Source organism: Stenotrophomonas sp. LM091, assembly GCF_001806305.1.
Taxonomy (GTDB): domain Bacteria; phylum Pseudomonadota; class Gammaproteobacteria; order Xanthomonadales; family Xanthomonadaceae; genus Stenotrophomonas; species Stenotrophomonas bentonitica_A.
The window spans coordinates 2,550,001-2,606,583 of sequence record NZ_CP017483.1; the positions used below are offsets into that span (position 1 = coordinate 2,550,001).

Here is a 56,583-nt window from a genome sequence, read left to right on the forward strand (position 1 = left end):
ATATGGTCAAGCGAATAAGCGCACACGGTGGATGCCTTGGCGGTCAGAGGCGATGAAGGACGTGGCAGCCTGCGAAAAGTATCGGGGAGCTGGCAACAAGCTTTGATCCGGTAATGTCCGAATGGGGAAACCCACCCGCTTGCGGGTATCCTGCAGTGAATACATAGCTGCTGGAAGCGAACCTGGTGAACTGAAATATCTAAGTAACCAGAGGAAAAGAAATCAACCGAGATTCCCTGAGTAGCGACGAGCGAACGGGGACTAGCCCTTAAGCTGGAATGGTTCTAGAAAAACAGCCTGGAACGGCTGGCCATAGAAGGTGATAGCCCTGTATTTAAAAGGGCCACTCCAGTGAAGACGAGTAGGGCGGGGCACGTGAAACCCTGTCTGAACATGGGGGGACCATCCTCCAAGGCTAAATACTACTGACCGACCGATAGTGAACCAGTACCGTGAGGGAAAGGCGAAAAGAACCCCGGAGAGGGGAGTGAAATAGATCCTGAAACCGTGTGCGTACAAGCAGTAGGAGCTCGAAAGAGTGACTGCGTACCTTTTGTATAATGGGTCAGCGACTTACTGTTCGTGGCAAGCTTAACCGTATAGGGGAGGCGAAGGGAAACCGAGTCTGATAAGGGCGCATAGTCGCGGGCAGTAGACCCGAAACCGGGTGATCTAGTCATGGCCAGGGTGAAGGTGCCGTAACAGGTACTGGAGGCCCGAACCCACGTCTGTTGCAAAAGACGGGGATGAGCTGTGATTAGGAGTGAAAAGCTAATCGAACCCGGAGATAGCTGGTTCTCCTCGAAAGCTATTTAGGTAGCGCCTCATATGTATCCTCTCGGGGGTAGAGCACTGTTATGGCTAGGGGGTCATCGCGACTTACCAAACCATTGCAAACTCCGAATACCGAGACGGACTGTATGGGAGACACACGGCGGGTGCTAACGTCCGTCGTGAAAAGGGAAACAACCCAGACCCACAGCTAAGGTCCCAAATTCACTGCTAAGTGGAAAACCATGTGGAAAGGCACAGACAGCCAGGAGGTTGGCTTAGAAGCAGCCACCCTTTAAAGAAAGCGTAATAGCTCACTGGTCGAGTCGGTCTGCGGGGAAGATTTAACGGGGCTAAGCAGTGAACCGAAGCTTGGGGTGTGCATATTTATATGTACGCGGTAGAGGAGCGTTCCGTAAGCCGTTGAAGGTGGATTGAGAAGTCTGCTGGAGGTATCGGAAGTGCGAATGCTGACATGAGTAACGATAATGCGGGTGAAAAACCCGCACGCCGAAAGCCCAAGGTTTCCTTGCGCAACGTTAATCGGCGCAGGGTGAGTCGGCCCCTAAGGCGAGGACGAAAGTCGTAGTCGATGGGAAGCAGGTTAATATTCCTGCACCTCGCGTAAGTGCGATGGAGGGACGGAGAAGGTTAGGTGTACCCGGCGTTGGTTGTCCGGGGAAAGGCGGTAGGTTTGGATCTTTGGCAAATCCGGGATCCTTTAAGACCGAGCACCGAGACGAGCCTTTAAGGCGAAGTCACTGATACCACGCTTCCAGGAAAAGCTCCTAAGCTTCAGCTTACGCAGACCGTACCGTAAACCGACACAGGTGGGTAGGATGAGAATTCTCAGGCGCTTGAGAGAACTCGGGTGAAGGAACTAGGCAACATGGCACCGTAACTTCGGGAGAAGGTGCGCCCTTTTTGGTGGCTCATGCGAGCTATAGCTGAAGAGGGCCGCAGTAACCAGGCCGCTGCGACTGTTTATCAAAAACACAGCACTCTGCAAACACGAAAGTGGACGTATAGGGTGTGACGCCTGCCCGGTGCTGGAAGGTTAATTGATGGGGTCAGCCGCAAGGCGAAGCTCTTGATCGAAGCCCCAGTAAACGGCGGCCGTAACTATAACGGTCCTAAGGTAGCGAAATTCCTTGTCGGGTAAGTTCCGACCTGCACGAATGGCGTAACGACAGCGGCGCTGTCTCCACCCGAGACTCAGTGAAATTGAAATCGCTGTGAAGATGCAGCGTTCCCGTGGCAAGACGGAAAGACCCCGTGAACCTTTACTATAGCTTTACACTGAACGTTGAGTTCGTCTGTGTAGGATAGGTGGGAGGCTATGAAACCATGGCGCTAGCTGTGGTGGAGCCATCCTTGAAATACCACCCTGTCGTGCTTGACGTTCTAACCTAGGTCCATAATCTGGATCGGGGACCGTGTATGGTGGGTAGTTTGACTGGGGCGGTCTCCTCCTAAAGAGTAACGGAGGAGCTCGAAGGTACGCTCAGCGCGGTCGGACATCGCGCACTGTGTGCAAAGGCATAAGCGTGCTTGACTGCAAGATCGACGGATCAAGCAGGTAGGAAACTAGGACTTAGTGATCCGGTGGTTCTGTATGGAAGGGCCATCGCTCAACGGATAAAAGGTACTCCGGGGATAACAGGCTGATACCGCCCAAGAGTTCATATCGACGGCGGTGTTTGGCACCTCGATGTCGGCTCATCACATCCTGGGGCTGTAGTCGGTCCCAAGGGTATGGCTGTTCGCCATTTAAAGTGGTACGCGAGCTGGGTTCAGAACGTCGTGAGACAGTTCGGTCCCTATCTGCCATGGGCGTTGGAGATTTGAGAGGGGCTGCTCCTAGTACGAGAGGACCGGAGTGGACGAACCTCTGGTGTTCCGGTTGTCACGCCAGTGGCATTGCCGGGTAGCTATGTTCGGAAGCGATAACCGCTGAAAGCATCTAAGCGGGAAGCGCGCCTCAAGATGAGATCTCCCGGGGCACAAGCCCCTGAAGGAACCATATAGACTATGTGGTTGATAGGTCAGGTGTGTAAGTACAGCAATGTATTGAGCTAACTGATACTAATGATCCGTGTGGCTTGACCATATAACCTCAAGTTGCCTTGGCCGACATGACATGTCGATAGATCCCAAGTGCACGCTACGTCACAAGACTTACGAGAGGCAGGCGCCTTATCCGTTTCTTTAGGATGGCGACGCTCCAACTGTCTCCCTGGTGAAATTAGCGCTGTGGCACCACCCGATCCCATCCCGAACTCGGAAGTGAAACGCAGCTGCGCCGATGGTAGTGTGGCCTAAGCCATGCGAGAGTAGGTCATCGCCAGGGTTTTTACCCGAAAACCCCGCTGCTCACGCAGCGGGGTTTTCTTTTATTGCAGGCACCTGGTTTTTGCAGGCATCTGTTTCTCGGAAGAGACCTCTGCTGAGCTGGCGCATCGCGCTGCTCCAACCGTCTCCCTGGTGAAATTAGCGCTGTGGCACCACCCGATCCCATCCCGAACTCGGAAGTGAAACGCAGCTGCGCCGATGGTAGTGTGGCCTAAGCCATGCGAGAGTAGGTCATCGCCAGGGTTTACACCCAGAACCCCGCTGCTCACGCAGCGGGGTTTTTTTTGTCCTTCTCCCAACGGATGGGAGCGTCTCATTTCACGTGCCACAGCAGATGAGCACGGTCATGCAGTAGTGCGGCGGGTCTCGCTGAGCAGTAGTGCGGCGGGTCTCGCTGGGCAGTTCTGCGGTTTGGGAATGGTGGCGTCTCCGCTTGCATCTTCCGCGAGCGTAAGGCCCGCGTAGCGACCGGCAGGCCCCTCGGCAAATGTCCCCCGGCCGCCGCCTGACGGCGACGCCCCCCTCCTTGATTTTGCCCAGGCGCCTACCGGCCGCTACGGCGCTCCGCGTGCTGTGTGAGGACTGACAAATCAATCCACACTCGCTGATCGCGCTGCTGCTGTGCGGCGCCAGTGGTCTCCACACGTGGGTCGCGATGCCCTTGTGGGCGAACTCAAGGAGGAGGGGGCGGCCACAGGCCGACCCCGGGGGACATTCGCCGGCAAGGGTATCGCGACCCACCGCCCGACCAACCCAGCCGCCGCTGCAAAAAAACGGCGCCCCGAAAGGCGCCGTTTTCATGAAGCAAAGATCACGTCACTGCAACCAACCGCTCAGCGCGCAGACTCCGCGGCCGGCGCCTCAGCGCCCTTGCCCTTCATCATCGCATCGCGTGCCGCCTTGAACGGATTGCCTTCGTACCAGTTCGGCCAACGATCGCCGCCGGCCAGTTCCTTGCCAACCCCGTACAGCAGCTGCAGGTCCTCGACCGTGCCGTCCAGCTTCCAGGTGGCCGGATCGAACTCATCCTTGGGGCCGTGGTAACGGTGGCTGCCGTAGTCTTCGGCCGCCTTGCGGCCAGCCTCGACACCGCCGTCGCGCAGATCCTCACCACCGTCGGCATACAGCGCCGGCACCCCCGCCTTGGCGAAGTTGAAATGATCCGAACGGAAGTAGAAGCCGCTCTGCACCGCGGTCTCGCCGTGCAGGGTGCGGCCCTGATTCGCGGCCAGCGGCTTGAGGATGTCCTCCAGCTCGGAGCTGCCGAAACCGGTCACGGTCATGTCCTTGGCGCGGCCGGCCACCGACATCGCATCGATGTTGATCACGCCGGCGATCTTGTCCAGCGGGAAGGTCGGGTGGCTGACGTAGTACTTCGAGCCGAGCAGGCCGGACTCTTCCAGCGTCACCGCCAGGAACACCACCGAACGCTCCGGTGCCGGCTGCTGGTGGACCATCGCGTCAGCGACTTCCAGGATGCCGGCCACGCCGGTCGCGTTGTCGACGGCACCGTTGTAGATGTTGTCGCCCTGCTCACCCTCGTGCTTGCCCAGGTGATCCCAGTGCGCCATGTACAGCACGGCCTCGTCGGCCCGCTTGCTGCCGGGCAGGACGCCGACCACGTTGCGCGACTTCTTCTCGGCGATGGTGCTCTTCAGGTCGAAGGAGACCTTGGCCTTCAGCGGGACCGGCTTGAAGCCGCGCTTGCTGGCGTCCTTGTAGGCCTTGTCCAGGTCCAGGCCGGCCTCGGCGAACAGCTGACGCGCGGCCTCGGCGCTCAACCAGCCCTGTGCGGGCAGGCGCGCTTCCGGATCATCCTTGGCCGGCAGGTCGTACTGCGGGCCGGCCCACGAGTTCTTGACCACGTCCCAGCCGTACGACGCACCGGCGGTGTCGTGCACGATCAGTGCGGCAGCAGCGCCCTTGCGTGCGGCCTCCTCGAACTTGTAGGTCCAGCGGCCGTAATAGGTCATGCGCTTGCCGTCGAACAGCTTCTCGTCGTTGACGTGGAAGCCCGGGTCGTTGACGAACATCACGACCGTCTTGCCCTTCCAGTCCTGGCCGGCATAGTCGTTCCACTTCTGCTCCGGTGCGTCCACACCGTAGCCCACGAACACCAGATCGCTGTCCTGGACCTTCACCTCCGGCTGGCCGCTGCGGGTGCCGATCACCATGTCGGTGCCGAAGGTCAGCTCGCGGGTCTTGCCGGCCTGGTCCAGCTTGAGCACGGTCGACTCATCGGCGGTGGTCTCGGTCATCGCCACGTCCTGGAACCAGCTGTCGCCGTTGCCCGGCTGCAGGCCGATGCGCTGCATCTGGTCGCGGATGTAATTGACGGTCAACTCTTCGCCCTTGCTGCCCGGCGAACGGCCTTCGAACTCATCCGAGGCCAGGGTCTTGACCAGCTCGGCGAAGTCGCCGGCATTGATCTCGGGCGAGAACGCATGGCCCGGCGCGGTCGGTGCCGCGTCGGTGGCGGGGGCCGCGGTGGGCGCGGCGGATTCGCCCTTGCACGCGGTCAACGCAGCGGCAGCGGCAAGGCACAACAGAAGTTTGCGGGGCATCATCGGTTCCTGGAACGGGAAAGGCGGGTGCGTGCGGCACCAGCAGCCACAATATCAATCCTGCGGCGCGGTGTCGGTATCGAAGGGAACGGCCACCGCGCCACTGACCGGTCCGACGCGGGCCGTGCGGTGCACGTACAGGGTGACCTCGCGCTCGAACTGCAGCGGTCCGTTGACCGACGCGTTCGGGCCGATGATCACGCGCGGCTTGCGGCCGGGCGTCAGCGACAGGTTGAAGTTCGGTTTCTTGACCTCGATCCCGCCCTCCACCTGCGAGCCCACGCCAACGGTGATGTCTCCGTTGACGGTCTCGATGCCGCGCGCCACGCGCGTTTCGACCAGGCCGATGCTGCCGTTGACGGTTTCAAGGCTGCCGTCGATCTGGGTACCACGGTCCAGGAAGATGCCGCCGTTGACGGTGTCCACGCCGCCGCTGGCAATCACTTCGCGTCCGACCCGCACGCTGCCGTTGACCGTGGATATTCCCCCGGTGCGCGCGCGATCAGCCACGCGGATGCCGCCGTTGACGGTTTCGATACGACCCGTCACAGCGCCTTCGGCGACCTTGATGCCGCCGTTGACGGTCTCCAGATTGCCGTAGGTCTGACCGGCTTCGGCGGAGATGCTGCCGTTGACCTTGCTGATGTTGTCGCTTGCCAAGGCCGGCGCACAGGGCAGCGTCAGGGCCAGCAGCAGCGGGAGCAGGGAGCGTTTCATGGGAACCTCGATGGTGGAGCGCGGCTGGCAGGCCGCCTGCAGGAATGTCACCATGCATCGTTGCAATCCGCATCTGCCTGAAGTCACTGGAAAGCCCTTGCGCCACAACGCCTTTTCCTCACGCCGGGATAACAATCCGACCGATGGACGCGGTCGCACGCAGTGGCTGAGCCCGGCGTTGCGTGCCCTCGTGCTGGCAGTGGCCGTGCTCGGCGCCAGCCCGCTGGCCGCGCAATCGTCCAAGGAGGCCGAGCGCAAGCTGCAGAAGCTGCGCAGCGAGCTCAAGGGCGTGGCCCAGGAACGGCGGACGCTGGAAGGCCAGCGTGGGCAGGCATCGCGCCAGCTGCGCGAAGCCGATGAGAAGGTGGCCCGCACCGGGCGCGTACTGGCCCAGACCGAAACCGCGCTGCAGCGCGAAACCCGCGCCATGAACGAACTGCAGGCCAAGCGCGATGCGCTGCAGGCCGGGCTGGAACAGCAGCGCACGGAGCTGGCCTCGCTGCTGCGCGCGGCCTATCGCATCGGCAACAACGCACCGCTGAAGCTGCTGCTGTCGCAGGACCGTGTTGCCGATGCGAACCGCAGCCTGGCCTACCACCGCTACCTGCAGCGCGAGCGCGCGCAGCGGATCCAGTCGCTGACGGCCGACCTCACCGAACTGCAGCGCGTGGAGGCGGAGATCGTCGAGCGGCGCAAGGCGCTGGAAGGCACCCGCCAACAGCAGAAACAGCAGGTGGCCACGTTGGCCGATGACCGCCGCGAGCGGGCGGCCACGGTTGCCACGCTGGATGAGCGCTACAAGGACCGCAGCGAGCGTGAGAAGGCGCTGGGCCAGGACGCCAAGGCACTGGAAACGCTGCTCGCGAATCTGCGTGCCGCCGCTGCACGTGCCGAGGCGGAACGGCGCGCTGCCGCGCGCCGGGCCGCTGCGGAAAAAGCCGCTGCCGAGAAGGCTGATCGCGCTGCTGCCGCCAGTGGCACGCGGCCGCCGCCGCGGGCGACCAAGACGCCCCCTGCGGTCGCTTCCGCACCGGCCCCGAAGGTGGGCGGCCTGGGCTGGCCGCTGTCCGGCAATCTGCTCGCCCGCTATGGCGGCAAGCTGCCCGATGGCCGCACCAGCAGCGGCGTGCTGATCGGTGCGCCAGCGGGCAGCACGATCACCGCCGTCGCCGATGGCACCGTGGTGTTCTCCGACTGGATGACCGGCTACGGCATGATCCTGATCGTCGACCACGGCAACGGCTACATGAGCCTGTACGCCCACAACGACACCCTGCTGCGTGATGCCGGCGCCACGGTGAAGAAGGGCGAGGCCGTGGCCAAGGTCGGTAACTCGGGTGGGCAGGGCGTGACCGCGCTGTACTTCGAGCTGCGCCGCAATGGCCAGCCGGTCGACCCGGGCAGCTGGCTGCAGCGGCGATAAACCGCGCACAACAGCAGCGCACCGCCAGGGGCGGGGTTCAACGGGAATTTATCGTCGCTTCGCGCATAATCGGGCGACGCACCCCGGTGCGTGGCTCAACCGTCCCCCGCTCATCCTGGAGTGCTTCATGCGCGTAGCCCGTTCCGCCACCTTGCTGCTGGCCCTGTTGCCCGCGGTGTCCTGGGCGCAGCAGACCGCCGAAGCGCCGGCACGCGGGGCCGATGCGGCCACCACGGAAGAAGCGGTGACCTCACGGGTTCCGTTGGAAGAGATCCGCCGCTATGTGGCCGTGTACAACGCAGTGCGCGCCGCCTACGTCGACCCGGTCGATGACAAGAAGCTGATGCAGTCCGCCATCCGTGGCCTGCTGCTGGATCTGGATCCGCACAGCACCTATTTCGACAAGGAAGACGCCGAAGCCTTCGATGAGCAGGCCAACGGCGCCTACGACGGCATCGGCGTGGAGCTGCAGCAGCAGCCCGACAACAGCAGCCTGAAAGTGATCTCGCCGATCGACGACACCCCGGCCGCACGCGCGGGCATCCTCGCTGGCGACCTGATCATCGCCATCGACGGCAAGCCGATCAGTGCGATCGAGGCCACCGAGCCGCTGCGCGGCGTGGCCGGCACCAAGGTCGTGCTGACCCTGGTGCGCGAGGGCAAGCCCAAGCCGTTCGATGTCAGCGTCACCCGCGAGACCATCCGCGTGACCAGCGTGCGCAGCCGGATGCTTGAACCTGGTTACGGCTACATCCGCCTGAGTACCTTCCAGGCCGACACCGGTGCCGATTTCCAGAAGCACGTTGCCCAGTTGCAGCAGCAGGCTGGTGGCAAGCTCAAGGGGCTGGTGCTGGACCTGCGCAGCAACCCGGGTGGCCTGCTGACCGCCGCCGTACAGGTAGCCGACGACCTGCTCGAGAAGGGCAACATCGTCAGTACCCGTGGCCGCATCTCGATCAGCGATGCCCGTTTCGATGCAACGCCGGGCGATCTGCTCAAGGGCGCGCCGGTCGTGGTGCTGGCCGACGCCGGCTCGGCCAGTGCCTCCGAGGTGCTGGCCGGCGCCCTGCGCGACAACGGCCGCGCGCGCGTGGTCGGCAGCCGCACCTTCGGCAAGGGCTCGGTGCAGACCGTACTGCCGCTGGACAACGGGGACTCGGTGAAACTCACCACCGCGCGGTATTTCACGCCAAGCGGCAAGTCGATCCAGGCCACCGGCATCATTCCCGATGTGCTGCTGCAACCGGAAAAGCGTGCCGGTGATGATGACCTGCCGGCGAGCCTCACCGACTACAGCGAAGCCACGCTGCCCGGCCACCTGCGCGGTGACGAGGAAGGCACCGAAGGCTACAAGGCCGGTGACGTGCTGCCGGGCGATGGCCCGATCAACGATGCCCTGGCCGAGTTGAAGCAACCGGGTTCGGTGCTGGCCAGGCAGAAGGCGGAGGCGGCGAAGAAGCCGGCGGCCAAGCCGTCAGCGGCAGCGGTCAAGCCGGTAGAGGCGAAGCCGGCAGATACGAAGCCGGCAGAGACTAAGCCGGCAGAGACCAAGCCGGCAGAGACCAAGCCGGCAGAGACCAAGCCGGCAGAGACCAAGCCGGCAGAGACCAAGCCGGCAGAGACCAAGCCGGCAGCTCCGGCCTCGACGGCACCGATCAAGCCCTGACCAAGCCACCCAATACTCGCCATGACGGACCTGTTTGATCAGATCGCGGCATTGACCCGCTCCGCCGCGCTATCCGAAGACGAGAGGGCAATGCAATTGGGCACTGTGGCCGCGCTCCATGGCATCGATGGCGATCGCGTCTACTGGTGGGCCGGGCTCTCCCGCCCGCCCCGCAGGATGCCGTATGAAGATGGCAGCGCCGGATTGGCTCTCCTCAACGAAGTGCTGACCGCGCTGCCACTGGAAGAAGTAGTGCTGGTCGCAACCGACGAGGAACCCGCGCCTTGGCCGATGTGGGTGCTGGGTCGGGATGAGCTCATCGCGTTGCTGGAAGCACTACCGTTCTTCGAGTACTTCGTTGCGTCGCCAGATGGGCGCACGCTAGTTTTCGATACGCATCACAACGAATTGCTGATCGCTTCGCTGGACCCCTCGGGGGCTGTCTCTCGCTCGGACTGACGCGAACGCGCCGTCCCCGATATCAAAACCCGTGCCGCTTGCGCAGCCGCCGCGCGATCGCCGCACGCACATACACGCCATAGCCGAGCCCGAACACGAAGCCGGCGATGTGGGCCCACCAGGCGACCATGCCGAAGGTCGGGCCGATGTAGGCGAAGACCACCTGCAGCGCCGCCCAGACACCGATCAGCAGATAGGCCGGCGCACGCACGAATTCCAGGAACAGGCCCAGCGGAATCACCACGCCCAGCCGCGCGCCCGGGAACAGCGCCAGATAGGCGCCGATCAGGGCCGACACCGCGCCGCTGGCCCCGATGATGATCTGGTCCGGGCTGCCCATGGTGTAGATCGCGGTCAGATTCGAGATCGCCCCGCCGACCAGGAACAGCAGCATCAGCCGCCACGGGCCCAGCACGCGCTCGGCCGGCAGCCCGAAGATCAGCAGGAACACCAGGTTGCCCAGCAGGTGCGACCAGTCCGCATGCAGGAACAGCGCGGTGAACAGCCGCAGCACGCTGCCGTCCTGCAGGGTCGCCCACCAATCCAGCGGGTGGGTCAGGCCGGTGGAAAGCGCGCCCCAGTCCATCCACAGGCTGCGCCGGGCGTCGTCCGGCCGGGAGATCGACCACAGGAACGCGACCCACAGCGCCGCGAACAGCAGGGGGGTGGCCCAGCGGTAGGCGGCTTTCTTGCGGGAGGGGGTCGACACGAACATGCGGGCACTAGCCTAGCGCGGAGGCTGACCTGACGGGGATATGTCGTGTTCAGCATGAATAGCCACAAGGGCGACGCACGTTATTGTTTCATTAACCGCTCTCGGTATACTCGCATACGGCGTCGTATGTCGGGAGGGGAATCCGGCGCGTTGTCCTGACCCATCAAGGGGAGGGGCGGCGCAGGCGCGCGTTGCCAACATCACCGCTTTCCGGAGAGAACCAACAATGCATACCGCTTCCACTCTTGCCCGCGTCACCGCTCTGGCCGTCGGCATTGCCGGTGTCCTGGCCGTGGGCCACGTCCACGCTGCCGCCTTCCAGCTGAAGGAAAACAGCGCCAAGGGCCTCGGCCGCGCCTTCGCCGGTTCCGGCAGCGCCGCCGGCGACGCCTCGATCATGGCCGTCAACCCGGCCGGCATGCGCCAGCTCGAGGGCATGCAGGTCCAGGGCGACCTGAGCGCCATCAGCTTCTCGGCCAAGTTCAAGGGCACCGGCCGCAAGCCGACCGGCCAGCCGCAGACCGGCGGTGACGGCGGCGACGCCGGCATGATCGCCCCGGTTCCGGCCGCCTACTTCCATATGCCGATCGGCGAAAAGGCCCACTTCGGCGTCTCGCTGACCGCCCCGTTCGGCTTCAAGACCGATTACGACAATGGCTGGGTCGGCCGTTACAGCGGCCTGAAGACCGACATGAAGGCCATCGACCTGGGCTTCGCGGCTTCGTATGACGTCAACCCGTACGTGTCCTTCGGTGCGTCCGTGTTCGTCGAGCACCTGACCATCGAGCTGAGCAACCAGATCGACTTCGGCACCGCGCTGGCGCAGTCGCGCGTGCCGGGCTTCGCCCCGGGCAGCGCCGACGGCAAGTTGACCGTGGAAGGTGACAACAATGCCGTGGGCTGGACCGTCGGTGGCTTGTTCAGCCCCGATGAAAACACCCACATCGGCATCAGCTACCGTTCCAAGGTCGAGCACAAGATCACCGGCGGCGATGCCACCTTCGATGTGCCGCAGAACGCTGCTGCCGTGCTGGCCGTCGCCCAGCCGGGCCGCTTCGTGAGCACCTCGGGCAAGGCCACGCTGACCCTGCCGGCCTCGGCCACCCTGAGCGTCACCCACAACGTCAACGACCGCTGGACCGTGATGGGTGATGTCACCCGCACTGCCTGGTCGACCGCGTTCGACCAGGTCACCATCGACTTCGCGTCGGCGCAGCCTGATTCGGTGCTGGAGTTCGGCTACCGCGATACGACCTTCGTCTCGCTGGGTACCGATTACAAGCTGAGCGACACGGTGACCCTGCGTGGCGGTATCGCGCTGGACCAGACCCCGACCACCAACGCTCACCGCGACGTGCGCGTGCCCGATACCAGCCGCAAGTGGCTGTCGCTGGGCGTGGGCTGGACCCCGTCGGCGAACACCGAATACAACTTCGGTTACACCCACCTGTTCACCAAGGATCCGGACGTGATCATCGGTGGCACCACCAACAACCAGGGCAACTCGCTCAACGGCAAGTACAAGGTCCGTGGCGACGTGCTGGCCGCGTCGTTCAACTACAAGTTCTGATCGACGCAGCACTGAACGGTTGAACGCAGCAGCAGAAAACCCCGCGAAAGCGGGGTTTTTTGTTGGTCGCGTTGAGGCGCTTGCGGATCGACTGCCGCAGCACGGTGGGATCCGCGATCACGACGTACAATCCCCGCCCGGACTGCGCCCCTGCCGTCCCGTGCCTACTGACAAGGATCTGTATATGTCGTCTCTGCTGCTGCGCTCCACGCTTGCGCTTGGCCTGGCCGGTCTCTCGCTGCCCGCCATCGCCGCGCCGGAGTTCGCCGCCTGTTTTACCTTGACCCCGGGCCTGTCGTGGTCCAGCAGCGATGAAACGCTGACCATCGAGAAGGCCACGTTCGCCGGGCAGGAGGCGATCAAGGTGAGCAGCGCCGGTGGTGGGGTTGGCACGGCCAGCTATTACGACGCCAGCGGGCGCCAGCTTCTCGGCCAGGAGCGCCTGGGCATTTCCGCTTGGGGTGGCGACGCGTCCAGGCCGGTGATGACCGACATCTTCAAGCCTGCGCCGACGTTCCCGCAGAGCGCCAAGCCAGGCGATCGGTTCGAGGTCAACGGCAAGGGCGAGCGCACGAACCATGTCGACGAGACGGTCGAGCCGATCGACTACGACGGCTTCTCCGATTACACCTTCGTCGGCTTCGAAGATCTGGAGACGGAAGTCGGCGACCAGCCGCGGACGTTCAAGGATACCTGCCATGTCACGGCGACCTTCGAAGACAACCGTATCGAGGCGTGGTACGCCGCCGGCTTCGGCCGCATCAAGTTCGAGCGCTACATGGGCAGCGAACTGCTGATGCGCGATGAGATCGAGTCCATCGAGCAGTAGTGCCGGCCGCTGGCCGGCAATCTGTGCCAGCTTCCAGGCCACGAAAAACCCCGCTTTCGCGGGGTTTTTCGTTCAACGCATGTGCGCTGGAATCAGTCGCCCAGGGTCAGCAGCGAGGCATTGCCGCCGGCCGCCGTGGTGTTCACGGTGACCGTTTTTTCGGTGGCGAAGCGCAGCAGGTAGTGCGGGCCGCCGGCCTTCGGGCCGGTACCGGACAGGCCCTGGCCGCCGAACGGCTGCACGCCGACCACCGCGCCGATCTGGTTGCGGTTGACGTACACGTTGCCGACATTGATGCGCGAGGAAATGCGGTCCACGGTTTCATCGATGCGCGAATGCACGCCCAGGGTCAGGCCGTAGCCGGTGGCGTTGATCTGGTCGATCACCGCATCGAGCTGGTCGCCCTTCCAGCGGATCACGTGCAGCACCGGTCCGAAGATTTCCTTGTGCAGCTGATCCAGGTTCTTCAGCTCGTAAGCACGCGGTGCGAAGAAGGTGCCGTGTGCCGCTTCGTCGCTGAGCGTGGCAGCGGCGATCAGGCGCGTTTCCTTCTCCATGCGCACGGCATGGTCCTTGAGGATCTGCAGCGCATCGGCATCGATCACCGGGCCGACGTCCGTGGAGAGCAGGCCCGGGTCACCGACCTTCAGCTCGGCCATCGCGCCGGACAGCATGGTCATCACCTTGTCGGCGATGTCGTCCTGCACGAACAGCACGCGCGCGGCCGAGCAGCGCTGGCCGGCGGAGGTGAAGGCCGACCCGATCGCATCCTTGACCAGCTGCTCTGGCAGCGCCGAGGAGTCGGCGATGAAGGCGTTCTGGCCGCCGGTTTCGGCGATCAGCACACCGATCGCGGCGTCGCGCGCGGCCATCGCACGGTTGATCGCACGGGCGGTATCGGTCGAGCCGGTGAAGGCCACGCCGGCCACGCGCGGGTCGGCGGTCAGCGCGGCGCCGACGGTCGCACCGTCGCCCGGCAGGAACTGCACAACGCCTTCGGGCACGCCGGCGTCGAGCAGCAGCTTCACCGCGTAGTAGCCGATCAGGTTGGTCTGTTCGGCCGGCTTGGCGATCACGCTGTTGCCGGCGGCGAGCGCGGCGCTGACCTGGCCCAGGAAGATCGCCAGCGGGAAGTTCCACGGGCTGATGCAGACGAACACACCGCGGCCATGCAGCTGCAGTTCGTTGGATTCACCGGTCGGGCTCGGCAGCTTTTCGGCATGGCCGAACTGCTCGCGTGCCTGCTTGGCGTAATAGCGCAGGAAGTCGACCGCTTCGCGCACTTCGGCAATACCGTCGGGCAGGCTCTTGCCAGCTTCCTTGACGCACAGTGCCATGAACTCCGGCAGGCGCGCTTCGAGCTGGTCCGCCGCGTGTTCCAGGATCGCGGCGCGGCTGGCGGCCGGGGTGCGGTTCCAGGCCGGCTGCGCGGCCACGGCGTTGGCCAGGGCCTTCTCCACGGTGGCACTGTCGGCCGGCTGCCACTGGCCGACGACCTGGCGGGTGTCGGCCGGGTTGGTCACGTTCAACAGCGCAGCGGTCGGGTTGGCACCGGGCACCAGCGGCGCGGCGTGCCACCCGCTCTTACCCGGCGCGGGCACGGCCGCATTGAGCTGCTCGGCCAGAGCGCGCAGATCGTTGTCGTTGGCGAGATTGACGCCCATGGAGTTCTTCCTGTCATGGTTCTGGCTGCGCAGCAGATCGACCGGCAGCGGGATTTTCGGATGCGGGATGGACGCGAACGAGGAGACCACTTCCACCGGATCGCGGATCAGGTCGTCGATGGCCACGTTCTCGTCGGTGATGCGGTTGACGAAGCTGGAATTGGCGCCGTTTTCGAGCAGGCGGCGCACCAGGTACGGCAGCAGGTCTTCATGCGAACCGACCGGCGCGTACACGCGGCACGGCACGTTCAGACGGTCGGCCGGCACCACTTCGGCATACAGGTCATCGCCCATGCCGTGCAGCTTCTGGTGCTCGTACTGGCCGCCCTTGGCGATCGCCTGCACGGCCGCGATGGTGTGCGCGTTGTGCGTGGCGAACATCGGGTAGATCGCATCGCTGTGCGTGAACAGGCGCTTGGCGCAGGCCAGGTAGGACACGTCGGTGTTCTGCTTGCGGGTGAACACCGGGTAGGCCGGCAGGCCCTCGATCTGCGCGCGCTTGATCTCCGCATCCCAGTAGGCGCCCTTGACCAGGCGCACCTGCAGGCGACGACCGATGCGGCGGGCCAGATCGGCCAGGTAGTCGATCGTGTACGGCGTGCGCTTCTGGTACGACTGCACGACCACGCCGAAGCCTTCCCAGCCGGCGAGCGAGGCATCGCTGACCACCGTCTCGATGATGTCCAGCGACAGCTCCAGGCGGTCGGTTTCTTCGGCATCGACGGTGCAGCCGATCCCATAGGACTTGGCCAGCTGCGCCAGTTCCAGTACGCCCGGCACCAGGTCGGCCATCACGCGTGCGCGCTTGGCATGCTCGTAGCGCGGGTACAGCGCGGAGAGCTTGATCGAGATGCCCGGTGCCGAATTGACATCGCCGTCCGGGCGGCCGCCGCGGGCCTTGTGGTCACCGCCGATCGAATGGATCGCGCGACGGTAATCCTCCAGGTAACGCTTGGCGTCCTTCATGGTCAGCGCGCCTTCGCCGAGCATGTCGAACGAATAGCGGTAGCTGGCGTTGTCGCCCTTGTGCGAGCGCGACAGCGCTTCGTCGATGGTGCGGCCCATGACGAACTGGTGGCCCATGATCTTCATCGCCTGGCGCACTGCCAGGCGGATCACCGGCTCACCCACGCGACCGATCAGGCGCTTGAACGCGCCCGGCACATCGGCGCGGGTGGCATCGTTGATCTGGACCAGGCGGCCTGTCAGCATCAGGCCCCAGGTGGAGGCGTTGACCAGCACCGAGTCGCTGCCGCCCATGTGCTTCTTCCAGTCCGCGTCGCCGAGCTTGTCGCGGATCAGCTTGTCGGCCGTCTCCTGGTCCGGAATGCGCAGCAGCGCTTCGGCCACGCACATCAGCAGCACGCCTTCCTCGCTGCCCAGATCGTACTGGCGCATGAAGGCCTCGATCGCGCCCTGGTCCTGGGCACGCACGCGCACGCGCTTGACCAGGTCGGCGGCGGTGGCCTGTACCCTGGCCTGTTCGGCGGCGGGCAGGCGCGCCTGCTCCAGCAGCTCTCGCACGTGGGTGGCCTCGTCCTTCAACCAGGCATCGGTGATCGCCTGGCGGAACGCATTGGGAACCGCCGGCAGCTCAGCAGAGAGCAGCGGCGGGCGGGCAGCGCCGGACGATGCCGGGGCAGGGGGAAGGACAGAGGATGCAGTCATGCCGGTCGGCTCGTGGAGAACTTGACCATTTTAATCGTTTTCTGGGGGAGTCAAGCGGTTTTTGCGGTCGCGCCCATGCGGCGCATAGCCTTTCATACAGGGGGATTCGGCGGATTCGAGCCGGCTGGTAGTTATTGTGCCGATTTCGTCAAAACGGCCGCCGCAGCCGATGCTGTGTTGCAACATTCCTGAAACTGTGAATGGACCCTTGCTACTCGCTGGAGAGCGGGGCTACCATCGAGACGTTTCCCGCGGCAGGAAAAACGCGGTTGCGACATGATCGAGGTGCTCATCGCTCCGGACGGATCAGGGACGCAACTGCGGCTGCGTCCCCCACGGGCGCTCGATGCCCGGCAGTTCGTCCTGTTGTTTGCAGTGTTGGCGGGGGTGATGTGGCTGGCGGCCGGCCTGGGCTGGTTCACCGGCAACGTATTCGCCCCCGTGTTTGCTCTGCTGTACAGCGTGTTGCTGGCAGTGGCGCTGCGCACGGTGTGGCGCAGTGGAGAACGGCAGGAAGAGATCCGGGTAGTGCCGGCGTGCGTGGAAGTGATTCCCGCACCCGGGCATTCGCCGGTGTTCAGCGCCCACCCGCACTGGGTGAGGCTGATCGCCGACGAACGCAGGGTCCGGCTGGCATCCAGCGGTAGGCAGGTGGACGTGGGGAGCTTCCTCGCACCGGCCGAACGCCAGGTACTGGCTCAGAAACTAGAAGGCTTGCTCGCGGCCAATGACGGCCGCAACCGACGACGCTAAGGGTCTAGGCAATGAAGCAATGCAGAAAGTGGGGCAGGACGTTCGGGAAGTCAGTGTTGAGCGGGGCCGCGCTGCTGGCGCCGGCCATGGCGTGGGCCCAGACGGCCGACCCCAAACCGTGGCAATTGAACATGGGCAAGGGGGTGACCCAGAGCTCGCGGTTGGCGTGGGAGTCCAACCTGTTCTCGCTGTGGGTCTGTACCGTGATCGGGGTGCTGGTATTCGGCGCGCTGTTCTACGCGATCTTCAAGTTCCGCAAATCCAAGGGCGCGGTCGCCGCCACCTTCAGCCACAACACCAAGGCCGAGGTCATCTGGACCGTGATCCCGGTGATCATCCTGGTGGTGATGGCCTGGCCGGCCACGGCCAATCTGATCAAGTTCTACGACACCCGCGATTCGGAAATGACCGTCAAGGTCACCGGGTATCAGTGGATGTGGAAGTACGAATACCTAGGCGAGAACGTCAGCTTCACCAGCCGCCTGGACCGTGAGTCCGACCGTGTCCGCCAGAGTGGCGTGGTGCCGACCCGCGACAGCCATCCGCATTACCTGCTGGATGTCGACAACCGCCTGGTACTGCCGGTCGATACCAAGGTGCGCTTCGTAATCACCTCCGACGACGTCATCCATGCATGGTGGGTGCCGGCGCTGGGCTGGAAGCAGGATGCGATTCCCGGCTTCATCAACGAGGCCTGGACCAACATCGAGCAGCCCGGCGTGTACCGCGGTCAGTGCGCCGAACTGTGTGGCAAGGATCACGGCTTCATGCCGATCGTGGTCGAGGCGGTCTCCAAGGAGGATTACCAGAAATGGCTCGCCTCCAGGAAGCCTGCGCCGGCCCCTGCACCGGAGGCCGCTCCGGCCCCTGCGCCGGCTGCCCCGGCCGAGGCCACTCCGGCACCGGCCAGCGAGCCGGCCGCGGCAGCAACAGACAGCAACGGCTGAAATCGAGCCGCGCCCGCCAACCGGCGGATGCGGGTACCACCGGATACAGTGAGGTGTAGTTGCGATGGCGCATTCCGCAGTTGACCACGACGGGCATCACGGGCATCAGCAGGGGTTCTTCGAGCGTTGGTTCTTTTCGACCAACCACAAGGACATCGGCACGCTCTACCTGCTTTTCAGCTTCATCATGTTCATCATCGGTGCGGCGATGAGCGTGATCATCCGCGCTGAGCTGGCGCAACCGGGCCTGCAGTTCGTCAAGCCCGAGTTCTTCAACCAGATGACCACCGTGCATGCGCTGGTGATGATCTTCGGTGGCGTGATGCCGGCCTTCGTCGGCCTGGCCAACTGGATGATCCCGCTGCAGATCGGCGCGCCGGACATGGCCCTGCCGCGCATGAACAACTGGTCGTTCTGGCTGCTGCCGGTGGCCTTCAGCCTGCTGCTGCTGACCCTGTTCCTGCCGGGCGGCGCCCCCGCCGGTGGCTGGACGCTGTACCCGCCGCTGTCGCTGCAGGGCGGCTACAACGTGGCCTTCAGCGTGTTCGCCATCCATGTGGCCGGCATCAGCTCGATCATGGGCGCGATCAACATCATCGCCACCGTGCTCAACATGCGCGCCCCCGGCATCGATCTGCTGAAGATGCCTATCTTCTGCTGGGCCTGGCTGATCACCGCGTTCCTGCTGATCGCGGTGATGCCGGTGCTCGCCGGCGCGGTGACGATGCTGCTCACCGACAAGTTCTTCGGCACCAGCTTCTTCAATGCCGCCGGTGGCGGTGACCCGGTGATGTACCAGCACATCTTCTGGTTCTTCGGGCACCCGGAGGTCTACATCATGATCCTGCCGGCGTTCGGCGTGGTCAGCGAGATCATCCCCACCTTCAGCCGCAAGCCGCTGTTCGGTTACCAGGCGATGGTCTACGCGATCGCCGCGATCGCCTTCCTGTCCTTCATCGTCTGGGCCCACCACATGTTCACCGTGGGCATGCCGCTGGGCGGCGAAATCTACTTCATGTTCGCCACGATGCTCATCTCCATCCCGACCGGGGTGAAGGTGTTCAACTGGGTCAGCACGATGTGGCGTGGCTCGCTCACGTTCGAAGCGCCAATGCTGTGGGCGGTGGCCTTCGTCATCCTGTTCACCATCGGTGGCTTCTCCGGCCTGATGCTGGCGATCGTGGTGGCCGACTTCCAGTACCACGACACTTACTTCGTGGTCGCGCACTTCCACTACGTGCTGGTCACCGGCGCGGTGTTCGGGTTGATCGCCGCGGTGTACTACTGGTGGCCCAAGTGGACCGGGCGCATGTACAGCGAAACCTGGGCCAAGGTGCACTTCTGGTGGTCGATCGTGTTCGTGAACCTGCTGTTCTTCCCGCAGCACTTCCTCGGCCTGGCCGGCATGCCGCGGCGTATTCCGGATTACAGCGTGGCCTTCGCCGACTGGAACCTGATCAGTTCGATCGGTGCGTTCGGCATGTTCGTCACGCCCTTCATGATGGCCGCGATCCTGTGGCATTCGCTGCGCCACGGCGCGAAGGCCGCCGACCGTTGCTGGGAAGGAGCGCGTGGCCTGGAGTGGACGATTCCCTCGCCCGCGCCGGCCCATACGTTCACCACGCCGCCGACCATCCGTCCGGGTGATCTGGCCCATGACGACATCACCCATTGAGGCCGCTCATGACCACCACCACCCGCACGCCGGATGAGCAGGCCCTGCAACGCCGCCGCGCGCACCGCACCGCGTGGGCCGTCGGCATCGTCGCGGTGATGGTCTATGCCGGCTTCATCCTCAGCGGGGTGATCGGGCGATGAGCGATCCGCGCCCGGCTCCGCCCGCACGTCATGCGGGCCTGCCCCGCCTGATCGGGGTGGCCCTGGCGGTGTTCGTGCTGACCTTCTCGCTGGTGCCGCTGTACCGCATCGCCTGCGAGAAGGTGTTCGGCGTGCGCCTGGAACGTGGCCCGGGCGCGGCGGCGGGTACGGCGGCCGCCACCGGCAAGCGCACGGTGCGGGTGGAATTCGATGGCGGTGTGAATTCCAAGCTGCCGTGGGCGTTCCATCCCGAACAGCTGACGATGGACGTGGTGCCCGGCGAGCTCAACGAAGCGCTGTATTACGCGCGCAATGACAGCGACCGCGCGCTGGTCGGCAGCGCGGTGCCCTCGGTGGCACCGGCCAAGGCGTCGGGCTACTTCAGCAAGACCGAGTGTTTCTGCTTCACCGCGCAGACGCTGCAAGCCGGCGAGAAGCGCGACATGCCGGTGCGCTTCATCGTCGATCCCGACCTGCCGGCCAACATCACCACGATCACCCTGTCCTACACCTTCTACAAGAACGACGCTTTGTCCGCGCAGTTGGCCCCGGCCAGCCTGCCGACCGGCGCGCGTGCAGCTCCCTGATCCGGACCGGACCCAAGACCATGGCCCAGCAAAGCCCCGATGCGAACGTGTACTTCGTGCCCACGCACAGCAAATGGCCGTTCATCGGTTCCATCGCGATGATGGTGACGATGGTCGGCGTGGCCAGCTGGCTCAATGATTCCAGCTGGGGCAAGTGGACCTTCTACGCGGGCATCGCGATGCTGGTGCTGACCCTGTTCTGGTGGTTCAGCGACGTGGTGCGCGAATCGCAGGCCGGCAGCTACAACCGCCAGGTCGACGGCTCGTTCCGGATGGGGATGGTGTGGTTCATCTTCTCGGAAGTGATGTTCTTCGGCGCATTTTTCGGCGCGCTGTTCTATACCCGCAACCTGGGCCTGCCGTGGCTGGGCGGCGCGGGCGACGGCGTGATGACCAACGAGTTGCTGTGGGATGGCTACTCGGCGGCGTGGCCCACCAACGGCCCCGGGGCGATCGGCGGGCATTTCCAGACCATTCCGGCCTGGGGCCTGCCGCTGATCAACACGCTCATCCTGCTGACCTCCGGTGTCACCCTGACCATCGCGCACCACGCGCTCAAGGCCGGGCATCGGCGCCAGCTGCTGGTCTGGCTGGGCATCACCGTGCTGCTCGGCCTGGGCTTCCTCACCCTGCAGGCGGAGGAGTACATCCACGCCTACAAGGAACTCAACCTCACGTTGGGCTCGGGCATCTACGGCTCGACGTTCTTCATGCTCACCGGCTTCCACGGCGTGCACGTGCTGCTCGGCACGATCATGTTGGCGGTGATGTGGCTGCGTTCCTCGAAGGGGCATTTCACCCGCGACAACCATTTCGGTTTCGAAGCCGCCGCGTGGTACTGGCACTTCGTCGACGTGGTGTGGCTGATGCTGTTCCTGTTCGTCTACGTGCTGTAGCGTCGGTGCGACGTCCTGCCGCATCGACGCCGGTGCGGCTTCAGCCGCCGATGCCGTGGGGCTTGATCCAACCGCTGTAGATGCCGATGACCACCAGCACGATCAGCGCCACCGACACCGCGATGCGGCGGGTGAGGGCATTGACGGTGCGCTTGGTCTGGCCGCGATCGACCAGCAGGTAATACAGCCCGGCGCCCAGATTCCAGACGATGACGATCAGAAACGCGATTACCAGCAGGGTCTTCAACGAATCATTCATGCGCGGCTCGATGGCGTGGCGGGTGCGCCTATATCACCGCGTTTTGCCGGCGTTGTCATGATGCGCAAGCACACACGCCTGATCGGCTGGATCGCCGCGGTACTCGTCATCCTCGCGTTCTGCCAGCTCGGCCGCTGGCAACTGCAGCGCATGCATGAAAAAGAAGCGCTGCTGGCCCAGCAGGTGCCGGCGCGTGCGCAGTCACTCACGCTGCGCCAGGCGCTGGCGGCACCGCCGGTGCTGCGCTGGGTGGAGGACCGGGGCCGCTTCCTGCCGGGTACGCTGCTGCTCGACAACCAGACCCGCGATGGCCGGGCCGGGATCAAGGTCTACCAACCGTTCCAGAGTGATGACGGCGCACGGGTGCTGATCGACCTGGGCTGGCTGCCGATGCCGCCGGATCGTGTGATCCCGCCGATCACCCCGCATAGCGGCCCCACGGCCCTCAGCGGCCTGCTGGCGCCGCCGCCGGCTACCGGCCTGGCGCTGGGCCCGGCGCTGTCGCCCGCGCCGCAGCCGGGCGTATGGCTGGCCAGCCGGATGCCACCGGAAGAGATGGCGCGCGCGCTGTCGTTGCCGCCGGGCAGCCTGCAGGTGCGCGTGCTGCGGCTGGACCCTGCGCTGCCAGGCGGATATGCGCGGGATCTGGAGCTGCTGCCCAACACACTGCCGCCCAGTCGCCATCTGGGCTATGCCGTGCAATGGTTCGGGCTGGCGTTGACCGTGCTGGTGGTCGCGCTGGTCCTGGAATTCCGACGCCATCGCCGCCGGCGTGGCACTTCCCGGCGCTGACCGGCTCAACATGAGAAAATGCCGCCCATGAATGCCACTTCCCCGGCACGGCTGCCGTCCCGTTCACGCGGCCGCTGGACCCTGATCGCCCTGTTCGGCGTGTTCTTCGGCGCCATGGCGTTGGCGGGCGTGCTGCGCTTCTCCGGCTGGCAGCCCACCGCGCACCGCAATACCGGGCAACTGCTGCAGCCGCCGGCGGACCTGCGGGCGCTGCCGCCGACCCTGGCCGACGGCCAGCCGTACCCGTGGAATCCCAACGAACGGACCTGGCGGATCCTGGTGGCCCCGTCTGCCAGCTGTACCAGCGAGTGCGTCACTTTGTCGCAGGGATTGGGCAAGGTGTGGCAGCTGTTCGGCCATAACGCCGATAATGTCGAGATCCTGTGGCTGGGCACGCCGCCGGCCGAGGTCCGGGGCATGCCCGCACTGCGCGCGCTGCGCGCCCAACCGGACCTGCGTGCCGCTTTGCCCGCCGTGGATGACGCCGCCGGCACGCCTGTGTATGTGATCGATCCCAACGGTTTCGTGATCATGCGGTACGCGCCGGGATTCGATATGGCCGGTCTGCGCAAAGACCTGGCCACGCTGCTGAAACTGAAGTGAGTTCTGTTCGATGAGCCTCTCCGCACGCCCGGTGCTTCACCGCAATTTCCACCGTCTGGCGTGGTTTGCACTGATCATGACGGCCAGCACGATCATGTTCGGCTCGTTCGTGCGCTTGTCCGATGCGGGCCTGAGCTGCCCGGACTGGCCGACCTGCTATGGCCGTGTCACCTGGCCGCAGCACGCCGAGGAAGTGATCGGCCACGAGGCCGCCAAGATCCGCCCGCTGGAAACGCACAAGGCGTGGCGCGAACAGGTGCACCGCTTCCTGGCCGGCGCACTCGGTATCGAGATCCTCACCCTGGCGCTGCTGGCTACGCGCCGCCGTCGCTGGGGCAGCACTGCGGTCATCACCGCCTGTGTGCTGGTGGCGACCGGCATACCGCTGTACATGATGGGCATGCACGTCCCGGCGAGCATCATCGCCCTGATCGGCGAGGCGATCCTGCTGATCGCCGCGTTGCGCTGGACCAATATCGACCTGGCCCGCGCCGCGTTGCTGACGCTGGCGGTCGTCATCTTCCAGGCGCTGCTAGGCATGTGGACGGTCACCTGGCTGCTCAAGCCGATCGTGGTGATGGGCCATCTGCTTGGCGGCATGCTGATGTTCGGCCTGCTGGTGTGGATGGCGTGGCGCGCCACGCACATGCCGATCACCCTGGCCGAAGCGCCCAAGCTGAAATGGCTGATCCGTGCCGGCGTGGCCGTGCTGGTCGCGCAGATCGCCCTCGGCGGCTGGGTCAGTGCCAACTACGCCGCACTCGCCTGCGGTGGCGGCAGCGCCTCGCTGGACAACTTCCCGCGCTGCGTCAGCCAATGGTGGCCGCCGCATGACTTCAAGGAAGGCTTCACCCTGTGGCGCGGCATCGGCGTGGATTACGAAGGGGGCGTGCTGGATGGCGCCTCGCGCATCGCGATCCAGATGGCACACCGGATGATGGCGATCGTGGTGGCCGTGTACCTGCTGTGGCTCTCGGTGCGCCTGTTCCGCCTGCCGAGCATGCGCGGCTGGGCGAGCGCACTGGGCCTGCTGGTGGTGCTGCAGATCACCCTGGGCATCCTCAACGTGAAGCTGGCGGTGCCGCTGGAAGTGGCCGTCGCGCACAGCGGTGGCGCGGTGGCGCTGCTGTTCGTGCTGGTGACGCTGCTGGCGCGCCTGCGCGCGCCGGATGCCGAGGGCGGCAAGGCCAGCGCTGCTTCCCCTGCCGTGCAGGCGGGCTGACGGCATGGCCAGCTATCGTCAGTACTGGGATCTGACCAAGCCCAAGGTCGTCGCCCTGATCGTGTTCACCGCGCTGGTGGGCATGTTCCTGGCCATCCCCGGGCTGCCGACCGCGCAGCAGGCGCTGGACGGCGCGCTCGGCTTCCTTGGCATCTGGCTGGCGGCCTCGGCCGCCGCGGCGATCAACCAGCTGCTGGACGCGCGCATCGATGCACAGATGGCGCGCACCTCGTGGCGCCCACTGGTGGTGGGCAAGGTCAAGCCGTGGCAGGTGCTGGTGTTCGCCGGCCTCCTGATCGCGCTGTCGATGACGATCCTGGTGGTCTGGGTCAACGTCATCACCGCGGTGCTGACCTTTGCCTCGCTGATCGGGTACGCGGTGATCTACACCGTGTACCTCAAGCGCGCGACCTCGCAGAACATCGTCATCGGTGGCCTTGCCGGCGCCACCCCGCCGATGCTCGGCTGGGCCGCGATCACCGGCATGCAGGGCCCGTGGGACTGGGCCTACGCATCGCTGCTGGTGCTGATCATCTTCATCTGGACCCCACCGCACTTCTGGGCCCTGGCGATCTTCCGTCGCGAGGATTACGCCAAGGCGGAGATCCCGATGCTGCCGGTGACCCATGGCGTGGCGTATACCCGCAAGTCGATCATGGTCTATTCGATCGCCCTGGCCATCGTCAGCATCCTGCCGGTCGTGTTCGGCATGAGCGGCATGTTCTATCTCGGCGGCGCGATCGTGCTCAACGCGGTCTTCCTCTGGTACGCCTGGCGCATGCTGAATCCGCCGGATGAGATCTTCTCGATGAAGATGTTCGGCTACTCCATCGTCTACCTGATGGCGCTGTTCGCCTTCCTCATGGTGGACCACTGGATGCTGCCCTGGTTGCAGTAACGCCTTGAATCGGTGATTCGCCGTCGCCATTGCCTCTGTACCGAACAGGGAGTGACGGTATGAAGCGATGGCGTTGGATGGCAGGGTGGGTGATCGGGATGGCGTTGGGTGCGGCCAATGCGGCACCGGCACCGGTAACGCGAGTGGAGGACACGGCTGCGCAGATCATCCAGCATGCAGGCGATGCGCGCCTGATCGTACTCGGCGAATACCACGGCACCGCTGAAACGCCGCGGCTCGTGGCCGATCTGGTGGAGCGCTACAGCCGCGACAACGCCGCGGTTCGGCTGGGACTGGAGATGCCGATGAGCGAGAACGTCGCGCTCGCGCGCTACCTGCGCTCCAACGGTGATCCTGATGCGCGTGAAGCACTGCGGACCACCCCGTTCTGGTCCGTCAAGGATAACCAGCATGACGGACGGCGAAGCCGGGACATGCTCGACCTGATCGAATCCATTCGATCGCTGCGCGCGCAGGGACGCAATGTGGGCGTCGCCGGCTATGACGTGGAGAGCGGAGCGTCCAACGGCAACGAAGCGCGCGACGCTGCCATGGCCACGCATCTGCACCAGCAGTTCAACGCGCTGCCGCCCGGCGCCCGGATGCTGGTGCTGACCGGCAACGTGCATGCGATGCGCAGCCCGCCCGCAGATGCGCCACCGGAGATGCAGCAGCGCACGATGGCCTCCCACCTGCTGGATCTGCCGCTGTACAGCGTGCGCCTGGAGGCGTTGCGCGGTCATTTCTGGGCCTGCGTGCAGCCTTGCCGCGCGCTGCCGCTGATCGAGCGCGCACCACGTGATCCCGAACTCAGTGCTGACCAGGATCGGCAGTACGATCTGGTGGTCTTCCTGCCCGGACTCAGCGTCGGCACGCTGACGGCGCCCTAGGGCTGGCTCTGCGGCCTGCGTGACGAGGCCGCGCAGGCTGCAGTATTGCCGCCTCAGTCCTGCCGGGTGACGGGCGTCGGTTCCACTGGATCACGCGCATACCGCTGCGCGATCATCGCGCAGACGATCAGCTGGATCTGGTGATAGATCATGATCGGCAGCACGATCGCACCGAGGCTGCCGCCGGCGAACAGCACCTTGGCGATGGGCACGCCGGTGGCCAGGCTCTTCTTGGAGCCGCAGAACAGGATGGTGATTTCATCCTCGCGGTTGAAGCCCAGCCGGCGCGCGATGAAGCGGATCAGCGGCATCGCGATGCCGAGCAGCACTGCTGCCACCACGGCCACACTGAGCAGCGACAGCAGCGGCGTCTTGCTCCACAGCCCTTCGCTCACCGCTTCGCCGAAGGCGGAGTAGACCACCAGCAGGATCGTGCCCTGGTCGGTGTAGCGCAGCAGGGCGCGCTGCTTTTCGACCCAGCGGGCGATCCAGGGCCGCAGCAGGTGGCCGGCCACGAACGGCACCAGCAGCTGCAGCATGATGCTGACGATGGCCTGGCCGGGGTTGTGCATGCCGCCTTCGGTGCCGGCCAGCAGGGCCAGCAGCAGCGGGGTCAGGAACACGCCGAGGATGCTCGACAGCGAGGCGCTGCACACCGCCGCCGGAACGTTGCCCCGGGCGATCGAGGTGAATGCGATCGAGGACTGCACAGTGGACGGCAGCGCGCACAGGAACAGCACGCCGATGTACAGCTCGGGGGTGAGCAGCCAGCCATCCAGCGGTTTGAACATCAGCCCCAGCAACGGGAACATCACGAAGGTGCAGGCCAGGATGGTCAGGTGCAGGCGCCAGTGCAGCAGGCCGGCGACGATCGACTCACGCGGCAGGCGTGCGCCGTGCAGGAAGAACAGTGCGGCGATGGCGACGTCGGTGACATCGTCCAGGACCATCGCGGCGGCGCCGTGCATCGGCAGGAAGGACGCCAGCAGCACGGTGCAGAGCAGGGCGAGGGTGAAGTTGTCCGGTCGCAGGCGCGACCACCAGCGGGTCATGGTGGGCAGGCTCCTGTAGAGCAGGGAAGTGGGCGGGAGAAGAAGAGCGGGGTCAACGCGCGGCGTCCTGCTCCAGCAGGACACGGGTCGGCGCTTCCAGCGAGGTCATGCCGGCCTCGCGGCCGAACTGCAGCGCCTGGTCCACCGAGGCACCGTCATGCGCCTCCAGCACGGCCAGCAATGCACCGGCGCGGTTGCCGGAGGCGCAGTGCAGCAGCACCGGGCCCTGGCTCTGCGCCAGGGCGGTACGCAGCGCCTGCGCGTTGGCGTCGGTCAGGCCGGCGGCACCCGCAACGGGAATGCGCACGTAGCGCAGGCCCAGGCGCTCGGCCGCGGCGGTTTCATCGAAGCCACGCGCCTCATCGGGCTGGCGCAGGTCGATGACGGTGGTGATCCCGGCCGCGGCCGCCTGCTGCAGATCGGCAGCGCTGGGTTGCCCGGCGGTGTACAGCTGCGGCCGTGGCTGTGCGAATGGCAGTTCCGCCGCCCAGGTGGGCAGGCACGGCGCGAACAGCGCGGCCATGACGCCAGCGCGGAGCCAGCGGACGATCGGTGCGGTGGAACGTGCGATGTGGGATGCCACGGCGGCTCCGTCGGTCAGAAGCGGAGGGTGCTGCGCGCCTTGAGCAGTTCGCGCAGCTCGTACTTGTCAGTATCGTCCAGACCCTGCTGGCTCTGCTTTGCCTGAAGCTCATCCAGACGTTGCATCAACAGCTGTTTCTCCAGCTGGGCCACGGCGTCATGCAGTTCCTGGGTCCACATCGCCTCGTCGCCGGGCAGGGTCTGTGCGGCCAGCTTGTGCAGCGCGTCCTGTTCCTCGCGCCCGTCGAAGTGCTCCAGCAGCGCGCCGGTGCTGATGTCCGGGCGCTGCTCGACCAGGGTCAGCAGTTCGGTCAGCAGTTCGATGCCGGGCAGGCGCAGGCCGGTGAAGTGGTGGCCTTCCAGGGTCATCGCCAGCGAGGGCTGCTGCAGCAGGATCGCGATGGCCGCACGCACCAGGCTGCGGCGCTGTGCCGGTGCGACCGCGCGCTGTGGCGGCCGCGAAGGAGCCGCGGATGCGCTGGGCTTGGCACCCAGGCCGGTCAGCGTGGTCAGCTGCTGCTTCATCAGGTCGCCGAAGGCGCCATCGGGAATCTGTGCCAGCATCGGCTTGGCCCGTTCGGCCAGGCGTGCCTTGCCGTCAAGCGTGCCCATGTTGACCTCACGGGTGAGCTCATCGAAGAAGAACTGCGACAGCGGCGTGGCCTGCTGGAGGCGGGCATCGAAGCCCTCGCGGCCTTCCTTGCGCACGATCGTGTCCGGGTCCTCGCCGTCGGGCAGGAACAGGAAGAATGCCTGGCGGCCGTCCTTCATGCGCGGCAGCACCGACTCCAGCGCACGCCAGCCGGCGCGACGGCCGGCGGCATCGCCATCGAAGCAGAAGAACACGTCCGGCGCGTTGCGGAACAGCAGCTCGGCGTGGTCCGGCGTGGTCGCCGTGCCCAGCGTGGCCACTGCCTGGGTAACCCCGAACTGGAACAGCGAGACCACGTCCATGTAGCCCTCGACGACGATCAGCCGCTCGATCTTCTGGTTGGCCTGGCGTACCTGCCACAGGCCGTACAGCTCGCGGCCCTTGTGGAACAGCGCGGTCTCGGGCGAGTTGAGGTACTTCGGGCCGTCGTCCTTCTCCATCACGCGACCGCCGTAGGCGATCACGCGGCCACGGCGGTCGAAGATCGGGAACATGACGCGGTCGCGGAACTTGTCGTAGACGTGGCCGCGGTCGTTCTTGGAGAACAGGCCGGCGCGGTCGAGCAGCTTCATCCGGCGCTCGTCCTTGCCCAGCGCGTCCTTCAACGCGCTGTAGCCGTCCGGTGCGTAACCGATGGCGAAGCGCTCGCGGTTCTCTTCATCGACACCGCGCTGGTCCAGGTAGGCGCGCGCCTTGTCGCTGCCCTTCAGCGCGGTCTGGAAGAAGCGCGTGGCCGCATCCAGGGCCGAGTACAGATCGCGGCTGTCGTCCTGCTGCTGGGCGGTGCGCGGCTGGGTATCGCGCGGCACTTCCATGCCCACGCGCTTGGCCAGCTCATCAACCGCGTCGAGAAACTCGAGGCGGTCGTAATTCATCAGGAAACTGATCGCCGTGCCATGCGCGCCGCAGCCGAAGCAGTGATAGAACTGCTTGGTCGGCGAGACCGTGAACGAGGCCGAGCGCTCGTCATGGAACGGGCACCGTGCGGCGTATTCCTTGCCCTGGCGCTTCAGCGGCACGCGGCTGCCCACCACCTCGACAATGTCGGAGCGGGCCAGCAGGTCGTCGATGAATGCGTCGGGGATACGGGCCATGGGCAGCAGGCGGGGGCATGGCCGGTCACGGCCACGCGCGGAAGCGGGGGTGCCGCTAGTCTACTAGCTGCCGGCCGTTTCGCCCGGTTTCGGCGGCGCGACACCGGCCTGGGCGAGGACGGCATGGGCGCGCAGGCGCTCATCGATCACCGAGGTCATCAGTGCACCGACGAAGAACACCACGGTGGCGTAGTAGATCCACACCAGCGAGATCACCAGGGCGCCCATCGAGCCATACGCGCTGCCCGGTGCGACGGTGGCGATGTACAGGCCGATGCCATAACGGCCCAGCGCGAACAACGCCGAGGTGATCGCACCGCCGATGAAGGCCTGTCGCCACGCCACGCGGCGGTCGGGCAGGTAGTGGTAGAGGAAGGCGAAGCCCACCGTGTACAGCGCCAGGCTGGTGAGATAGCCGATCGCCGGCAGGACCGAGGGCAGGTGCGCGAAGACCACCTGCAGCATGGTGGTGGCGGTCATCGACAGGATCAGCAGGAAGCCCAGCGCCAGGACCACGCCGAAGGAGAACACGCGCTTGCGCAGCCACGCCACGATCCCATCCAGGCGCTCGCCGCTGGTGTTGAAGATCAGGTTCAGGGCGTTCTGCAGCTGGGCGAACACCGCCGTGGCGCCGATGAACAGCAACAAGGTGCTCCAGACCCCCGCCAGCGTGCCGATGTCCGGCTGGTTGTTGGCGTTGCTGAGGACGGTTTCGGCCACTGAGGCGGCACTGGTGCCGGCCACATCGTTGATCTGGCCCAGCAGCGCCTGCTGCGCCGGGGGATACAGCGAGGCCGTCAGCCACAGCAGCAGGACCAGCAGCGGCGCCATCGAGAGCAGGGCATAGAAGGCCAGCGCGGCGGCCTGGGTCATCACGTCCGCATCGATGAAACGGCGCACCAGTACGGCGGGAAAGCTCTTCTCCAGCCGCGCCATGTGCTTGCGGACCTTGGACAGGGAGGGGCTCGGTTGGTGCATGGACGGCGTCGGGTCGGGAGCGAGGCCCCTGTTCTAGCAAATGGCCGGGGTGCGCCGGGTGAAGCGGTCCGGTCACGGCGTGACCTTGACGGATATCGCGCTATCCTTTTTCCCGGTTTTCCACCTTCACAGCAGAAAGGACGCTTCATGAAAGGAATGGTCTACACGACGATGGCGCTGTTGGCGGCCGCAGGTCCGGCGATGGCCGCCGGGGCCTGCGACAAGGCCTTCAAGACGGTAGGGGACGCGCGCAACGGTGCGCTTTACATGGCCGATGTCACCGTACCGGGGCTGAAGGTGCAGAGCGCGCTGGACCAGTTGCGCAAGATTGGCGGCGATGACGAATTCGAAGTCGCCGGTCAGCTGGTGCAGGGCGATACCGGCGACCAGTACTTGATCCAGCGCAAAGGGCTGCGCACCCCGCTGGTACTGGTGGGCACCGCCGACCGTACCGGTCGGGTCACCCTGGCGACCAAGCTGGCCCGGGGCCAGTCGGTCGAGCCGGCGGCGGCCAAGCAGTCGATGTGCGGGATGCTGGACAAGCTCAAGGCGGGCAGCCAGGGCGACGCGGTTGCCGCAGCGGGACGCACCCAGTACCCGATGCCGGCCATGGAGGCCGTGGCGGCCCCGGATCTGTCCAAGATGATGGGCAAGGAAGTCAAAGACACGATGGCCCTGTACCGCAGTGCCGGTGCCTTCAAGGACCTGATGCTGGGTACCACCACCAACAAGGAAGACAAGGGCGACCGTTCGGCCACGTTCCTGCCGCTGTACGCCAAGTATGTGGGGCGGCGCTACCAGATCGATGGCCAGATCTATACCGTCAATCCCAACACGTACTCGACCAAGCCTGGTGACATCGGCTCGATCAACTATCTGGTCACGCCAACCCGCGGCCTGCTGCGCGTCCGCCAGAGCGACAGCTACAACAACAACAACTACACCATCCGCTGCGAATTCGCGTCCGACCAGGCCGCCAACTTCACCATGCTGCGCGAGCGCGACTGGGCCAAGCTGGAAGGCGAGATCAGTTCGATCGAGGAAAGCTCGATGACACTGCGCAATTGCCGCCAGGCCTCCTGACAGCGGACCTGCTGAAACTGAAAAGGCCCGCGAAATGCGGGCCTTTTCATCGGCGGCGTGGCGGCGGGATCAGCCGGCCAGCTGCTGCTTGACCAGCTTGGACACCAGGCCCATGTCGGCCTGGCCGGCCAGGCGCGGCTTGAGCGCGCCCATCAGCTTGCCGATGTCGGCCGGGGTGGTCGCGCCGGTTTCGGCGATGGCGGCCTGGATGGCGGCCACGATCTCGGCTTCGCCCAGCTTGGCCGGCAGGTACTGGTCGATGACCACGATTTCCTCGCGCTCGATCACGGCCAGGTCTTCGCGACCGGCGGCCTCGAACTGGGTGACCGAGTCCTTGCGCTGCTTGACCATCTTTTCCAGCACGGCGAGCACGGCGGCGTCGTCCAGCTCGATGCGCTCATCGACTTCGCGCTGCTTGATCGCGGCGTTCATCAGGCGGATCACGCCCAGGCGGTGCTTCTCGCCGGCCTTCATGGCGGCCTTCATGTCATCGGTGAGCTGCTGCTTCAGGCTCATGGGAACACCTCGTGTCGGTGGAAATGGGAAGCGGGGCGCCGAAGCGCTGGAACGCAAAAAGCCGGTAACGCTCGCGCGTTCCGGCTTCGGCTCCGTCACGACAGGCCAGGGCCCGCCGTATCGAAGTTGCGTCCGATCAGTACAGGCGCTGACGCTTGGTAACGTCGCGCGACGAACGGCGCAGCTGACGCTTCACAGCAGCGGCAGCCTTACGCTTACGCTCCTGGGTCGGCTTTTCATAGAACTCGCGCTTGCGGGTTTCGGCCAGCACGCCGGCCTTTTCGCAGGTGCGCTTGAAGCGACGGAGCGCAAACTCGAAGGGCTCGTTCTCGCGGACTTTAACGCTGGGCATGGAATCTCCGGGACACAGTAGAACCGGGTCACGCCCGGTGAGAGCCGCACATTATAGCGGCGAGAAAAGAAGTTGCAACCCACCCCGGCGAACTTCTTGGCCACGGGTGATGCTGAGACAGGCCAGCGTACGTCTGCCGGGGCCTGAAGAGGTCCATAATACCCGTTATGCGAGTCCTTGGTATCGAATCTTCCTGCGATGAGACCGGCGTGGCGGTGTATGACACCTCCCTGTCCGGGATCGACGCCCTGCGCGCCCACGCGGTCTACAGCCAGATCGCCCTTCACGCCGAGTACGGCGGGGTGGTGCCCGAGCTGGCCAGCCGCGACCACGTGCGCAAGCTGCTGCCGCTGATCCGCCAGACCCTGGCCGACGCCGGCATGACCGTGGCCGACATCGACGGGGTGGCCTACACGGCCGGCCCCGGCCTGGTCGGCGCGCTGCTGGTCGGGGCGGGCGTGGCCCGTTCGCTGGCCTGGGCGCTGGAGGTGCCGGCGGTCGGGGTCCACCATATGGAAGGGCATCTGCTGGCCCCGCTGATGGAAGACGACCCGCCGCAGGCGCCGTTCGTGGCCCTGCTGGTGTCCGGCGGGCATACCCAGCTGGTGGCGGTGGACCGGATCGGCCAGTACCGCCTGCTCGGCGAAACCCTGGACGACGCCGCCGGCGAGGCTTTCGACAAGACCGCCAAGCTGATGGGCCTGCCGTACCCCGGTGGCCCGCAGTTGGCGGCCCTGGCCGAGCGCGGCACGCCGGGCCGGTTCAAGTTCACCCGGCCGATGACCGACCGCCCCGGGCTGGATTTCAGCTTCTCCGGATTGAAGACCCAGGTCCTGCTGGCCTGGCGCGACAGCGACCAGAGCGAGCAGACCCGCGCCGATATCGCGCGCGGTTTTGAAGATGCGGTGGTCGACACCCTGGCGATCAAGTGCGAACGCGCGCTGGATGCGGCGGGCACCGATGTGATCGTGGTGGCTGGCGGCGTCGGGGCCAACAAGCGCCTGCGCGCCAAGCTGCAGCAGATGGCCGCCCGCCGCGGTGGCCGCGCCTGCTTCCCGCGCCCGGCGCTGTGCACCGACAACGGCGCGATGATCGCCTTCGCCGGCGCCCTGCGTCTGGAAGCGGGCCAGCACACCCCGCCGCAGGTGCAGGTCACCCCACGTTGGGACATGGCGACGCTGCCGGCGGTGTGAGGTTGGCCGAGCGTCGGCAACGACTCAGACCGGCCTCCGCTTCAGCAATGATGTCACCGACTCATGCCGGTTCATCCACCGCTCGATATGGGCGCAGCGCATCTGGACGATTCGTCCAATCGTGGCCAGATCCAGCGCAAGGTCACGCGCGAAGATCGGTTCGTGATGCGCAATCCGGTTGCGCAGCTGCCTCACCTGTTCGAGGTTGCCGTGCAGCTGCGCGCGCACAAGGTGCCCGGGTACGTCCGGATCCGCGCCTGGAAGGACGCGCCTCAGGGTCTTGGACCATAGCGTCCTGTCGAATCGTTGGGTAAACAGGTGCTGCCAGAACGCGAATCTCAACGAGGCGATAACGGCCGCCGTTGACGTGTGCTTCGACGCTGCGCGGCGCAACTCTTCGCGCGCGTTGTAGCGCGCTGTGCCGCCGGGAAGACTGGTACGGAACCCTTCCTGCCATGGCCAGAGTGCACCATGCTGCTGGGCTACCGCTTCAGCCACCGCATTGCGGATGACGACCTCGCAGGTATGGAGCGGCAGTAAAAACGCGCCGCTGACCCTCATGTTCCATCGATACAGCTCGAATGGATGGGTGCGAAGTCGGGCGTGTGCGACGGCTTCTTCATACGTTGTCATGCGTGCTGCGGAGAATGAGCGGTGAATCAGGTGCTGATCGCGCACGTCAGAGCTTTGCGGGGTCCATGGGCCTCCACCGTAGAGGGTGGCTGTCGCGCGCGGTATCAGGGAAGTCGGTCAGTCGTGGCAGGTTTGATCTATCGAAAACACTTATCGGATCAATGATCTACCGAGTTCCAAGGGGGCTGAGCACTACGTCATAAATCCGGATTCAGACCGTTGACCCTATTTGGCAACACCGGTACCGTTGCCGCGTGTGCCACCGGGATCAGCTGATGGGTAAGCCCATCTCCCCCGGGGACAGTGGTGGTAAGCAAAGGGTCCCGCGCGGGACCCTTTGTCTTTTCCGGCACCGGCGCGGACGCCCGCCGACCCCGATTCCCGGCACATTCCGGACAGCCCCGTTACCATGGTCGCCATCTTCCACGTGGCATGGCTATGGACAAGGTATTCATCGAGGGGCTCGAGATCGATGCGCTGATCGGGATCTACGACTGGGAACGGCGGATCCGCCAGACCCTGCGTTTCGATCTGGAAATGGGCTTCGACAACCGCCGTCCGGCGGCCGGCGACGACATCGCCGATACCCTCAATTACAAAGCCGTGAGCAAGCGCATCGAGCAGTTCGTGCGTGACTCGGACTATGGCCTGGTCGAAACGCTGGCCGAGCGCATCGCCGAGATCGTGCTGCGTGAATTCAAGGTGCAATGGCTGCGCCTGAAGCTCAGCAAGCCCGGCGCGGTGCGCGGTGCGCGCGCGGTCGGCGTGATCATCGAGCGCAGCGCGCAGGACCTGGCAACGCCCTGATACCCCGATTAGGAGATCGATACACGATGTTGGATGCGGTAGTGGCAACCCGATGGCTGGACAGTGTCCAGCAGACCCTGGAACCCTGGCCCTGGGCCTACACCCTGCTGGTGCTGGCAGCGCTGGCCCTGGCGGCCTGGCTGGCCAACTTCGTCACCAAGAAGATCCTGCTGCGCGGCCTGCGCAAGCTGGTCAGCCGCCTGCCTGGCCATAGCGCCGGCAATGAAGGCGGCAACAACCTGCGGGTGATTTCGCGGTTGTCCAACGTGGTGCCGAGCATGGTCATCGCCGCCGGCATCCGGATCGTGCCGGACCTGCCGCCGGAGCTGGTGGCGTTCGTGATCGGCGCCTGCCGGGCGTGGGCGGTGCTGACCGTGGCGCTGGCCGTCTCGCATGCGCTGGATGCCGCCAACGATCTGTACGAGCGGCGCCCGGATGCGCGCAACAAGCCGATCAAGGGCTACCTGCAGGTCGTGAAGATCATCGTCTTCGTGATCGCCGGCCTGTCGATCGTGGCGACCCTGCTGGGCGTGAAGCTCGGCCCGCTGGTCACCGGCCTGGGTGCGGCCACCGCGGTGCTGATGCTGATCTTCCAGGACACCATCCTCTCGTTGGTGGCCAGCGTGCAGATCAGCGGCGATGGCCGGGTGCGGCTGGGCGACTGGATCGAGATGCCGAGCCAGAACGCTGATGGTGACGTGATCGATATCGCGCTGCACACCATCACCGTGCAGAACTTCGACAAGACCATCACCACCATCCCGACCAAGAAGCTGGTGACCGAGTCGTTCAAGAACTGGCGTGGCATGCAGGAAGCGGGTGGGCGCCGGATCAAGCGCTCGCTGTACCTGGACCAGCACAGTGTCGGCTTCGTCGATGCGCCGATGCTGGCCGAGCTGGAGCAGTTCGCGGTGCTGGGCGATTACCTGCGCGGCAAGCAGGCCGAGCTGCAGCAGTACAACGCCGACCTCCAGGCCAAGGGCGTGGCCGCCGTCAACGCGCGCCGGGTGACCAACCTGGGCACCTTCCGCGCCTATGTCGAGCGCTACCTGCAGCACCATCCGGGCATCCATACCGAAATGACCCTGCTGGTACGGCAGCTGCAGCCCACCACCCAGGGCCTGCCGCTGGAGATCTACTGCTTCACCCGCAGCACGGCGTGGGGCGAGTACGAGGGCGTGCAGTCGGACGTGTTCGATCACCTGCTGGCGATCCTCCCGACCTTCGGGCTGCGGGTTTTCCAGGAATCCAGCGACGCCATGTTGATGGCGGGGCAGCAGCGCCTGGCCGCTGCGGAGTAAGCTCCTGTGCCCCCGTCGCTGCCCGTGCGGTGGCGGGGGTCTTCCCTCCGGGGAAGAAAAATGAACGCAAAAGTCATTCACAACGGCCTCGGGAACGCTAGAATCCCGGGCTTGTAAACGTTTTCATAAGGACAGCCGGTGGCCGCCGATCGTATCGAAACCCTCATTGCCCAGATGACCGTCGAAGAAAAAGTCGGCCAGCTGGGTGTGTTCGCCGACATGGTCCGCCCGTTCGCGCCGGATGTGAATCCGGAAGCCAACGTCAGCAATGCCGACCAGGTGCTGCAGCAGGTGCGCGAGGGCAAGGTGGGCTCGCTGTTCAATGGCGTGGGCGTGGAAGCCGGCCGCCGCATCCAGCAGGTCGCGCTGGAAGAAAGCCGCCTGAAGATTCCGGTGATCCTGGCCGCGGACGTGATCCACGGCATGCGCACCGTATTCCCGATCCCGCTGGGCGAGGCCGCCAGCTTCGAACCGGACCTGGCCGAGCGCACCGCCCGCGCCACCGCGGTGGAAGCGACGGCAGCCGGCCTGCATTGGACCTACGCGCCGGCCGTGGATATCGCCCGCGACCAGCGCTGGGGCCGTGGCGCCGAGGGCGCCGGTGAAGACGTGGTGCTGGGCTGTGCGTTCGCCGCCGCCCGCGTGCGCGGTTTCCAGGGCCCGGACCTGCGCGCCGCCGATGCCCTGCTGGCCACCCCGAAGCATTTCGCCGCCTACGGCGCGGTGATGGCCGGCATGGAATACAACATGGTCGACATCTCGCCGCAGACCCTGCGCGACGTGCACCTGCCGCCGTTCAAGGCCGCTTTCGAAGCCGGTGCCCTGACCGTGATGTCCTCCTTCAACGACATCAACGGCGTGCCGGCCAGCGCCAATGCCGAGCTGTTGACCGACATCCTGCGCGGGGAGTGGAAGTTCCCGGGCGTGGTGATCTCCGACTACACCGCCGACATGGAACTGGTCGCGCACGGCTACGCCGCCGATGACCGCGACGCCACCGCCAAGGCCTTCACCGCCGGCCTGGACCTGAGCATGCAGAGCGGCTTCTATGCCGAACACCTGCCGGGCCTGATCGAGAGCGGCGAAGTCCCGATGGCCACGCTGGACGAGTCGGTGCGCCGCATCCTGCGCCTGAAGGAAGCGATCGGCCTGTTCGACGACCCGTACCGTTCGCTGGATCTGGCGCGCGAAGCGGACACCTCGCATATCGCCGCGCATGACGAACTCTCGCGCGATGCCGCGCGCCGTTCGATCGTGCTGCTCAAGAACGCCGAGTCGGTGCTGCCGCTGAAGAAGGCTGGGCAGAAGATCGCGCTGATCGGGCCGTTCGTGCAGGATCGCGACAACATCGAAGGCTGCTGGACGCTGTTCGGCGACAAGTCGCGCTACGTCACCCTGGAAGCCGGCGTACGCGCGGCGATCAGCGATGAAGCACTGCTGGAAATCGTGCCGGGCTGTGATCTGGAAGCCGCCGTGCAGGACGGCATCGAACAGGCCGTGGCCGCCGCGCTGCGTGCCGACGTGGTGGTGCTGGCCCTGGGCGAACCGCAGCGTTACAGCGGTGAGGCGCAGTCGCGCGTGGAGATCACGTTGCCGCCGGCACAGCTGGCGCTGGCCGAAGCGGTGGCGATGACCGGCAAGCCGCTGGTCGTGCTGCTGCGCAATGGCCGCGCGCTGGCCCTGCAGGGGGCGGTGCGCAATGCCCATGCCGTGGCGATCACCTGGTACCTGGGCACCCAGACCGGGCACGCCGTGGCCGATGTGCTGTTCGGCGATTACAACCCGTCCGGCCGCCTGCCGGTGAGCTTCCCGCAGGTGTCGGGCCAGCAGCCGTATTTCTACAACCACCCGCGCACCGGTCGCCCGGAACTGCCGACCATGTCGGAGTTCAAGGCCCGCTGGCGCGAAATTCCGAACGAGCCGGCATACGCGTTCGGCCACGGCATGGGCTACACCACCTTCGCCTATGGCGTGCCGCAGCTGAGCAACGCGCAGCTGGGCTGGGACGACACCCTGACCATCACCACCACGCTGACCAATACCGGTGCGGTGGCAGGTGAGGAAGTGGTGCAGCTGTATATCCACGATCGCGTGGCCAGCCGCGTGCGGCCGGTGCGCGAGCTGAAGGGCTTCGACAAGATCGCGCTGCAGCCGGGCCAGAGCACCGAGGTGACCTTCACCCTGGATCGCCATGCACTGGGCTTCACCGGCCGCGATGGCGTGTTCCGCGCCGAGCCGGGCCAGTTCGAGCTGTGGGTGTGCGCCTCGTCGGTCAGCGGCGAGCCGGTGATCTTCGAGCTGCTGGCTGCCTGAGCCGGCCTCGCTTCACCCGGTAGTGCCGGCCAGCGGCCGGCACTACCGTATCCATCATCGGCGGCTGACGTTCCGGCGGGTACGCTGGCTCCCCGTGAAACCGATGGAGCCACCCATGCGCCTGTCCCGTACTCCTTTGTTGCTGGCCTTGGCCAGCCCGCTGTGGCTGGCCGCCTGCAGCCCGTCGTCGCCGCCGCCGGCTGACACCGCCGCTGCGGATCCCGCCCAGGGCCCGGCCACCGCCATTCCCGAAGGCCGCCCGACGCCGGGTGACACCGTGCCGTCCTCGGGCCTGTCGCCGGATGCGGTCACGGCCGGCAGCCCCGCGCCGGATGCCGACGCGCCTTCCGCTGGCGGTGCCACGACACCTGCTGCGGACGCCGCCGCCACACCTGCCGCGCCGAACAGCGCTGGCACCGGCGATGTCCGCCAACGCATCGATCAGGTGCTTGGCGACGCGGCCCAGTACGAAGCTGTGTTCAATGCCTTCCAGAAGGCGGTCAACGGCGGCGATCGCGCGGCCGTGGTCGAGGAAGTGCGCTTCCCGTTGAACATCGCCAATGGCGCCAGGATCACCGGCCCCGGCGAGTTCCAGCGCAACTACGAGCGCATCCTGACCCCGGCCGTGCGCAAGGCCATCGCCGCGCAGAAGTTCGACGACGTCATGGTCAACCAGCAGGGCGTGATGATCGGCGACGGCCAGGTCTGGCTCAACGGCGCGTGCCTGGATCAGGCGTGCAGCCGCACCGAGGTCAAGGTCGTAACCATCCAGTAAGCACGTGCAGCGCTTGAACGCGCGTTGAGGTGTGCAGGCTGCCGGCGATGCGCCGGCAGCCTGTCTGGCTCAGGCTTTCGGCGTGAGCTTGAGCAGCTTGCCGTTGCTGCCGTCTTCGAGCAGCCAGATCGCGCCATCCGGACCCTGTTCGATCTCGCGGATGCGCTCGCCCATGTCGAAGCGCTCGGCCTCGCGGGCGTTGTCGCCATCGAAGGCCACGCGCACCAGCGCCTTGGAGGACAGGCCCCCGATGAAGCCACTGCCGTCCCACTTGGGGAACTGTTTGCCGTTGTAGATGATGAAACCGGCCGGCGAGATCACCGGGGTCCAGGTCACCTTGGGCGCGGCGAATTCCGGGCGGGTGGAATGGTCGGGAATGTCGCGGCCGTCGTAGTGATTGCCGTTGGAGACGATCGGATAGCCGTAGTTGGCCCCGCGCTCGATCAGATTCAGCTCATCGCCGCCGGCCGGGCCCATCTCATGCACCCACAGCTTGCCGCGCGCATCGAAGGCGATGCCCAGCGCATTGCGGTGGCCGAGCGACCACACCTGCGCGGCCACGCCGCCCTGCGAGGCGAACGGGTTGTCGGCGGGCACGCTGCCGTCGTCATTGAGGCGGACCAGCTTGCCGAGGTTGCCGCCCATGTCCTGGGCCGGATCGAACTTCTGGCGCTCGCTGGACGTGATCCACAGCTTGCCGTCCGGACCGAACGCGAGGCGATGGCCGTAATGCCCCTTGCCGCTCACTTTCGGGGTCTGGCGCCAGATCACCTTGAGGTCTTCCAGCGTGCCGCTGCCATCGGCCGCCAGCGCCAGCCGCGCACGGGCAACCGCAGCGCCACGGGTATCACCGTCGCCTTCTTCGGCGTAGCTGAGATAGATCCACTGGTTCTTCGCGAAGTCCGGGTGCGGCAGCACATCGCCGAAGCCGCCCTGGCCGCCGTAGGCGACGTCCGGGACGCCGGTGATGGTGGCGGTTTTGCGGGTCTGCACGTTGAAGTGCTTCAGCGCGCCTTTCTTCTCGGTGACCAGCAGGCTGCCGTCGGGCAGGAAACTCATCGCCCAGGGCTCGTTGAAGCGGGCGAATTCGGTGGCGGCGAACGGCCACTGCGCTTTTTCCACGGCCGGGGCGGCGGCCTTGTCGGCAGCAACACAGGCGGTGGTGAACAGGACGGGGGTGAGGCTGATGGCGAGGGTAAGCAAGAGCTTGCGGGTCATGGAAGTCTCCGTCGGGGAGGCGATGGCCAACCCCTGTTGTACACCATGCCCATCAACGCCGCGTGGACCAGAGGTACTGCCCACACGACAACGGCGACCCGAGGGCCGCCGCTGGTGGTGAATCGGGGAGTGCGCGTCAGGTGCCGCGCGGTACGCCCTTGTCCAGGTGCGCCTGGCGCAGCGCGGTGGACTCATCCCAGCCGCGGCGCACCGCATTGCGGGCCTGTTCCCAGCTCAGCTTGCTCTGGCCATGTTCCTGCGCCCAGCGGGCCTGCAGCTCGGCTTCCACTTCTTCATACGCGCGGATCATGTCGTCAGCGCGGGTGCGATGGCCGAGCTGGTAGGCCGGCTCGTAGTCATCGAAGAACTGGTTGTTGTCATAGTACGGTTCGCTTGGAAAGCGCTCACGCCAGTAATCCGATACGGCCTGGCGCGGGACACCGTCTTCCGGCACCCGGCCGGGAATCTGATAGTCAGTGCTCATGTGTTGGCTCCGGTTGGGTGAGGCTTCACCGTATCCAAAGCCGGGTTAACGCCATGGACCGGCGAGGTGAATGACACATCAAGTGCCATTCACCTGCACACCTGCACCCCTGCTCAGGCTTGGTGATCGCGGCGCGGGAATTTATAGATGACCGCGCCTACCGCAAAGGCGATGCCTGCCGCCGCGATGTTCTGCCAGCTCGCGCTGGCGAACAAGCCCAGGCACAACAGCAGTGCGAGGATCGGGATCAGCGGTCCGCCGGGCAGCTTCAACGCGCCAGGGCGATCACGGAACCGGCGCGCCAGCACCAGCACCGCCGCGGCCGTGCCGATGTAGGCGAACAGGCGCGTGGTCATCGACAGCAGCGCCAGCTGCACGAACGAACCGGACAGGGCCAGCGCCAGGGCGATCAGTCCCTGCGCGATGATCGCCGCCGCCGGGGTGCGGAAGCGCGGATGCACCTGCGCCAGGATCTTCGGCCCGTAGCCATCGCGCGCCAACGCAAACAGGAAGCGCGGACCCATCATCATCGTGTTGCTGTTGGTGCCGAGGATGGAGATCGTTGCGCCCACGGTGAGGATCAGGGCGAGGGTGAGCCCGCCGAAGCTGGCGGCGGCATCGGCCAGCGGCGTCGGCGAACTGGCCAGCCCGGCCAGCGTGCCCTGTGCGATGAACTGCACCGCGCCGTAGATCACGGTGACGGTGATGATCATGGTGATCAGGGCGAAGGGAATATCGCGGCGCGGGTTCTTGTACTCACCGGCAGCGGCCGGGATGTTTTCGAAACCGGCATAGGCATACAGCAGCAGGAGTGCTGCTTCGCCCATGCGCTGCAGATCGTGTGGGTCAGGGCGTACGCCGGAGAAGGCCAGGTCGGTATCCACGTAGAACGCGCCGATCGCCACGAACAGCACCAGCGGCAGCAGCTTGCCGATCACCAGGATCACACCGGTACGCGCGGCCGAGCGCACCCCGGCCACGTTCACCGCGGTGAGGAAGCCCAGCGAGACCACGATGACCGCGATACGGCCGATGTCATGCCCGGCCCAGGGCCAGAACCGCGCGACCGCATCGGCCAGTGCGTTGCTGAGCGCCGCCGCCGAGCTGATGCGGGTGAGCCAGATCATCCAGCCGATCTCGAACCCGGCAAACCGGCCGAATGCCTCGCGCGCATACAGATAGCTGCCGCCGGGCTCGTCGAAGTAGCTGGCCGCCTGCGCATAGCAGAGCACCAGCAGGGCGACCACGATGCCCGCCGCGACCACCCCCCACAGGCTGAAAGGACCGAGCAGGGCGACGGTGGCCGCCGGCAGCAGGTAGATGCCACTGCCGATCACATCGTTGATCGAAAGGCCGACGATCTGCCAGCGGCTGACCGCGCGTTCGAGTTGCGGGTCGGGCGGCGCGGTGCTCAATGCACGCTCCCGGCCAGCACGGGCAGCTGCCAGTCGGCCTGCAGGCGCTGGTATTCCGCGCGCGGCAACAGTACGAAGCGCGGCCGCGCGCTGGCGTCCAGCCAGGCCAGCAGCGTGGTCATGCGCGCCGGGTCCATCGCGGTGCAGCCGGCGGTCGCCTCACCGGGTGTGCGCCACAGGTGGGCGAAGATGCAGCTGCCACGGCCGGGCGTCGCTTTCGGGTTGTGCTCGATGACGAAGCCTTCGCGGTAGCGCACGTCGCCCTTGTTGTGCAGGTCCAGCCGCATCGGCTCGGTCGAGCCTTCCACCGCATCGGCACCGACCACCTCGGCATCGACGATACGGTTGTAGTACGGCGAGTCCGGCACATCCATGCAGTAACTGGTGTCGCGCATCGCCTGATAGGGCAGGCCGCTGGTGACGCCGCGCGCATAGCCGAAGGCCGGGCCGATCGCGAAGATGCCGGCCGGGCTGCGGCCATCGCCTTCCTGCTTCCGTGGCGTCCCGGACTGGGCCGGGTGCAGCCCGTCGCCCCATGCGCTGCCGCTGCGGCCCACGGCGACATCGAAGGCGGCGCCGTGCGGCTGCCAGCCCTTCGCGGTGCGCTCGAAGGCCTGCAGCTTGCCCTGGGTGGCATCCCAGCCCTCGGTGGTGACCACGACCAGCTGCGCGCTGCCCTCCAGCGCGGCGGCGAACACGGGGGCGGCGATGACCAGCATCACGGCGGCGGTGACGGAGCGGAACAGCGGCATCATCGTGGCGGACTCCAGGATCAGCTGTCGATCAAATGTTCGATCCGTTCCAGGTTCACCCCGAGCTGGCGGTGGCGGTCCGGGTTGGCGTGGCACAGCAGGACGAAGACGAAATCCAGCAGCGCCTGCAGAGAAGAACGGTACAGCAGTTGCGCCACGTGCGGCGCCGGGTCATGCGCGCACAGCACCAGGCTGGCATCGGCATGGGCGCGCAACGGGTTGGCGCTGTGGCGGGTGATCGACACCACCTTGCCGCCCATGTCCTGGAACTGGCGCGACAGCTGGAACAGCTGTGGCAGCTTGCCGAATTCGGAGAACACCAGCATCGCGTCCCCGGGCCGTGCGGCCGAGAGGTTGGCCATCATCAGGATCGGGTCGGCGTGGTGCACGGTAAGCATGCCCAGCAGCGACAGGCGCATGGCGAATTCGCGGGCGTACAGGCCGTCATCGCCCAGGCCGTAGACGAACACCTTGGGCGCGCCATCGATCAGCTGCACGATTGCTTCGATGTCGGCCTGGGGATTGGCCAGCCAGGTTTCTTCCTCGGCGGCGGCCTTGCTCACGCGCAGGCGCTCGGCGATCTGGGTGTAGTCGTTGGCGGCCTCGGGGAGCGGCGGGCGGCTGTGCGGGTCGCTGCCGGCGCGGGCGACGGCCTCGCCGATGGAGTACTTGAGGTCCGGATAGCCCTTGAAGCCCAGTTTCTGGCTGAACTTGACCACGCTGGACTGGCTGATGCCCAAGGCGCTGGCCAGCTGCTGGGAGGAGTAATCGCGCAGGAGGTGGGCGTTGTCGAGGATGAAGTCGGCGATGCGGCGTTCGATCGCCGACATGTGGTCACGCTCGGAGCGGATTTTCACCAGGGGCGGCATGGGGAGGGCGTCAGATCCGGTAGAGCCACCCCATGGGTGGCTGCGGCAGGTGGGATTGCGCGAACGGCAGCCACGCATGGCGTGGCTCTACCGTAGGCGACAGGCGAGGCGGATACAACGGTCACCACCGCCGCGGCGTGATCATCTCCAGCCCACGCACCTCGGTGATGCCCAACCCGGGCGCATCGCTGATGGTGATCTCCGATTCGTTGAAGTTGACCCCGCCGGTCACCGGGTTGAACTGGCCCAGCGACGGCCCATCCAGATCCACCTTGGTGATGATGTCGCTCTTGGCGACGGCCAGGTGCACGGCGGCGGCCACGGAGATGCTCGATTCGATCATGCAGCCGATCATGCATGGCACGCCGTAGATCGCGGCGATATCGGCGATGCGGATCGCATTGGAGAGGCCGCCGGTCTTCATCAGCTTGATGTTGATGATGTCGGCCGCGCGCTGTTGGATCAGGTCGAACACCTGGCCGGGATTGAACACGCTTTCATCGGCCATCACCGGGGTGTTGACCCGGTCGGTGACGTACTTCAGGCCGCTGATGTCGGCGGCCTTCACCGGCTGCTCCAGCAGTTCCAGCACCACGCCGGCCTCTTCCAGCGCCCGCATCGCGTACACGGCCTGCTTGGCGGTCCAGCCCTGGTTGGCATCCAGGCGCAGCAGGGCGCGGCCCTGCACCGCAGCGTGGATCGCTTTGACCCGCTCGATATCCAGGCCGATGTCCTTGCCGACCTTGATCTTCAGCGACTCGAAGCCGCGCTCGATCGCCGAGAGCGAGTCGGCCACCATCTTGTCGATGTAGTCCACGCTGATGGTGATGTCGGTGGTGATCACCGGGTCGCCGCCACCCAGCATCCGGTACAGCGGCGCGTTGTGCAGCTGCGCCCACAGATCGTAGACCGCGATCTCCACCGCGGCCTTGGCGCTGGTGTTGCGCTCCATCGAGGTCTGGATCAGGCCGCAGAGCCGGTTGAGGTTGGCCACGTCCTCGCCGATCAGGCGCGGTTTGATGAAGCCGTCGATGGCCTCGATGATCGAGCCGTGCGTGTCGCCGGTGATCACCGCCGTGGCGGGCGCTTCACCGTAGCCGGTATGGCCGCTGTCGGTGCGGATCAGCACGACCACGTCTTCGACGGTGTCCACGGTGCGCAGCGCGGTCTTGAACGGGGTCTTCAACGGCACGCGCAGCATGCCGAGTTCGATGTCGGTGATCTTCATTCAGGGGGTCTGTGGCCGAAGGCGCTGGATGTTGGTGATGCGGTCGATGTAGCTCACGGTATCGCTGGCCATCATCGGCTCCAGCGGAGTGACCGACACGCCGTTGAGGTGGGCCTGCACGCGCTTGCCATCCGCGCCGATCCAGCCACCGCCAGCGGTATCGTGGATCAGCCAGGTGCGGCCGTCGATGTGGCCGATCGCCATCATCACGTGGCCAGGGATGTAGACCAGGTCGCCGACCTGCAGCTGCTGGACGGCCGTGTCGCGCGTGGCTTTCCCGTCCTTCGCGCTGAAGGCGATGCGGTCCAGCGCCGGGCTGACCGCCTGTGCGCTGGTATTGCGCGGCATCAACACGCCGACGCTGCGGTAGATCTCAGAGACGAAGCCACTGCAGTCGCGGGTGTCGTAGTCGTGGCCCCAGCCGTAGCGCTCGCCGAGGAACTTGAAGGCCTGGGTCAGCAGCGTCCGCGCGGTCAAAGGCAGATAGTCGTCGGCGGTGTCCTGCGAGCGCGGCAGCAGTGCCGGCACCAGTGACAGGCGGCCATCGGCCTCGCGCACCGGCAACTGCACCACATGCGCGGCGTGCACCTGCTGGCCGTTGACGGTCTTCTCCAGCGGCCAGTCGGCGATCACCGGCAGGCGCACGCCCATGTCCAGCTGCAGCCGCGACACGCGCGGCTCCTCCTGCGTGTACGCGGTGAACGCGGTGGCCCCGGTGACCACCCGGTACGGGCCATGCTGGCCGTAGCCGAGCACGGTGTCGGCGTCGCCGATGCCGACGAAGCGCTTCTCGATCCACGCCGAGTAGCGTTCGCTGGTGATGAACAGCCAGCGCCCGTCAGCGCTTTCATGCAGCACCGCCACCGCGTCGCCGGGGAACAACGCCGACTCCTGGAAGCGGTCGATGTCGGTGTCGCCCTGGCTGCTGAACACCCGCAGCGTGGTGGGGAACGCGCGCAGCGCGGCGCGATGGGTGACCAGGCCGTACTGCAGCGGGCGCTGCGCCGGAACCGCGGCGAGTGCCAGGTTGGCCAGGGTCTCGCTGCGCTGCCGGTCGCTGATGGTCTTGCCATCCTGGCCGTACAAGGTGCGCTCGGGCCACCTGGAGAGCGATTGGATGCTGCCCAGCACCTGCTCGCGCGGCAGCTGCGCCGGCAACGCGCGCAGATCGTGGATCGAGGTGTCCTCGGCACGCATGCGGGCGTTCTGTGCGGCGATACCGGCGCGATCGAGGATCACGCGGTCCGGATCGGGCAGGCGGTCGGCCCAGAAGCCGGGCGCGAGATAGGCCTCGCGCAGGGCGATCACCCCGCCGAAGTCGGCGCCGGGTGCGGCACGCGGCGCCTCGGCCCAGGCAGGTGCCAGCGTGGCCGCAAGGACCGCCGCCAGCACGGCGCGCGACAACCAGCGGGACCGCACAGGGCGGTGGGGGGAAGCCTGGATCATCACGCGGTCACCCTCCTCGGAAGCGTCAGGAATATTTATTCCTTTTTTCGGCGAAAGCAAGAATAAATTATTGACCGGCTATCAGGCCCGTGTTACACAGCGATTACCCCACCCGCACCTTGGGAAGTGTCGCCGTGGATCCTGTGATGCGCAAACCGCGATTGCCTCTGCCTGCTGTCTGGTGCCTGTGCGCTGGTCTGCTGGCGATGCCGTGGGGGCTGGCCGCCGCGCCGGTCGCGCTGCCGACCGTGATCGCCGGCATCGACCGCGGTGCGTTCGCGCAGGCCGAGGCCGACATCGCTGCGGCGTTGCAGGATCCGAGCCTGTCGGATGCCGAGCGTCAGGCCTATGCCTTCGAGCGCGAGCGGATGCGCCGCATGCGACTGGACTTCACCCTGGACGCGGCGGCGGCCAAGGCGCAGCTGCGCAAGCAGATTCCCGACCTTCACGATGACGAATTCGCGCGCTGGGATTCTGCCGGCCTGATCGAACACCTGGATATCGATGGCCAGCGCCGCTACTTCAAGCGCGCGCCGTCCAACCTGTTCCGGATCAGCGCCGAGGCGCGCGCCCGGCGGGCACCCGGGGCCCCGCTGCCGAAGGAGGGCCCCTATGAGCATCTGCACCCGCACCATGAGGAGATCGTCGCGGCCGCCCGCGCTACGGGCGCGACCAGCCTGGTGCCGCGCCGCATCGAGGTGACCCAGTCGCTGCTGGTCAAGCCCGATGCCGTGCCGGCCGGGGAAACCATCCGCGCATGGATTCCCTACCCGCGTGCCATCGCCGGCCAGCAGGAAGACATCACCTGGGTCGCGAGTACGCCTGCCGGCGCGCAGGTGGCGCCTGACAGTGCGTTGCAACGCACCGCCTACCTGGAACGCAAGGCGGTGGCCGGCACCCCGACCGAGTTCCAGATCCGTTACGCGGTCACCGTGTACGCGCGCCACATCACGATCGATCCTGCCAGGGTCCAGCCCACGCCGGACGACCCGGCGCTGAAGCCGTACCTCGCCGAGCAGGCGCCGCACGTGGTGTTTACCCCGGCGTTGCGCGCGTTCTCGCAGCAGGTGGTCGGCACCGAAACCGATCCCTTCCAGATCGTCCAGAAGCTGTTCGACGCCGTGGACCGGATTCCATGGGCCGGCGCCCGCGAGTACGCCACGATCTCCAACATCAGCGACTACGCGCTGCACGCCGGTCACGCCGATTGCGGGCAGCAGACGCTGCTGCTGATCGCGCTGTTGCGCCTGAACGGCATCCCCGCGCGCTGGCAGTCGGGCATGGTTTATTCCGACGATGCGGTCGGCTACAACAACCTGCATGACTGGGGCGCGGTGTACCTGGCGCCCTACGGCTGGGTACCGATGGATGTCACCACCGGGCGCCTGGACAGCCCGCAGCCCGCGCTGCGCGATTTCTATCTGGGTGGGCTGGATGCCTATCGCATCGCCTTCAACGACGACTACGCCCAGCCACTGGTGCCGGCCAAGCAGCACTTCCGGTCGGACACGGTGGATTCCCAGCGCGGCGAGGCCGAATGGTCCGGCGGCAACCTGTATTTCGATCAATGGAACTACGACGTCCAGTCGCACGTGGTGCCACTGGAGGCCAAGCGGTAAACGGCGGTATCCACGATTCCACATCTGCAGGAGAGAGCAGGGAATGAACGTAAATCGATTGAAGCGGGCAGCGCTGTGCGTTGCGCTCGGGGCGTGTCTGGGCAGCCTGGTACCGATGAGTGCTTCGGCACAGAATGTCAGCGGTGCCGTCGCGGGGCGTGCCACTGCGGGTGACCAGGTCACCGTCGTCAGCAACGCGACCGGCCTTACCCGGACTGTGACGGCCAGCGCCGACGGCAGCTATCGCCTGGGCCAGCTGCCGGTGGGCGACTACCAGCTGCAGGTGAGCCGCGATGGCCAGAAGCTCGGCGAGCCGTTCGCGGTCAGTGTTGCGGTCGGCGGTACGACCACCGTCAACCTGGCCAGCAGTGGCGGCGTGGTCAACCTCGATGCGCTGCAGGTGGTCGGCACCCGCGTCGTCAATCGCGTGGACGTGTATTCCACGGAAACCTCGTTCAACGTGAACCGCCAGGAGCTCTCGCGCCTGCCGGTCGCGCAGGATCTGTCGGCGGTGGCGCTGCTGGCGCCGGGCGTGGTGGGCGGTAATTCTTCGTTCGGCGGGCTGTCCTTCGCCGGCTCCTCGGTGGCCGAGAACGCGGTCTTCATCAACGGCCTGAACGTCACCGACATGTATACCCGCCGCGGCTTCTCCAGCGCGCCATTCGGCTTCTTCAACGAATTCCAGGTCAAGACCGGCGGCTATTCGGTCGAATTCGGCCGCTCCACCGGCGGTGTGATCAATGCCGTCACCCGCTCGGGCACCAACGAGTTCCAGGGCGGTGTGGAGGTGACGGCCGAGCCCAGCGCATGGCGGTCCAGCCCGCGTGATCACTTCCACCGCGATGGCACCCCGCACTCCTACGCAAGCCGCGACAACAACTCGTTCCTGAAGACCAACGTGTGGGGGTCCGGCCCGATCATCAAGGACAAGCTGTTCCTGTTCGCGATGTATGAGGACCGCAACGACACCGGCCACAACACCTCCTCCGATGCGCTGAGCTGGTTCAAGAACAAGAGCGACAACGGCTTCTGGGGCGCCAAGCTGGACTGGAACATCAACGACAACCACAGCCTGGCACTGCTGGCCTTCTCCGACGAAGGCGAGATCACCAATGGGGCGTACAACTACGACTGGGATGACGACCAGATCGGCGCGTGGGGCGGTGATTCGGTCACCGAGACCGGTGGCAAGAACTGGTCGGCGACGTACACCGGTCACTTCGGCGAAAACTTCACCGCGCGCGCCATGGTGGGCGAGAACAACCAGCGGGCCTTCACCAACTCCTCGCTCGATGAGGCGTGCAGCCCGGTGTTCACCGATGCCAGCTATGCCTCCCGCCTGGGCAAGCTCAACGGCCTGCGCGCAGGCTGCCACCCTACCGGTGCCGCGGTTGCCGAGCGCGACGACACGCGCGAGGTGGCCCGCCTGGACTTCGAATGGCAGCTGGGCACGCATCTGCTGCGCTTCGGCGTGGACCGTGAGTTGATGACCACCGAGCAGTCCACCCGCTACCCGGGCCCGACCCAGCTCAGCTATACCGCCTACGTGGCCCGCCCGGGTGATGAGGTATGGGACGGCGCCAATGCCTATGTTCCGGCCGGCGTGACCGAGATGCTGCGCGCGCGCAATCGTGTCTCCGGTGGCACCTTCGAGACCGAGGCCAACGCCTTCTACCTGGAAGACATCTGGAACATCACCCCGAACCTGATGTTGAACCTCGGCGTGCGCTGGGACCGCTTCGAGAACCGCACCGCCGATGGCGACGCCTTCATCAAGATGGATGACCTGATCGCACCGCGCTTCGGCTTCTCCTGGGACATGAAGGGCGATGGCAGCACCAAGCTGTTCGGCAACGCCGGCCGTTACTACCTGCCGGTGACCAACAACATCAACGTCAACTTCGCCGGCGGCCTCACCGACGAGTACTCCTACTACGTGCTCAACGGCTGGCAGCAGCAGGCCAACCCGGTCACCGGCGCGCCGTACATGGCCCCGGTCATCGGCCAGCAGATCGGCCCGGTCGATACCCGCATGAACACCGGCGCGGCCGACCTGCGCCAGAGCGTGGACAAGGACCTGAAGGCGGTCTACCAGGATGAGTACATCCTCGGCTTCCAGACCATGATCAACCAGGCCTGGTCGTGGGGCGTCAACGCGACCTACCGCAAGATGGACCGCGCGCTGGATGACATGCGCATCAACCACACCCCGTGCGGGCCGACCGGCACCACCCTGTGGCCGATCGCCAACCCGGGCGAGAGCCTGACGATCTGGGGCGACTCCAGCATCGGCTGCGCCACCGAGGGCTGGATCACCATCGATACCTCCAAGGATGGCTACCGCAAGGGCGGCAGCCTGGAGGTGGTCGGCTACTCCAAGCCCAAGCGCACCTACAAGGCCCTGGAGTTCCAGATCGACCGCGCGTGGGATGAAAAGTGGCTGTTCAACGCGTCTTACCTGTGGTCGCGCAGCGATGGCAACTTCGAAGGCCCGGTCAACTCGGACACCAACTACGGCGACACCGGCATGGTCCAGCATTGGGATCATCCGTCCAACAACCAGCGCTACGGGCCGTTGTTCAACGACTTCCGCCATCAGTTCAAGTTCCGCGCCGCCTATGCGCTGAACGAGCAGTGGTCGTTCGGCACCACGCTGCAGGTGCTGTCCGGTGGCCCGATCACGGCGTTCGGCGTGATGTGGCCCAACGATACGGTCGCCGGTGGCAGCACCTCCAGCGAAGGCAGCGGCGGCGGCACAGGCTGGCTGTGCGTGGCGAACTGTTCGGGGTCGTATGACCAGCGCCAGTTCGAGTACAGCCCCCGTGGTGCCTTCGGTCGCCTGCCCTGGACGTGGACCATGGGCGCCAACGTCACCTGGCGCCTGCCGGTGGAGGGCATCGACCTGAGCGCACGCCTGTCGGTCTACAACCTGTTCAACAACCAGACCGTCATCAACGTGCACCAGCGTTATGAAGCCCAGCCGGGCCAGGTGCGCGAGAACACCTTCAACACCGGCACCCGCTGGCAGGCACCGCGCTACACGCAGCTGATGGTGACCTGGAACTTCTGATCCGGCGCGTACGTGGCAGGTGCCGACAGTAGGTCGGCACCTGCCTTCCACGGGCGGCTTCGGTTGCACGCGCTCCGGTCATGACGAGGGACTCCATGCTGTCACGCACCTCACCGCGTACCCCATCCCGCCTTCTCACGCTTGGCCTGTCCTGCACCCTGGCCATCGCGCCCGGCGCATGGGCAGCCGATCGGGCCGACACCTTCAATCGGCTGCTCGATCAGGCTGTCACCCATGAACACCTGCCCGGCATCGCCATGGCCGTGGTCGAACACGGGGAAGTTGTCTTCACCGGCGCCCGTGGTGAGCTCCAGGCCGGCCAGGGCGAGGCCATCAACCCGGACACCCTGTTCAAGATCGCCTCCAACAGCAAGGCGATGACCGCCGCGCTGCTGGCCCGGCTGGTCGACCGCGGTCTCCTGCGCTGGGACGACCCGGTCATCAAGTACCTGCCGCAGTTCCGCATGCATGACCCGTGGGTGACGCAGCAGATGCAGGTGCGCGACCTGCTGATCCACAACAGCGGCCTGGGCCTGGGGGCGGGCGATCTGATGCTGTGGCCCGAGCCGAACCGCTTTACCCGGCAGGACATCATCGCCGGGCTGGCCCACCTCAAGCCGGTCACCAGCTTCCGCAGCGGCTATGCCTACGACAACCTGATGTATGTGGTGGCGGGTGAAGTCGCTGCCGCCGCCGGCGGCAAGCCCTACGATCAACTGCTGCGCGAGGAGGTCTTCGTGCCGTTGGGGATGGATCGCTGCCAGGTCGGCGCGTGGTCGGTCACGGCGGTCGGCAATGTTGCCCAGCCGCATACACGGAAGGACGGTCGCAGCGTGGTGCACGGTGCCGATGGTGGCCTCAGTCCCGATCTGACTTCGATGGCCGCCGGCGGCATCCGTTGCAGCCTGCGCGACATGATCCGCTGGATGCAGGTGCTGCTCGATCCCGCGCGCGTGCCCGGGTGGCTGGGCGCGGTGCAGCGCCGCGCGCTGTGGACCGCGCACATGCCGATGCCACTGGGCGAGCGGCAGCGCCGCTGGGACGACGCGCACGTCTCCGCCTATGGCTATGGGTGGCGCCTGTCGGACATGGACGGGCAGTGGAAGGTGGCCCATACCGGCACGCTGTCGGGCATGTACTCCTCGCTCGCGCTGCTGCCGGACCGCAAGGTGGGCGTGGTGATCCTGATCAACAGCGACGCCGAAGATGCACGCACCGCGCTGATGCAGGCGGCGTTGAAGCACTACACCGCGCCGGATGACGGTGCAGATGTGGAGCACTATCTGTCCCTGCTCGCGCAGGAGCGCGCCGGGCGCCGCGAGGCCGGGCAGGTGCGCCCGGATATCCGTGCGCGTCGTCCGGCCCCGCTTCGCACCACGGCGGCCGCGCAGGGCCGCTATCGCGACCCATGGCTGGGCGAGGCCCTGCTCTGCCCGCAGCAGGGCACGCTGCGCTTCAGCGTGGCCAAGTCGCCGAGGCTGCGTGGCCAGGTCATGCAGCTCGGGGAGCGCTGGCTGGTGCAGTGGGATACGCTCGGGGCCGATGCCGAGCCGTGGTTGCAACTGCAGCCGGGTGCGCCGCCCACCTTGACCTTGGCCGCGATCGATCCGGAGATCGACTTCAGTTATGACTACCAGGACCTGCACTTCTCCCGCGTCGGCGATTGCCCGTAGCACGCTGCTGTTGGCGCTGCTGGCAGGCAGTGCCCACGCGGCGGCGGCGGTCACCGTCTCGCCGGCCCGCGACGTGGCCGAGGCCGGGCTGGTCGATATCCGCACACTGGCACCGGCAATCGAGCAGGACATCCGCTACGCCGGGGTGGACAACTTCACCGGCCGGCGCGTGCCCGGCTATGACGCGCCCAAGTGCTATCTGCTCGCCCCGGCGGCCACCGCGCTGGCCCAGGTGGAGGCCGACCTGCGCGCCGAAGGCTTCGCGCTGCGCCTCTTTGATTGCTACCGCCCGGCCCACGCAGTGAAGGCCTTCGTGGCCTGGGCGCACGACCCGCACGAGCAGTCGCGCAAGGCCCTGCAGTATCCGGACATCGACAAGCCGGCCCTGCTGGGCGGTTACATCGCCGAGACTTCCGGCCACAGCCGCGCCGCCACCGTGGACCTGACCCTGCTCGATTGCCGCACGGGTCCCTGCGCCCCCATGGACATGGGCACCGACTTCGATTTCTTCGGCCCGCGTGCGCATACCGATGCGCCGGAGATCAGTGAGGTGCAGCGCCGCCACCGCCAGCAGCTGCGCCAGGCGATGGCCCGGCGCGGCTTCGCCAACTACCCGATGGAGTGGTGGCACTTCACCCTGCAGCCCGAGCCGGCGCCGACCACCGCCTACGACGTGCCGGTCCGCTGAGGCGCACCGCTACACTGTGCGCTGACCGCCCGATCGGACCACGATGAACCTGCCGCTGCATTTTGGATTGCTGGGAACGCTGGAAGCGGGCCTGATCGCGCTGCTGGTCGGGCTGCTGGTGTATGCGCTGTGGCATCGACTGTGCCGCTGGGCCGGGTGGACCGATGGGCACGCGATCGGCTGGGCCTGCGTCATCGCGGTCGTGGCCTCGGCCGGCATCGATGCGTGGAACCTGTTCTACATGGGCATGATGCGGCTGGAGTCGCCGCTGTACGCCCGGTTGTTCCTGGCCAGCATCCACGATCCGAACGAGCTGGGCTCACGCGTGGTGCTCGAAGTGGCCGGCGCGATCGGCGGTGTCGCATTGGGGTGGCTTTTGTTCAGTTCCCGCTCAGCCGAAAAAAACAGCAACGCCGCGTGAGATTGCGTTCGCATCCGGTTAAATCCGCCGCCGTTGAATGCCTGTGTTACCAACTGCTCACCTGCGGCTAACCACTGCGGTAATGCACGCGTTCGGGGAGGTGGTTAAGACGGCGTGCGCAGTGCGATCAAGGGGCAATATCGATTCACAAACGGGGTGGCAGTGTGGGGCCGTGCGGAAACAACAGGCCGCGCAACACATAACCAAGGAGACCACCCCAATGACTACTCGCATCCGCAAGCCCCTGATCGCCCTGATCGTCGCCGCAGGCAGTGTGCTGGCCATTCCGGCGATGGCCCAGTCGGCGCAGCACAGTGCCGCGCAGGCCCAGAATCAGGCCGCCCAGGCACAGCAGGCGGCGGCGCAGGCCGGCGACGCAGCAGATACCGCTGCCAATGCCGCAGCCCAGGCCTCCGCGCAGGCCAACGGGGGCGGTGGCCAGACCTGGGCCAGCGTTGATACCGACGGCAACGGCACCATCAGCAAGGCCGAGGCACAGGTGAACGCGGGCCTTGCCCAGGTGTTCGACCAGGCCGACACCAACAAGGACGGCGAGCTCTCGCCGGATGAATACAAGGCGTACGTGGCTGCCCAGCAGGGCAAGGCCGCAGATACGGGCGCCCAGCAGAGCAGGTAAGGACCGGGGACACCGGTAGCGCAGTGAGGGGGAAAGGGCGGCTTCGGCCGCCCTTTCTTTATGCGCCGCCGGGGTGGGGCCGCTGCGCCGCTGTTGGTATCCTTGGCCGATGATGACTTCCCTGCCCACGCCGCAAGGCGCTATCGGCCTGGTTGGTTTTGACGGTGATGACACGCTGTGGAAGAGCGAGGATTACTACCGCAAGGCCGAGCAGGATTACCTCGACATCCTGTCGCGCTATATCGACGTGCACGACACCCAGACCGCGCGCCACCTGCTGGAAGTGCAGCAGCGCAATCTCGGCGTGTTCGGCTATGGCGTGAAGGGCATGACCCTGTCGATGGTCGAAGCGGCCATCGAGATCACCAACCAGACCATCAGCGCCCGCGACCTGCAGCAGATGCTCGACATCGGCCATGACACCCTGCGCCACCCGGTGGAGCTGATCGATGGCGTCCGCGAGTCGGTCACCGAGATCGCCCGTGACTATCCGGTCGTGCTTATCACCAAGGGCGACCTGTTCCACCAGGAGGCCAAGATCAAGCTGGCCAACCTGCGCGACCTGTTCCCGCGCATCGAGATCGTCTCCGAGAAAGACCCGGAAACCTACGCCCGCGTGCTGGAGGAGTTCGATCTGCCGATCGAGCGCTTCGTGATGGTCGGCAATTCGCTGCGCTCGGACATCGAGCCGGTGATCACCTTGGGCGGCTGGGGCATCCACACCCCGTACGCGGTGACCTGGGCGCACGAAACCCAGCATGGCGTCGCCGACGACGAGCCGCGCATGGTCGATGCACCGACCGCCTTCGAGTGGCCGCAGGCGCTGCGCACCATCGAAGCCAAGGCGGCGCAGGCCGGATGATGCGCGCCGGGCTGCTCGCGCTGCTGTTGATGCTGCCCTGGGCGGCGGCGGCCGAGCAGACCCCGGAGAAGTCCGCCGCCTACGTGGTGGACACCGGGGATGCCTGGGTGGATACCCAACTGCAGGACATCAACCACTACGCCGAGCGCTACCCGGATAGTTTCCTGGATGAAGTCTCGCGTTACGCCGGGGTCTCGCGCGGCTACATCGCCGCGCTGATGCACACCCACGGCTGGCAGGCGGGCGACATCTACTTCGCCTGTTTCTGGGCCCACGTGATCGAACGTTCCTGCCGCGAGAGCGTGCAGCGATGGTCGCGCGCGGTGCCGGAGGAGGGCGAGGCCAAGCGCTGGGAAGCCGTGGTCGCCGAGCTTCCGGTCACGCCGACCAATCTGCACTGGCGCGCGCTGCGCCATGCCATCGTCGCCAGCCACGATCACTGGGATCGCCCGGTAACCCTTGATGCCACGCTGCAGCGCCAGCTCGGCAACCGCGAGCAGCGCCAGCGTGCGGCGGCCAATCCGGAACCGGCCGCAGCGACGCGCTGACGCGATGATGCACCGCGCAGCCACGCATGGCGTGGCGCTACCCCGTCGCTCACCTTTGCTGCTGTGCAGATCGCCGCGCGCCACCGCCTCGGCGACAATGGCCGACTGCTGTCCCTCCCCGTGATCCGTTGCCGAGTACGTCATGAGCACCGACCGTTTCGTTTCACCCAACGATATCCGCAGCCTGTTCGCCCAGGCGATGTCCACCATGTACCGCACCGAAGTGCCGCTGTACGGCACGCTGGTCGACCTGGTGGCC

At 66.0% G+C, this 56,583-nt stretch carries 50 protein-coding genes and 3 rRNA genes (1 of these 53 only partly in view); 34 read left to right on the forward strand and 19 right to left on the reverse strand.

What is annotated here, in order from left to right:
• The first annotated feature begins 4 nt into the window (after positions 1–4).
• The 3 genes from BIZ42_RS11085 to rrf (BIZ42_RS11095) all read left to right on the forward strand — a co-directional run bounded on the left by BIZ42_RS11085 (position 5) and on the right by rrf (BIZ42_RS11095) (position 3,366).
• A 23S ribosomal RNA gene (locus BIZ42_RS11085) occupies positions 5–2,881 on the forward strand.
• 125 nt (positions 2,882–3,006) lie between these two features.
• Positions 3,007–3,121 (forward strand): 5S ribosomal RNA (rrf, locus tag BIZ42_RS11090).
• A 130-nt stretch (positions 3,122–3,251) separates the two neighbouring features.
• A 5S ribosomal RNA gene (gene rrf, locus BIZ42_RS11095) occupies positions 3,252–3,366 on the forward strand.
• 590 nt (positions 3,367–3,956) lie between these two features.
• Here the strand turns inward: rrf (BIZ42_RS11095) and BIZ42_RS11100 are convergent.
• The gene (locus BIZ42_RS11100; RefSeq protein ID WP_070426467.1) at positions 3,957–5,687 is read right to left on the reverse strand and encodes a M28 family metallopeptidase; all 1,731 of its coding nucleotides are present in this window, start codon (positions 5,685–5,687) and stop codon (positions 3,957–3,959) included.
• Positions 5,688–5,741: 54 nt separating this feature from the next.
• Positions 5,742–6,404 carry a hypothetical protein gene (locus tag BIZ42_RS11105; protein WP_046272917.1) on the reverse strand — a complete coding sequence of 221 codons (663 nt, stop codon included), beginning with the start codon at positions 6,402–6,404 and terminating at the stop codon, positions 5,742–5,744.
• Between BIZ42_RS11105 and BIZ42_RS11110 the strand changes: the two genes are divergently transcribed.
• The 3 genes from BIZ42_RS11110 to BIZ42_RS11120 all read left to right on the forward strand — a co-directional run bounded on the left by BIZ42_RS11110 (position 6,403) and on the right by BIZ42_RS11120 (position 9,952).
• The gene (locus tag BIZ42_RS11110) at positions 6,403–7,827 is read left to right on the forward strand and encodes a peptidoglycan DD-metalloendopeptidase family protein (RefSeq protein ID WP_156785732.1); all 1,425 of its coding nucleotides are present in this window, start codon (positions 6,403–6,405) and stop codon (positions 7,825–7,827) included. The genes BIZ42_RS11105 and BIZ42_RS11110 overlap by 2 nt on opposite strands.
• Before the next feature lie 127 nt (positions 7,828–7,954).
• Positions 7,955–9,493: a S41 family peptidase gene (locus BIZ42_RS11115; protein WP_070426469.1), complete on the forward strand. Its 1,539-nt coding sequence runs from the start codon at positions 7,955–7,957 to the stop codon at positions 9,491–9,493.
• Positions 9,494–9,514: 21 nt separating this feature from the next.
• Entirely contained in the window at positions 9,515–9,952 is a 438-nt protein-coding gene (locus BIZ42_RS11120; protein WP_070426470.1) for a hypothetical protein, read from the forward strand.
• 22 nt (positions 9,953–9,974) lie between these two features.
• On the opposite strand, the gene BIZ42_RS11125 is transcribed toward BIZ42_RS11120, so the two are convergent.
• Positions 9,975–10,667 (reverse strand): rhomboid family intramembrane serine protease, encoded by a 693-nt coding sequence (locus tag BIZ42_RS11125; protein WP_019186003.1) that lies wholly within the window; start codon positions 10,665–10,667, stop codon positions 9,975–9,977.
• A gap of 226 nt (positions 10,668–10,893) precedes the next feature.
• Between BIZ42_RS11125 and BIZ42_RS11130 the strand changes: the two genes are divergently transcribed.
• Complete coding sequence (locus BIZ42_RS11130) at positions 10,894–12,237, forward strand: outer membrane protein transport protein (protein ID WP_070426471.1); 1,344 nt, start codon at positions 10,894–10,896, stop codon at positions 12,235–12,237.
• A 184-nt stretch (positions 12,238–12,421) separates the two neighbouring features.
• Entirely contained in the window at positions 12,422–13,066 is a 645-nt protein-coding gene (locus BIZ42_RS11135) for a hypothetical protein (RefSeq protein ID WP_019186001.1), read from the forward strand.
• A gap of 92 nt (positions 13,067–13,158) precedes the next feature.
• On the opposite strand, the gene putA is transcribed toward BIZ42_RS11135, so the two are convergent.
• Positions 13,159–16,398 (reverse strand): bifunctional proline dehydrogenase/L-glutamate gamma-semialdehyde dehydrogenase PutA, encoded by a 3,240-nt coding sequence (gene putA, locus BIZ42_RS11140; RefSeq protein ID WP_070426472.1) that lies wholly within the window; start codon positions 16,396–16,398, stop codon positions 13,159–13,161.
• Between the two features lie 276 nt (positions 16,399–16,674).
• Here putA and BIZ42_RS11145 point away from each other — a divergent pair, with 276 nt between their 5' ends.
• The 6 genes from BIZ42_RS11145 (at position 16,675) to BIZ42_RS11165 (ending at position 21,399) form a co-directional block, all read left to right on the forward strand.
• Complete coding sequence (locus BIZ42_RS11145; protein ID WP_070426473.1) at positions 16,675–17,151, forward strand: DUF2244 domain-containing protein; 477 nt, start codon at positions 16,675–16,677, stop codon at positions 17,149–17,151.
• Positions 17,152–17,162: 11 nt separating this feature from the next.
• Complete coding sequence (coxB, locus tag BIZ42_RS11150; RefSeq protein ID WP_070426474.1) at positions 17,163–18,098, forward strand: cytochrome c oxidase subunit II; 936 nt, start codon at positions 17,163–17,165, stop codon at positions 18,096–18,098.
• A 64-nt stretch (positions 18,099–18,162) separates the two neighbouring features.
• The gene (gene ctaD / locus BIZ42_RS11155) at positions 18,163–19,773 is read left to right on the forward strand and encodes a cytochrome c oxidase subunit I (protein ID WP_019185997.1); all 1,611 of its coding nucleotides are present in this window, start codon (positions 18,163–18,165) and stop codon (positions 19,771–19,773) included.
• An 8-nt stretch (positions 19,774–19,781) separates the two neighbouring features.
• Positions 19,782–19,916: a hypothetical protein gene (locus BIZ42_RS19940; RefSeq protein WP_257785228.1), complete on the forward strand. Its 135-nt coding sequence runs from the start codon at positions 19,782–19,784 to the stop codon at positions 19,914–19,916.
• Positions 19,913–20,503 (forward strand): cytochrome c oxidase assembly protein, encoded by a 591-nt coding sequence (locus BIZ42_RS11160; protein ID WP_019185995.1) that lies wholly within the window; start codon positions 19,913–19,915, stop codon positions 20,501–20,503. The genes BIZ42_RS19940 and BIZ42_RS11160 overlap by 4 nt, the downstream gene beginning before the upstream one ends.
• A 20-nt stretch (positions 20,504–20,523) precedes the next feature.
• Positions 20,524–21,399, forward strand: a complete 876-nt coding sequence (locus BIZ42_RS11165) for a cytochrome c oxidase subunit 3 (protein WP_019185994.1) — start codon at positions 20,524–20,526, stop codon at positions 21,397–21,399.
• Positions 21,400–21,439: 40 nt separating this feature from the next.
• Here BIZ42_RS11165 and BIZ42_RS11170 read toward each other — a convergent pair whose 3' ends face one another.
• Positions 21,440–21,658 (reverse strand): twin transmembrane helix small protein, encoded by a 219-nt coding sequence (locus BIZ42_RS11170; RefSeq protein WP_019185993.1) that lies wholly within the window; start codon positions 21,656–21,658, stop codon positions 21,440–21,442.
• Positions 21,659–21,715: 57 nt separating this feature from the next.
• Between BIZ42_RS11170 and BIZ42_RS11175 the strand changes: the two genes are divergently transcribed.
• The 5 genes from BIZ42_RS11175 to BIZ42_RS11195 all read left to right on the forward strand — a co-directional run bounded on the left by BIZ42_RS11175 (position 21,716) and on the right by BIZ42_RS11195 (position 26,063).
• The gene (locus tag BIZ42_RS11175; protein ID WP_070426475.1) at positions 21,716–22,450 is read left to right on the forward strand and encodes an SURF1 family protein; all 735 of its coding nucleotides are present in this window, start codon (positions 21,716–21,718) and stop codon (positions 22,448–22,450) included.
• Positions 22,451–22,477: 27 nt separating this feature from the next.
• Positions 22,478–23,053, forward strand: coding sequence for a hypothetical protein (locus BIZ42_RS11180; protein ID WP_070426476.1), 576 nt, complete (start codon positions 22,478–22,480; stop codon positions 23,051–23,053).
• A 10-nt stretch (positions 23,054–23,063) separates the two neighbouring features.
• A complete protein-coding gene (locus BIZ42_RS11185; RefSeq protein WP_019185990.1) occupies positions 23,064–24,275 on the forward strand; it encodes a COX15/CtaA family protein in 1,212 nt (403 codons plus the stop codon).
• Positions 24,276–24,279: 4 nt separating this feature from the next.
• The gene (cyoE, locus tag BIZ42_RS11190) at positions 24,280–25,173 is read left to right on the forward strand and encodes a heme o synthase (RefSeq protein WP_046272851.1); all 894 of its coding nucleotides are present in this window, start codon (positions 24,280–24,282) and stop codon (positions 25,171–25,173) included.
• A gap of 98 nt (positions 25,174–25,271) precedes the next feature.
• A complete protein-coding gene (locus tag BIZ42_RS11195; protein ID WP_237393597.1) occupies positions 25,272–26,063 on the forward strand; it encodes a calcium-binding protein in 792 nt (263 codons plus the stop codon).
• A gap of 53 nt (positions 26,064–26,116) precedes the next feature.
• On the opposite strand, the gene BIZ42_RS11200 is transcribed toward BIZ42_RS11195, so the two are convergent.
• The 4 genes from BIZ42_RS11200 to BIZ42_RS11215 form a co-directional block, all read right to left on the reverse strand.
• Positions 26,117–27,115, reverse strand: coding sequence for a bile acid:sodium symporter family protein (locus BIZ42_RS11200; protein ID WP_019185987.1), 999 nt, complete (start codon positions 27,113–27,115; stop codon positions 26,117–26,119).
• 52 nt (positions 27,116–27,167) lie between these two features.
• On the reverse strand, positions 27,168–27,638 hold the full coding sequence (locus BIZ42_RS11205) for a sulfur transferase domain-containing protein (protein WP_070427512.1): 471 nt from the start codon (positions 27,636–27,638) through the stop codon (positions 27,168–27,170).
• 74 nt (positions 27,639–27,712) lie between these two features.
• Positions 27,713–29,443 (reverse strand): DNA primase, encoded by a 1,731-nt coding sequence (gene dnaG / locus BIZ42_RS11210; RefSeq protein ID WP_019185985.1) that lies wholly within the window; start codon positions 29,441–29,443, stop codon positions 27,713–27,715.
• A 63-nt stretch (positions 29,444–29,506) separates the two neighbouring features.
• Entirely contained in the window at positions 29,507–30,421 is a 915-nt protein-coding gene (locus BIZ42_RS11215) for a YihY/virulence factor BrkB family protein (RefSeq protein ID WP_019185984.1), read from the reverse strand.
• 147 nt (positions 30,422–30,568) lie between these two features.
• On the opposite strand from BIZ42_RS11215, the gene BIZ42_RS11220 reads away from it, so the two are divergent.
• The gene (locus BIZ42_RS11220) at positions 30,569–31,504 is read left to right on the forward strand and encodes a hypothetical protein (RefSeq protein ID WP_235318883.1); all 936 of its coding nucleotides are present in this window, start codon (positions 30,569–30,571) and stop codon (positions 31,502–31,504) included.
• A gap of 69 nt (positions 31,505–31,573) precedes the next feature.
• Here the strand turns inward: BIZ42_RS11220 and BIZ42_RS11225 are convergent, their stop codons facing one another.
• Both BIZ42_RS11225 and rpsU read right to left on the reverse strand, forming a co-directional pair.
• The gene (locus BIZ42_RS11225) at positions 31,574–32,020 is read right to left on the reverse strand and encodes a GatB/YqeY domain-containing protein (RefSeq protein ID WP_070426478.1); all 447 of its coding nucleotides are present in this window, start codon (positions 32,018–32,020) and stop codon (positions 31,574–31,576) included.
• A 136-nt stretch (positions 32,021–32,156) separates the two neighbouring features.
• Positions 32,157–32,372: a 30S ribosomal protein S21 gene (gene rpsU / locus BIZ42_RS11230; RefSeq protein WP_002808376.1), complete on the reverse strand. Its 216-nt coding sequence runs from the start codon at positions 32,370–32,372 to the stop codon at positions 32,157–32,159.
• Positions 32,373–32,539: 167 nt separating this feature from the next.
• Here rpsU and tsaD point away from each other — a divergent pair, with 167 nt between their 5' ends.
• Positions 32,540–33,565 (forward strand): tRNA (adenosine(37)-N6)-threonylcarbamoyltransferase complex transferase subunit TsaD, encoded by a 1,026-nt coding sequence (gene tsaD / locus BIZ42_RS11235; RefSeq protein WP_070426479.1) that lies wholly within the window; start codon positions 32,540–32,542, stop codon positions 33,563–33,565.
• A gap of 24 nt (positions 33,566–33,589) precedes the next feature.
• On the opposite strand, the gene BIZ42_RS11240 is transcribed toward tsaD, so the two are convergent.
• Positions 33,590–34,198: a hypothetical protein gene (locus BIZ42_RS11240; RefSeq protein ID WP_070426480.1), complete on the reverse strand. Its 609-nt coding sequence runs from the start codon at positions 34,196–34,198 to the stop codon at positions 33,590–33,592.
• A gap of 438 nt (positions 34,199–34,636) precedes the next feature.
• Between BIZ42_RS11240 and folB the strand changes: the two genes are divergently transcribed.
• The 4 genes from folB (at position 34,637) to BIZ42_RS11260 (ending at position 39,394) form a co-directional block, all read left to right on the forward strand.
• Positions 34,637–35,005, forward strand: coding sequence for a dihydroneopterin aldolase (folB, locus tag BIZ42_RS11245; RefSeq protein WP_070426481.1), 369 nt, complete (start codon positions 34,637–34,639; stop codon positions 35,003–35,005).
• A gap of 26 nt (positions 35,006–35,031) precedes the next feature.
• Positions 35,032–36,306, forward strand: coding sequence for a mechanosensitive ion channel domain-containing protein (locus BIZ42_RS11250; RefSeq protein WP_070426482.1), 1,275 nt, complete (start codon positions 35,032–35,034; stop codon positions 36,304–36,306).
• A 138-nt stretch (positions 36,307–36,444) separates the two neighbouring features.
• Complete coding sequence (locus BIZ42_RS11255) at positions 36,445–38,619, forward strand: glycoside hydrolase family 3 N-terminal domain-containing protein (protein WP_070426483.1); 2,175 nt, start codon at positions 36,445–36,447, stop codon at positions 38,617–38,619.
• 115 nt (positions 38,620–38,734) lie between these two features.
• A complete protein-coding gene (locus BIZ42_RS11260) occupies positions 38,735–39,394 on the forward strand; it encodes a hypothetical protein (protein ID WP_315985456.1) in 660 nt (219 codons plus the stop codon).
• Between the two features lie 69 nt (positions 39,395–39,463).
• On the opposite strand, the gene BIZ42_RS11265 is transcribed toward BIZ42_RS11260, so the two are convergent.
• The 7 genes from BIZ42_RS11265 to BIZ42_RS11295 form a co-directional block, all read right to left on the reverse strand.
• Positions 39,464–40,612 carry a PQQ-dependent sugar dehydrogenase gene (locus BIZ42_RS11265; RefSeq protein ID WP_070426484.1) on the reverse strand — a complete coding sequence of 383 codons (1,149 nt, stop codon included), beginning with the start codon at positions 40,610–40,612 and terminating at the stop codon, positions 39,464–39,466.
• Positions 40,613–40,748: 136 nt separating this feature from the next.
• Positions 40,749–41,096, reverse strand: a complete 348-nt coding sequence (locus BIZ42_RS11270) for a hypothetical protein (protein ID WP_019185974.1) — start codon at positions 41,094–41,096, stop codon at positions 40,749–40,751.
• Positions 41,097–41,209: 113 nt separating this feature from the next.
• Positions 41,210–42,511, reverse strand: coding sequence for an amino acid permease (locus BIZ42_RS11275; protein ID WP_070426485.1), 1,302 nt, complete (start codon positions 42,509–42,511; stop codon positions 41,210–41,212).
• Positions 42,508–43,266: a L,D-transpeptidase family protein gene (locus tag BIZ42_RS11280; RefSeq protein WP_070426486.1), complete on the reverse strand. Its 759-nt coding sequence runs from the start codon at positions 43,264–43,266 to the stop codon at positions 42,508–42,510. Before BIZ42_RS11280 ends, BIZ42_RS11275 begins: the two co-directional genes overlap by 4 nt.
• Positions 43,267–43,283: 17 nt before the next feature.
• Positions 43,284–44,132, reverse strand: coding sequence for a MurR/RpiR family transcriptional regulator (locus BIZ42_RS11285; protein WP_019185971.1), 849 nt, complete (start codon positions 44,130–44,132; stop codon positions 43,284–43,286).
• 121 nt (positions 44,133–44,253) lie between these two features.
• On the reverse strand, positions 44,254–45,360 hold the full coding sequence (locus BIZ42_RS11290) for a dipeptide epimerase (RefSeq protein WP_070426487.1): 1,107 nt from the start codon (positions 45,358–45,360) through the stop codon (positions 44,254–44,256).
• On the reverse strand, positions 45,361–46,806 hold the full coding sequence (locus BIZ42_RS11295; protein ID WP_070426488.1) for an SH3 domain-containing protein: 1,446 nt from the start codon (positions 46,804–46,806) through the stop codon (positions 45,361–45,363).
• A 134-nt stretch (positions 46,807–46,940) separates the two neighbouring features.
• Here BIZ42_RS11295 and BIZ42_RS11300 point away from each other — a divergent pair, with 134 nt between their 5' ends.
• From BIZ42_RS11300 to BIZ42_RS11340, 9 genes are all read left to right on the forward strand, one after another.
• Positions 46,941–48,425, forward strand: coding sequence for a transglutaminase domain-containing protein (locus BIZ42_RS11300; protein ID WP_070426489.1), 1,485 nt, complete (start codon positions 46,941–46,943; stop codon positions 48,423–48,425).
• Between the two features lie 43 nt (positions 48,426–48,468).
• Positions 48,469–51,495, forward strand: a complete 3,027-nt coding sequence (locus tag BIZ42_RS11305) for a TonB-dependent receptor (protein ID WP_070426490.1) — start codon at positions 48,469–48,471, stop codon at positions 51,493–51,495.
• Positions 51,496–51,590: 95 nt separating this feature from the next.
• Positions 51,591–53,168 (forward strand): serine hydrolase domain-containing protein, encoded by a 1,578-nt coding sequence (locus tag BIZ42_RS11310; protein ID WP_237393495.1) that lies wholly within the window; start codon positions 51,591–51,593, stop codon positions 53,166–53,168.
• Positions 53,169–53,178: 10 nt separating this feature from the next.
• Entirely contained in the window at positions 53,179–53,856 is a 678-nt protein-coding gene (locus tag BIZ42_RS11315; RefSeq protein ID WP_083279843.1) for a M15 family metallopeptidase, read from the forward strand.
• A gap of 43 nt (positions 53,857–53,899) precedes the next feature.
• On the forward strand, positions 53,900–54,277 hold the full coding sequence (locus tag BIZ42_RS11320; RefSeq protein ID WP_070426491.1) for a hypothetical protein: 378 nt from the start codon (positions 53,900–53,902) through the stop codon (positions 54,275–54,277).
• Between the two features lie 220 nt (positions 54,278–54,497).
• The gene (locus BIZ42_RS11325; protein WP_019185963.1) at positions 54,498–54,914 is read left to right on the forward strand and encodes an EF-hand domain-containing protein; all 417 of its coding nucleotides are present in this window, start codon (positions 54,498–54,500) and stop codon (positions 54,912–54,914) included.
• A 109-nt stretch (positions 54,915–55,023) separates the two neighbouring features.
• A complete protein-coding gene (locus BIZ42_RS11330; protein WP_019185962.1) occupies positions 55,024–55,776 on the forward strand; it encodes an HAD family hydrolase in 753 nt (250 codons plus the stop codon).
• A complete protein-coding gene (locus BIZ42_RS11335; protein WP_070426492.1) occupies positions 55,773–56,324 on the forward strand; it encodes a hypothetical protein in 552 nt (183 codons plus the stop codon). The genes BIZ42_RS11330 and BIZ42_RS11335 overlap by 4 nt, the downstream gene beginning before the upstream one ends.
• A 142-nt stretch (positions 56,325–56,466) precedes the next feature.
• On the forward strand, positions 56,467–56,583 hold the 5' end (the start) of the coding sequence (locus BIZ42_RS11340; RefSeq protein WP_070426493.1) for a VOC family protein. 1,257 nt of this gene lie beyond the right edge of the window; 117 of the gene's 1,374 nt are visible here — the first part of the coding sequence; its start codon is at positions 56,467–56,469; its stop codon lies off the right edge, out of view.

What these genes read in the sequence shown, in the direction of transcription:
- BIZ42_RS11280 (WP_070426486.1), bottom strand. Translation starts at nt 43,266, where the DNA reads ATGATGCCGCTGTTCCGCTCCGTCACCGCCGCCGTGATGCTGGTCATC.
- BIZ42_RS11175 (WP_070426475.1), top strand. Translation starts at nt 21,716, where the DNA reads ATGATGCGCAAGCACACACGCCTGATCGGCTGGATCGCCGCGGTACTC.
- BIZ42_RS11170 (WP_019185993.1), bottom strand. Translation starts at nt 21,658, where the DNA reads ATGAATGATTCGTTGAAGACCCTGCTGGTAATCGCGTTTCTGATCGTC.
- BIZ42_RS11200 (WP_019185987.1), bottom strand. Translation starts at nt 27,115, where the DNA reads ATGACCCGCTGGTGGTCGCGCCTGCGACCGGACAACTTCACCCTCGCC.
- BIZ42_RS11270 (WP_019185974.1), bottom strand. Translation starts at nt 41,096, where the DNA reads ATGAGCACTGACTATCAGATTCCCGGCCGGGTGCCGGAAGACGGTGTC.
- tsaD (WP_070426479.1), top strand. Translation starts at nt 32,540, where the DNA reads ATGCGAGTCCTTGGTATCGAATCTTCCTGCGATGAGACCGGCGTGGCG.
- putA (WP_070426472.1), bottom strand. Translation starts at nt 16,398, where the DNA reads ATGACTGCATCCTCTGTCCTTCCCCCTGCCCCGGCATCGTCCGGCGCT.
- BIZ42_RS11215 (WP_019185984.1), bottom strand. Translation starts at nt 30,421, where the DNA reads ATGCACCAACCGAGCCCCTCCCTGTCCAAGGTCCGCAAGCACATGGCG.
- BIZ42_RS11110 (WP_156785732.1), top strand. Translation starts at nt 6,403, where the DNA reads ATGGGAACCTCGATGGTGGAGCGCGGCTGGCAGGCCGCCTGCAGGAAT.
- BIZ42_RS11145 (WP_070426473.1), top strand. Translation starts at nt 16,675, where the DNA reads ATGATCGAGGTGCTCATCGCTCCGGACGGATCAGGGACGCAACTGCGG.
- BIZ42_RS11125 (WP_019186003.1), bottom strand. Translation starts at nt 10,667, where the DNA reads ATGTTCGTGTCGACCCCCTCCCGCAAGAAAGCCGCCTACCGCTGGGCC.
- BIZ42_RS19940 (WP_257785228.1), top strand. Translation starts at nt 19,782, where the DNA reads ATGACCACCACCACCCGCACGCCGGATGAGCAGGCCCTGCAACGCCGC.
- BIZ42_RS11180 (WP_070426476.1), top strand. Translation starts at nt 22,478, where the DNA reads ATGAATGCCACTTCCCCGGCACGGCTGCCGTCCCGTTCACGCGGCCGC.
- BIZ42_RS11135 (WP_019186001.1), top strand. Translation starts at nt 12,422, where the DNA reads ATGTCGTCTCTGCTGCTGCGCTCCACGCTTGCGCTTGGCCTGGCCGGT.
- BIZ42_RS11305 (WP_070426490.1), top strand. Translation starts at nt 48,469, where the DNA reads ATGAACGTAAATCGATTGAAGCGGGCAGCGCTGTGCGTTGCGCTCGGG.
- BIZ42_RS11250 (WP_070426482.1), top strand. Translation starts at nt 35,032, where the DNA reads ATGTTGGATGCGGTAGTGGCAACCCGATGGCTGGACAGTGTCCAGCAG.
- BIZ42_RS11205 (WP_070427512.1), bottom strand. Translation starts at nt 27,638, where the DNA reads ATGGCCGCGCTGTTCGCGCCGTGCCTGCCCACCTGGGCGGCGGAACTG.
- BIZ42_RS11290 (WP_070426487.1), bottom strand. Translation starts at nt 45,360, where the DNA reads ATGAAGATCACCGACATCGAACTCGGCATGCTGCGCGTGCCGTTGAAG.
- BIZ42_RS11105 (WP_046272917.1), bottom strand. Translation starts at nt 6,404, where the DNA reads ATGAAACGCTCCCTGCTCCCGCTGCTGCTGGCCCTGACGCTGCCCTGT.
- rpsU (WP_002808376.1), bottom strand. Translation starts at nt 32,372, where the DNA reads ATGCCCAGCGTTAAAGTCCGCGAGAACGAGCCCTTCGAGTTTGCGCTC.
- BIZ42_RS11265 (WP_070426484.1), bottom strand. Translation starts at nt 40,612, where the DNA reads ATGACCCGCAAGCTCTTGCTTACCCTCGCCATCAGCCTCACCCCCGTC.
- BIZ42_RS11160 (WP_019185995.1), top strand. Translation starts at nt 19,913, where the DNA reads ATGAGCGATCCGCGCCCGGCTCCGCCCGCACGTCATGCGGGCCTGCCC.
- BIZ42_RS11310 (WP_237393495.1), top strand. Translation starts at nt 51,591, where the DNA reads ATGCTGTCACGCACCTCACCGCGTACCCCATCCCGCCTTCTCACGCTT.
- BIZ42_RS11240 (WP_070426480.1), bottom strand. Translation starts at nt 34,198, where the DNA reads ATGACAACGTATGAAGAAGCCGTCGCACACGCCCGACTTCGCACCCAT.
- BIZ42_RS11130 (WP_070426471.1), top strand. Translation starts at nt 10,894, where the DNA reads ATGCATACCGCTTCCACTCTTGCCCGCGTCACCGCTCTGGCCGTCGGC.
- BIZ42_RS11335 (WP_070426492.1), top strand. Translation starts at nt 55,773, where the DNA reads ATGATGCGCGCCGGGCTGCTCGCGCTGCTGTTGATGCTGCCCTGGGCG.
- BIZ42_RS11100 (WP_070426467.1), bottom strand. Translation starts at nt 5,687, where the DNA reads ATGCCCCGCAAACTTCTGTTGTGCCTTGCCGCTGCCGCTGCGTTGACC.
- BIZ42_RS11120 (WP_070426470.1), top strand. Translation starts at nt 9,515, where the DNA reads ATGACGGACCTGTTTGATCAGATCGCGGCATTGACCCGCTCCGCCGCG.
- cyoE (WP_046272851.1), top strand. Translation starts at nt 24,280, where the DNA reads ATGGCCAGCTATCGTCAGTACTGGGATCTGACCAAGCCCAAGGTCGTC.
- BIZ42_RS11185 (WP_019185990.1), top strand. Translation starts at nt 23,064, where the DNA reads ATGAGCCTCTCCGCACGCCCGGTGCTTCACCGCAATTTCCACCGTCTG.
- BIZ42_RS11115 (WP_070426469.1), top strand. Translation starts at nt 7,955, where the DNA reads ATGCGCGTAGCCCGTTCCGCCACCTTGCTGCTGGCCCTGTTGCCCGCG.
- BIZ42_RS11165 (WP_019185994.1), top strand. Translation starts at nt 20,524, where the DNA reads ATGGCCCAGCAAAGCCCCGATGCGAACGTGTACTTCGTGCCCACGCAC.
- coxB (WP_070426474.1), top strand. Translation starts at nt 17,163, where the DNA reads ATGAAGCAATGCAGAAAGTGGGGCAGGACGTTCGGGAAGTCAGTGTTG.
- folB (WP_070426481.1), top strand. Translation starts at nt 34,637, where the DNA reads ATGGACAAGGTATTCATCGAGGGGCTCGAGATCGATGCGCTGATCGGG.
- ctaD (WP_019185997.1), top strand. Translation starts at nt 18,163, where the DNA reads ATGGCGCATTCCGCAGTTGACCACGACGGGCATCACGGGCATCAGCAG.
- BIZ42_RS11260 (WP_315985456.1), top strand. Translation starts at nt 38,735, where the DNA reads ATGCGCCTGTCCCGTACTCCTTTGTTGCTGGCCTTGGCCAGCCCGCTG.
- BIZ42_RS11330 (WP_019185962.1), top strand. Translation starts at nt 55,024, where the DNA reads ATGATGACTTCCCTGCCCACGCCGCAAGGCGCTATCGGCCTGGTTGGT.
- BIZ42_RS11220 (WP_235318883.1), top strand. Translation starts at nt 30,569, where the DNA reads ATGAAAGGAATGGTCTACACGACGATGGCGCTGTTGGCGGCCGCAGGT.
- BIZ42_RS11295 (WP_070426488.1), bottom strand. Translation starts at nt 46,806, where the DNA reads ATGATCCAGGCTTCCCCCCACCGCCCTGTGCGGTCCCGCTGGTTGTCG.
- BIZ42_RS11225 (WP_070426478.1), bottom strand. Translation starts at nt 32,020, where the DNA reads ATGAGCCTGAAGCAGCAGCTCACCGATGACATGAAGGCCGCCATGAAG.
- BIZ42_RS11195 (WP_237393597.1), top strand. Translation starts at nt 25,272, where the DNA reads ATGGCGTTGGGTGCGGCCAATGCGGCACCGGCACCGGTAACGCGAGTG.
- BIZ42_RS11320 (WP_070426491.1), top strand. Translation starts at nt 53,900, where the DNA reads ATGAACCTGCCGCTGCATTTTGGATTGCTGGGAACGCTGGAAGCGGGC.
- BIZ42_RS11285 (WP_019185971.1), bottom strand. Translation starts at nt 44,132, where the DNA reads ATGCCGCCCCTGGTGAAAATCCGCTCCGAGCGTGACCACATGTCGGCG.
- BIZ42_RS11325 (WP_019185963.1), top strand. Translation starts at nt 54,498, where the DNA reads ATGACTACTCGCATCCGCAAGCCCCTGATCGCCCTGATCGTCGCCGCA.
- dnaG (WP_019185985.1), bottom strand. Translation starts at nt 29,443, where the DNA reads ATGGCCCGTATCCCCGACGCATTCATCGACGACCTGCTGGCCCGCTCC.